The organism is Stenotrophomonas sp. AR029 (assembly GCF_047520695.2).
Taxonomy (GTDB): domain Bacteria; phylum Pseudomonadota; class Gammaproteobacteria; order Xanthomonadales; family Xanthomonadaceae; genus Stenotrophomonas; species Stenotrophomonas sepilia.
In genome coordinates, this window is sequence record NZ_JAXBQQ020000001.1 from 350,004 (window position 1) to 404,882 (window position 54,879).

Below are 54,879 nucleotides of genomic sequence, written 5' to 3' on the forward strand. Positions count from 1 at the left end.
GCGGGCCGCTGGCCGGCTCCGCAATGATCCAGCCGTGCCACGAGCCGGCCAGCGGCCGGCACTACCCTCCATTGACGCTGCGAAGCGCCGGCCAGCGGCCGGCGCCCCCGTCACAGGTCAACCGCTCAGCGGTTGACTTGCGCGTAAAGCGTCGAACTCATGCCGAACAGCTTGATGAAGCCCTCAGCCTCCTCCACGCCCCAGTCGGCCGATTGCGCGTAGGTGGCGCCCTTGGCGTTGAGCAGGTGCGGCGACTTCACCGCCACTGCATCGACGCGGCCGCCGCGGGTTTCCAGCACCACTTCGCCGTTGACCTTGGCCTGCGAGGACTTCAGGAAGGCCTCGATGTCGGTCTTCAGCGGGTCGTGGTAGAAGCCTTCGTACACCAACTCCACCCACTTGCGTGCGACGTCCGGCTTGAAGCGGTTCTGCTGCTTGGTCAGCACGGCATCTTCCAGCGCGCGGTGCGCGGCCAGCAGCGAAACCAGGCCCGGGGCCTCGAACACGATGCGACCCTTCAGGCCGATCACGGTGTCGCCGGTGTAGACGCCGCGGCCAACGCCGTACGGGGCGAACAGCTTGTTGAGCTGGGCCAGGATCTGGTCGCCCGGCAGCGCCTTGCCGTCCAGTTCCACGGCTTCGCCTTCAACGAACTTCAGGGTCACGGTCAGCGCCTGTTCCGGCCATTCGCTGCGCGGCGAGCACCAGCCACGCGCGCCTTCACCCGGGGCTTCCCAACGGTCGATCTCACCGCCGGACATGGTCACGCCCAGCAGGTTCTCGTTGATGGTGTAGGCCTGCTGCTTGGCGCGCACGCCGAAGCCGCGCTCTTCCAGGTACTTCTGCTCGTAGGCGCGGGTCTGGGTGTGTTCCTTCTGGATCTCGCGGATCGGCGCGATGATCTGGTAGTCGCCCAGTGCCTTCACAGCCAGGTCGAAGCGGACCTGGTCGTTGCCCATGCCGGTGCAGCCGTGGGCGATGATGTGGGTACCCAGCTCAGCAGCACGCTTCAGCGCGGCATCGACGATCAGGTAGCGGTCCGAAACCAGCAGCGGGTACTGGCCCTGGTAGCCTTCGCCGGCCCACACGAACGGCTTGACGAAGCCTTCCCAGATGGCCGGGCCACCATTGACGGTGACGTGGCTGGTCACGCCCAGTTCGGCGGCGCGCTTCTCGATGAAATCGCGCTCTTCATCATCCACGCCACCGGTGTCGGCGAACACGGTGTGCACGTTGTAGCCACGCTCCTGCAGGTACGGCACGCAGAAGCTGGTATCCAGGCCGCCGGAGAAGGCGAGAACGACGTCTTTGTTGCTCATGGGGGTCAGGTCCACTTGGGGGATGGGAATTCGGTAGAGCCGACCGCTGGTCGGCTGAAGTGTTGGATCAGCGCCCGGCAACCGCGGCCATGATCGCCTTCTGCACGTGCAGGCGGTTCTCGGCTTCGTTGATGGCGATGCACTGCGGCGAATCCATCACCGCATCGGTGGCCTTCACGTTGCGGCGCAACGGCAGGCAGTGGCTGAACACCCCGTTGTTGGTCAGCGCCATCTTCCGTTCGTCCACGATGAAGTGCTTGAACTGGTCACGGATCGGCTTTTCCGGTTCCCAGTTGCCGAAGAACGGCAGCGCGCCCCAGCTCTTGGCGTAGACCACGTCGGCGCCTGCGTAGGCGCTGTCGATGTCATGGCTGATCTTCAGCGAACCGCCGCTCTCGGCCACGTTCTGCTCGGCCCAGCCCATGTAGCGGTCGTCGAGGATGTAGTCGGCGGTCGGGCACAGCAGGGTCACGTCCATGCCCATGCGGGTGGCGATGGTCAGCGCCGAATTGGCAACGGCAGTGTTCAGCGGCTTGGGGTGGTAGGTCCAGGTCAGCACGTACTTCTTGCCGCGCAGGTCCTGGGTGCCGAAGTGCTCCTGCAGCGCCATGATGTGGGCCAGCTCCTGGCACGGATGGGTGATGGTCTCCATGTTGATGACCGGCACCGGCGAGTACTTGGCGAAGCTGTTGAGGACGATGTCCTGGCGGTCGTAGGCCCAGTCGACGAACTTGGGGAACGCGCGCACGGCGATGATGTCGCAGTAACGGCCCAGCACCTTGGCCACTTCAGCGATGTGCTCTTCGGTATCGCCGTCCATCACCGTGCCGAGGTTGAACTCGATCGGCCACGCATCCTTGCCCGGCTGCAGCACCACCGCGTGGGCGCCGAGCTGGAACGCGCCCAGTTCGAAGCTGGTGCGGGTGCGCATGGACGGGTTGAAGAACACCAGCGCGATCGACTTGCCCTTGAGCTGGTCGCCGAGCTTGTTGCGCTTGAACAGCGCGGCCTGGGTCAGCAGCGCGTCGAGATCGCTGCGGCTCCAGTCCTGGGTGTTCAGGAAGTGCTTGGGGGACATCATCTTTCCTTGCGTGGCGGCGCCGGGTTCGACGCAGTGGAAGGGAAAAGCAGGAACCAAAGGTGGAGCGAAAAGGTTGCAGTTGCAGCTTTCAGAACGCAGAAACGAAAAAACCCAGCCGGCGGGCTGGGTTTTTTTCGGACGAACAGCAAAAAGCTCCGGTTACCCAGCGAGAATGTGGGGTTCCGGTCGACGCGCACGCGAGGTCATGCCAGACGCCTGTCGGGCTGCGCTGCTGTCGTGCTGGAAGTCGGTGAGCTTCATGGCCGAATATCTTTGCATGCGGCCGTGACCGGCGCAAGGGGCCGGGGTCGCAGAATCAGGGATTGCCGGCGGCGCCCTGCTCCGGACCGACCCAGGGGGTGATCGACACCCGGATCTTGAGCCGGTTGCCGGGGTCTTCCGGCAGCCGCGAGCGGTACTTGGTGCCCTTGTAGACGTAATCCACGTCGTAGGCGATGGGCCGGCGGAATTCACGCCCCACCGGCACGATGCGGCAGTCGCGGGTCAGCATGGGGCCGTTGTTGGCCGGCGCCGGGGCCGGCGACTCGGTTCCGACCTCCTCAACGGCCTCCTCGTCACTGCGCTTGAACATCGAGCGCACCGAGTCCCAGAAGCGGCTGATCCGGCCCTTGTCCTCGACCGGCTCCTCGCCGGTCACGTTCACCGGGGCCAGGGTCCGGGTCGACACCGGCTCGCAGTGCTCTTCGGTGCGGGTCGCACGCAGGGTCTGGAACACGGGTTCGACGTTCAGCACCTGCGCGTAGTCGAACTTCACGTTCTCCACGATCACCACCCGGTTGCGGGGCTCGGCCTCCTGGGCCAGCACCACGGCGGGCAGCGCCGACAGGTAGGCCAGGGTCAGCAACGCGGTGGATTTCATTGGCGACGGGAGCAAGGACACGGCAATAGTGTAGGCAGTGGCGAGCGCAAGGGGCTGAACATTACCCGTCCACGCTGCTCCTGCCCACCCCACCCGGAGGAACCGGCGTCCACCGGTGGCAGCCAGTGCCCCCAAAGGGGGCCGACACGTTCTAAAATCACAGGCTTGTCCCCCAGCCACAGCCCCATGACCCTGCGCCTGCACAACAACCTGACTCGCCAGCTCGAACCGTTCACTCCGCTCGACCCGGCCTGTCCGACCCTGTATGTGTGCGGCCCCACGGTCTACAACTACGTGCACATCGGCAACGCCCGTGGCCCGGTGGTGTTCGGGGTGCTGGCCGATCTGCTGCGGCGCCGTTTCGGCGCGCTGCGCTACGCCCGCAACATCACCGACGTGGACGACAAGATCAACACCGCCGCCCGCGAGCAGGGCGTGCCGATCAGCACCATCACCGGCAAGTTCGCCGCCGCCTACCGTGAAGACATGGCCGCGCTGGGCGTGGTACCGCCGGACATCGAACCGGAGGTGACCGCGCACATTCCGCAGATCATCACCATGATCGAGCAGCTGATCGCCAACGGGCATGCCTATGCCGCCGAGGGCCACGTACTGTTCGCAGTGGCCAGCTTCGACGGCTACGGCAAGCTCTCGCGCCGCGACCCCGACGAAATGCTGGCCGGCGCCCGCGTCGACGTGGCCCCGTACAAGCGCGACCCGGGTGATTTCGTGCTGTGGAAGCCGTCCAGCGACGACCTGCCCGGCTGGGCGTCGCCCTGGGGCCGTGGCCGCCCGGGCTGGCACATCGAGTGCTCGGCGATGGCCGCGGCTCACCTGGGTGAGACCATCGACATCCATGCCGGCGGCGTCGACCTGCAGTTCCCGCACCACGAGAACGAGCTTGCGCAGAGCGAATGCGCCCACGGCGGCAAGATCTTCGCCCGCTTCTGGCTGCACAACGGCATGCTCAACTTCGGCGGCGCCAAGATGAGCAAGTCGCTGGGCAACATCGAGCGCGTGCATGATCTGGTGCGCCAGCATCCGCCAGAAGCGCTGCGCCTGGCCCTGCTGTCGGCCCACTACCGGCAGCCGCTGGACTGGTCCGATGCGCTGATCGAACAATCGGTGCGCACCCTGGACCGCCTGTACGGCACCCTGCGCGAACTGGCGTCGATCGAGGCCACGGCAGTGATTCCGGCCACGGTCGAGGCGACCCTGGACGACGATCTCAACACCCCACAGGCGCTGGCCGAAGTGGCCCGCATCGCCGCCGATGCGCGTCGTGCCACCGACCCGGCCGAGCAGGCGCGCCTGAAGGGTGAACTGCTCGGCGCCGGCCTGGCACTGGGCCTGCTGCAGGCCGATCCGGCGCAGTGGTTCGGCACCGCGGCCAGCGATGACGGCGACGATGCCCGCATCCAGGGCCTGATCGACGAGCGCGCCGCGGCCAAGAAGGCACGCGACTTCGCCCGTGCCGACTCCATCCGCGACCAGCTGGCCGCCGAAGGCATCGTGCTGGATGACACCCCGCAGGGCGTTCGCTGGTCGCGCAAGCGCAGCTGACCTGCCCTGCCCCGTGGCCGGTCCGCCGGCCAGGCCCCCACCGTAGAGACTGTTGTGACCGACTCCCCGTTCCCGCTTGAATCCACCGCCGCCGAGGCCCAGACCGCCATCGCCGAGGAATTCGGCTTCTTCGGCGACTGGTCCGAGCGCTACCAGTACCTGATCGACCTCGGCCGCAAGCTGCCGGCCTTCCCGGAAGAATGGAAGACCGAAGAGCATCGCCTGCTCGGCTGCCAGTCGATGGTCTGGATCGTGCCGGAAGGCAACGCGCAGTCGCTGCGCTTCCATGCCATCAGCGATTCGGCGATTGTCTCCGGCCTGATCTTCCTGGCCCTGCGCGTGTACTCCGGGCGCTCGGCGCAGGAGATCCTGGCCACCGAACCGAGCTACATCCAGGACATCGGCCTGGCCCGCCACCTCTCGCCCACCCGCAGCAACGGCGTGGCGGCGATGCTGGCGTTCATCCGTGAGACGGCGCAGGCGCAGCTGCAGCGCGACCCGTCGTGAGCGAGCCCGCCACGGCCGAAGACAGTGCACTGGGCCTGCTGTCCCGGCCCGGTTTCGCCAGGCTGCTGGCCTACCGCATCTTTGCGATGCTGTCCTACCAGGTGGTCGCGGTCACTGTCGGCTGGCACATCTACGAAGTCACCCGCAATCCGTTCTCGCTGGGCCTGATCGGCCTGGCCGAGGTCGTGCCGTTCTTCTGCGTGGCTCCGTTCGCCGGTTACCTGGTGGATCACCTGCCGCGCCGTCGGCTGGGCATGGTCGCCTGTTGCGGGCTGATCGCCACTGCACTGGTATTGACCAGCGTGGCCATGGGCTGGTTGCCGATTGACGGCGTGTGGCCGATCTACGCGGCCATCGCGCTGACCGGCATGGTCCGCGCCTTCCTGTCGCCGATCTACAACGCCTTGTTCGCCCGCGTGCTGGCCCGTGACCAGTTCGCGCGTGGCGCCGGCCTGGGCGCGGTGGTGTTCCAGGCCGGCATGATCGCCGGCCCGGCACTGGGTGGCGTGCTGGTCGGCTTCGGTGGCAAGGGCCTGTCCTACGCAGTGGCCACCGCTTTTGCGCTGGTGGCGATGGCCTGTCTGGCCACGCTGAAGGTGGAAGAACCGGTGCATACCGGTCCGGCCGCCCCGATCTTCAAGAGCATCGCTGAAGGCGCGCGCTTCGTGGTCGGCAACCGGATCATGGTCGGCGCGATGGCGCTGGACATGTTCTCGGTGCTGCTGGGCGGCGTGGTGGCGATGCTGCCGGCGTTCCTGCACGAGATCCTGCACCACGGCCCGGAAGGCCTGGGCATCCTGCGCGCGATGCCTGCGCTGGGCTCGGTGTGCGTAGGCCTGTGGCTGGCGCGCCACCCGCTGCACCGCAATGCTGGCCGCGTGCTGTTGTTCGCGGTGGCGGGCTTCGGCCTGTGCGTGATCAGCTTCGGGTTGTCGCAGCACTTCTGGCTGTCGGCGCTGATCCTGCTGTTCTACGGCGCGTTCGATGGTGTCTCGGTGGTGATCCGCTCGACCATCCTGCAGTTGGCTACGCCGGAAGAGATGCGCGGTCGCGTATCGTCGATCAACGGCATCTTCATCAGTTCGTCCAACGAGCTGGGCGCGTTCTATGCCGGCACGATGGCGAAGCTGCTCGGCCTGGTGCCGGCGGTGGTGCTGGGCGGATTCGCGGTGCTGAGCGTGGCCGGGATCACCGCGTGGAAGAACCCAACGCTGCGGAAACTGAATCTTCGCGACCTGCAGTGACGCTGCTAACAGCGGATTCGGCGGCGCCGGGTGTTTGGCTGGGGCCGTTGCTCTCCCTCGATGATTGGGCTTGTCACTTTCTTTTCGCGAAAAGAAAGTAACCAAAGAAACGCTCCGCCATCCGCGAGCCGGCGCTGCGCGCCGGTGCCCTGTGCTCCTCGGTGAATCAGGGGACGGCGCCGAACTCGCTGCGCTCAAACAGCGGCGCCTCTTCGCCCCGGATTCCCCTGCGGTGCTCGGCTCGCTACAAGGCGGACTCAACAGCCGCGAGCACGCATGACCGCTCCTGTCGGCCTGAGCAGAGCGTGGACTCGGCTCTACATCGGCCGCGCACGCAGGAAACCGTCGAGAGCCTGGGGGTGGGTCCGGGCGGGACCGTCCGCGGCATGGATGCCGCGGCCGAGCTTACAGGGATGTACTTGCAGCGTGTCCTGCCCGGACCCACCCGCAGGCTCCACCCGATACCCGGAAGGCGCTGCTCTACACAGCCAACTCGAACCCAACAAAAAACCCGGCCAAGGCCGGGTTTTTCGCATGACCAGACAACGAACTGGAATCAGTCGCCCTGCTGCTTCTGAAGGTGCTCCCAACGCTCCTGGGCGTCGATGGTACGCTCGGCGGTCAGGCGCGCTTCCAGGCGCTCCAGGCCGATTTCTTCGCCGGTGTCGACGCAGTACCCGTAGTCGCCGGCTTCCAGGCGCTTCAGGGTGCTGTCGATCTTGCCGATCAGCTTGCGGTAGCGGTCGCGGGTACGCAGTTCCAGCGAGTTCTCGGTCTCGCGGGTCGCACGCTCGGCTTCGTCGCCGATGTCACGCACTTCCTCGCGCAGGTTCTCGATGGTCTGCTTGGACTCTTCCACCAGGTCCGCGCGCCAGTTCTGCAGGCGCTGGCGGAAATACTCCTGCTGCAGCGAGCTCATGTATTCCTCTTCCGAGGACGGCTTGTAGCCAGCCGGCAGGATCGGGCGGCCAGTGGCCTCGTCGGTCTTGTACTCGACGACCTTGTACTTGCTGCGCGGGGCCGGTGCTGCCGAGCGGGCGGCGACGGCCACGGCAACCTTGCCGACAGGGCGCGACACGGTCTTCGGGGCGGAATCGGATTTCACGGCGGTTTTGGCAGGCGATTTCGAAACGGGCACGGGATTCTTGGATTGCGGGGCCTTCGAAGCGACAGGAGCGGCGGCCGGGGCCGGCGTTGAGGCCGGCTGGGCTGCCGCCACTGCCACGGTCTTGGCCGGGACAGGCTTGGCCGGAGCCGGCTTGGCAGCAGGCTTCGGTGCGGACTTCACTACTGGGGCCGGGGTCGGCTTTGTGGCCGGCGCGGCAACGTTCTTGGCAACCTTCTTTACAGCGGCGGGCGTGGCGGCCGGTTTGGCCGCAGCGACCTTCTTTGCTACGGGCTTGGCGACCGGCTTGGCTGCAGCCTTCTTCACCACCGCCTTCGGCGCTGGCTTGGCGGCTGCCTTCCTGGCCACCGGCTTGGCGGCGGCCTTCTTCACCGGCGCAGCCTTGCTGACGGTCTTCTTCACCGGCGCCTTCTTGCTGGCAGCGGCTGGCTTGGCCTTGGCGGGCGCAGCGGCCTTCTTCGCCACCGGCTTGGTTGCCTTGACCGGCGTTTTCTTTGCGGTGGCCTTCCTGGCCGCCGGTTGCGAGGACGCTGCCTTGGTCGCCGGCTTGCTGGCCGGCTTCTTGGCAACGGGCTTTGCCGCCAACTTCTTCACAACAGGCTTGGCGGTTTTCTTGGCGGCCGTTGCGGCCTTCTTTGCAGTTTTTTTAGCAGCCACGAAACGCTCTTCCTTGGATTCCCCGGGGCCCGGGAAAGCGGGCCTTTATAGCCTACCCGACCCGCAGCAGCAACCTTGGCACCCTGCTCCATTCAGTCCTGGAGTCAAGGTGCCCAAGTGGCAGTCCGACGAACACGGACCGCCTTGCGCGGTACGGAACCTGGCCAACACCCGCGGGTGCTGGTACCGGTCGCAGGCCATCGGCGACATGCGACCAACGGCCCATCCTGCACAAATGCGGCCTTCATGCCAACTGGCATAAGATGACTGGGTGATCTCGCGCCTGCTCATTGCCCTGCTGCGCTTCTACAAGCGCTTCATCAGCCCCCTGCTGGGGCCGCGCTGCCGTTTCGTGCCGAGCTGTTCTGAATACGCGATGGATGCCATCTCCCGGCACGGGCCGCTGCGCGGCAGCTGGCTGGCTGCGCGCAGGCTGGGCCGCTGCCATCCGTTCCACCCCGGCGGCTTCGATCCGGTGCCCGAATCCACCCATGCCCCCTCTTGCCGTTGCACAGGAAAACACTGACATGTCCTCCACCCTCATCACCAACGCCCGGATGGTCAACGAAGGCCGCACCTTCGACGGCGACCTGCGCATCGAGAACGGCCGCATTGCGCAGATCGGCAACGGGCTGGCGCCGCGCGACGGCGAGCAGGTGGTGGACGCCGCCGGGCGCTGGCTGCTGCCCGGCATGATCGACGACCAGGTGCATTTCCGCGAACCGGGCCTGACCCACAAGGGCGACATCGCCAGCGAATCGGCCGCGGCCGTGGCCGGTGGCCTGACCAGCTTCATGGACATGCCCAACACCAACCCGCCGACGCTGGATTCGACCATCCTGGAAGCCAAGTACGAGCTCGCGCGCGGCCGCGCCTGGGCCAACTACGGCTTCTACCACGGTGCCAGCAATGACAACCTGGACGCGATCCGTGCGCTGGACCCGAAGAAAGCGCCGGGCGTGAAGGTGTTCATGGGTGCTTCGACCGGCAACATGCTGGTCGACAACCCGGAAACGCTGGACGCGATCTTCCGCGAATGCCCGACCCCGATCATCACGCACTGCGAAGACACGCCGATGATCGATGCCAACCTCAAGGCCTTCCAGGAAAAGTACGGCGATGCGCTGACCCCGGACATGCACCCGGACATCCGTTCGCGCGAAGCCTGCATCAAGTCGACGCGCCTGGCGATGTCGCTGGCACGCAAGCACGGCACCCGCCTGCATGTGCTGCACATCTCCACCGCCGATGAGCTGGCGCTGTTCGAGAAGGGCCCGCTGATCCGCGCCGATGGCAGCCGCAAGCAGATCACCGCCGAAACCTGCGTGCACTTCCTGCACTTCGCGCGTCCGGACTACGCGACCAAGGGCAACCTGATCAAGTGCAACCCGGCGATCAAGGAAGTGTCCGACCGCGAGGCAATCACCGCTGCGTTGGCCGATGACGTGCTGGACGTGCTGGCCACCGACCACGCGCCGCACACCTGGGAAGAGAAGCAGAAGCCCTACGCGCAGGCACCGTCGGGCCTGCCGCTGGTGCAGTACGCGCTGGTGGCCGCGCTGGAGCGGGTGCACGAAGGCAAGCTGACCCGCGAGCAGGTGGTGCAGAAATTCGCACATGCGCCGGCGCAGCTGTTCGACGTGGAAGAACGCGGCTTCCTGCGCGAAGGCTACTTTGCCGACCTGGTGCTGGTGGAGGACGTGCCGTTCACCGTCAAGCGCGAGGACGTGCTGTCCAAGTGCGGCTGGTCGCCGTTCGAGGGCACCACTTTCCGCTCGCGCATCGCCTCCACCTGGGTCAACGGCCAGCAGGTGTGGGACGGCAGCAAGCTGGTGGGTGAACCCGCCGGCCAGCGCATGACCTACGACCGCTGATGCGTTCGGCACTGATGCTCGGGGCGCTGCTGCTGGCCGCGCCCCTGTTTTCCACTTCCCGGGCGCAGGCGCAGGATGGCATCGGCAGCCTGATCGACAGCCGCGTGGTGTTCCCGGCCAGTGCGTCGCAGGGCGCGCTGGTGATCGGCAAGGTACCCGCCGGCAGTCGCGTGCAGTATGCCGGCCGCCAGCTGCGGGTAAGCGGCTACGGCAGCGTGGTGTTCGGCATCGGCCGCGACGAGAAGGGTCCGCTGCGCGTACAGGTGCAACGCCCCGATGGTGGCAGCGAGACCGCGACCATTGCGGTGACGCCGCGCGACTGGCCCACCGAGCGGGTCAACGGGGTGCCACCGAAGACGGTCAATCCGCCGGCGGCGATCGCCGAGCGGATCAAGCGCGAACAGGCGCAGGTGACCGCCGCACGTGCCCGCGATGACGACCGCACCGATTTCACCCAGACCTTCATCTGGCCGGTACAGGGCCGCATCAGCGGCCGCTTCGGCAATGCACGCGTCTACAACGGGCAGCCGGGGGCCGGTCACTCCGGCATGGACATCGCGGTGCCGACCGGCACCCCGGTGAAGGCGCCGGCGGCCGGCATCGTGACCTTCGCCGGTCCGGACCTGTACCTGACCGGTGGCACGCTGCTGCTCGACCACGGCTTCGGGATCAGCTCCAACTTCCTGCACCTTTCGCGCATCGACGTAAAAGTTGGCGACCGTGTGGAGCAGGGCCAGGTGATCGCTGCCGTCGGCGCCACCGGCCGTGCCACCGGCCCGCACCTGCACTGGGGCATGAACTGGTTCGACACCCGCATCGACCCGTTGCTGGTGCTGGAACGCAAATAACGGTAGTGCCGGCCGCTGGCCGGCAACCGCATGAATTCTGCAGTGCCCGAGCTGCCGGCCAGCGGCCGGCACTACCAGACAGTTGGATCAACCGCGCGCGGCCCACCACACGCGCAGCAACGTGCGCACCGGGGTGGCTTCGATTGGCTTGCCTGCGGCCTGCGCGGCAACGCGGGCGCGCGCCAGGCTCGACCACACGCGCCGCGGGCGCGGACCCGGCACGCGGCTGCCCCATCCTTTCAACAGGTACTGGGCCCAGCGCTGCGCGGCCGTGCTGGAATCCTCATCCAACAGGCTGCGCGGCACACCGGCCACGCCGGCGTCCTGCAGGCGCTGGGCCAGGGTCTGCAGCTGCACCGCACGACCGGCGCCGGTGCGCGGCTTGTCGGCAAACAAGGCCGCTTCCACTGCGGCCACGGCGTCGGCGTAATTGGCCAGCGCACGCTCGGCACCGGCTGCATCCAGCGCAACGGTACGCGCTTCAACGAGGTCCGGCAGTGCTTCGGCCAGTTGCACCCACGGCGCACGCACCGGCTCCAGCAGACGGCCCAGCGGATGGCGCGAACGATGCCCTGCCCAGCTGCGCAGCTCCTCGCCCCACCACGCCAGCTTGGCATCGGCGGGCAGCGGATCGCCGCTGGTGTTGAGCATGTCGTCGAACTCCTGCAGCAGCGCAAACCACGCCACTGCGAGCTCGCGTTGCGGTTCGGCCACGAACGGGGCGGCCACCGACCATTCCGGCCAACGGCTGCGCCACTTGTCGAGGAAACTGTCCAGCGCGGTACTGCTCACTACGGGATTCCTTACGGCTGGGCCGGGGCTGCCGGCCGGGTCGGCCAGAGACTGGCCAGTTGCAGAAGTTCAGCGTTCTCGACCAGCACGTCGGCCTGCCAGGCCAGCGGATCGTCGCTGTGCAGGCGGTAGCCCCACAGCGCCGCCACCGACGGCATCGCGGCAGCACGTGCAGCGATGATGTCGCGCTCGTCATCACCCACGTACACGCAGTCTTCGGCGGCCATGCCGATGGCCTGCGCAGCGTGCAGCAGTGGAAGCGGGTGCGGCTTGCGCTCGGCCAGGCTGTCACCGCCGACCAGCACCGCGCAGCGCTGCTGCCAACCATGTTGCGGCAGGATCAGGCGCGCCAGGTACTCCGGCTTGTTGGTGACGATGCCCCATACCGTACCGGCCTCATCCAGCGCGGCGAGCATGCCGGCCACGCCGTCGAACAGCACCGCGTACTGGCCGATCAGCGCTTCGTAGCGCTGCAGGAATTCCGGGATCAATGCATCGCGCGCAGCGGCATCCAGGTCCGGGAAAGCGGCCCCGACCATCGCGCGCGAGCCCTTGGAGACCACCGGCCGCAGCTGCGCCGGATCGACCGCTGCCCGGCCCCGCTCGGCCAGCATCGCATTGCAGGTGGCGACGAAGTCCGGCGCGCTGTCCAGCAACGTGCCATCCAGGTCGAACAGCACCGCACGCGGGAAGCGGGCGGAGGTCATGCCGGCTTGACCGCGTAGGCCAGGTAGTTGATGTCGGTGCGGCTGCTCAGGCGGGCATGGTTGCGCCACGGCTCGTAGGCCATGCCGCTGACATCCACCAGCTGCAGGTCGGCCTCGCGCAGCCAGCGCGCCAGCTCGGCCGGCTTGATGAATTCCTGGTAGTGGTGGGTGCCCCTGGGCAGCAGCCGCGCCACGTACTCGGCGCCGACAATCGCCACCGCGAAGGCGGCCGCGGTGCGGTTGATGGTCGACAGGAACAGGTGGCCGCCCGGCTTCAGCAGGCGCTTGCAGGCGTCGATGATCGCGCCCGGGTCTGGCACGTGCTCGAGCATTTCCATGCAGGTGACCACATCGAAACTGCCCGGTTGCTCGGCGGCCAGATCCTCGGCGGCCTGCACGCGGTAGTCGACCTTGGCGCCGCTTTCCAGCGCATGCAGGCGCGCGACCTTCACCAGTTCCGTGGCCAGGTCGATGGCGGTGACGTCGGCGCCGGCCTGCGCCAGTGCTTCGCTCAGCAGCCCGCCACCGCAGCCGATGTCGAGCACGCGCGCGCCACGCAACGGCACGCGGTCGGCCACGTACTTCAGGCGTACCGGGTTCAGCGCATGCAGCGGCTTCTGCGGGCCGTCAGCATCCCACCAGCGGTTGGCCAGCGCGGCGAACTTGTCCAGCTCGGCCTGATCGAAATTGGAGGAAGCGTGGGGGGCAGTCATGAGGGGTCCTTGCGGCGCCAGGGGTCAGGCGCGGATATGACGGATACGCTCGCGCCACTGGCGCGCGTTGGCGATGATGCCCGGCAGGTCCATGCCGACCAGCTCGCGCTGCACCAGCTTCGGCTTGCCGGCGATCCAGACGTCGCTGACCTGCTGGCGGCCGGTGGCATACACCAGCTGCGACAGCACGTTGTGCAGCGGCTGGGTTTCCAGCGCCGACAGGTCGACACAGACGAGGTCGGCCTGCTTGCCGACTTCGATCGAACCGATGCGGTCAGCAAAGCCCAGCGCACGGGCACCGCCCAGCGTCGCTGCGCGCAGCGTGGTGGCCGCGTCCAGCGCGGTGGCATCATCGGCCACGGCCTTGGCCAGGATCGCTGCAGTACGGTTCTCGCTGAACATGTCCAGATCGTTGTTGCTGGCGCAGCCATCGGTGCCGATCGCCAGGTTCACACCGGCGCGCTGCAGGGCGCAGGCCGGGCAGAAGCCGGAGGCCAGCTTCAGGTTCGATTCGGGGCAATGCACGACGCTGACGCCGCGTTCGGCGCACAGGTGGATTTCCGCATCGGTCAGCTGGGTCATGTGCACCGCGATCAGGCGGTCGTTGACCAGGCCGAGGCGATCCAGCCGCGCCAGCGGGCGCTGGCCGTGCAGCTTGATCGAATCGTTGATCTCCTGCGCGGTTTCGTGGGTGTGCAGGTGCACCTGCATGTCGAGCTGGTCGGACAGCATACGCACCCGCTCGAAGTTGGCATCGTTGACCGTGTACGGCGCATGCGGCGCGAACGCGGTCCCGATCAGCGGATCGGTGCGCCACTGGTCGTGCAGTTCACCAGCCTTGGCGAAGTATTCGTCATCGGTCCTGGCCCAGGCGGTGGGGAAATCGATGATGACCGCGCCGACCAGCGCGCGGAAACCGTGCTTCTTGTAGACCGCGGCCTGCACGTCGCCGAAGAAGTAGTTCTCGTTGGCGCAGGTGGTGCCGCCGCGCAGCATCTCGGCGATGGCCAGGGTGGTGCCGTCGGCCACGAATTCCGGCCCGATCACGGCCGCTTCCACCGGCCAGATGTGCTGCTGCAGCCAGGTCATCAGCGGCAGGTCGTCGGCGACGCCGCGCAGCAGGGTCATCGGGTTGTGCGTGTGCGCGTTGACCAGGCCCGGCATCAGCGCCGACTCGGGGCGGCTGACCACCTGCGCGGCACGGAAGCGTGCGCGCGCCTCGGCACGCGGCAGGATGGCCACGATCTCGCTGCCACGCACGGCAACGGCATGGTCTTCCAGCACCACCGCATGCGGCTCGATCGGAACGACATGACCAGCTTCGATGAGCAGGTCGCAGGCTTCGGGGAGGTGCGGGCTATCGCTCATGCGGGCTCACTGGCTGGGGGGCGGCGAGATACTTCTGGGGACACGCCCCTGGGTCAGGGGCTGCCGCGAAGCGGCGGGGTCTGGAGACCCGTGAAGCGGGGCCCAGGATCTGCCGAAGCAGATCATGGGAGCGCCAGCGCGAATGCGCTGGCGCGTGTCCGAGCACGGCTCGGCTCTACAGCAAGGTCGGCCTGCGGCCGGAACCTTATTTGACGCGTGCGGAGTATTCGCCCGAACGGGTGTCGACACGGATCACTTCGTCCTGGTTGACGAACAGCGGCACGCGGACCACGGCACCGGTTTCCAGGGTGGCCGGCTTGCCGCCGCCGCCCGAGGTGTCGCCACGGACGCCCGGATCGGTTTCGGTGATCTTCAGTTCGACGAAGTTCGGCGGCTGAACGAAGATCGGCTCGCCGTTCCACAGGGTGACCACGCAGGACTCTTCGCCCTTCAGCCACTTCTCGGCGCCGCCCATGCCGGCCTTGGTGGCCTGGACCTGTTCGAAGGACTCCGGGTCCATGAAGTGCCAGTACTCGCCGTCGCTGTACATGAAGTTCATGTCGGTATCGACGACGTCGGCTGCATCCAGCGAGTCGGTCGACTTCATGGTCACTTCCTGGGTACGGCCGTCCTTGATCAGGCGGTACTTCACGCGGGTGAAGGCCTGGCCCTTGCCCGGCTTGACGTATTCGGTGTCGATGATGACGGCCGGTTGGTTGTTGACCAGGATCTTCATCCCGTTCTTGACGTCGTTCATGCCGTAGCTGGCCATGCGTAAACTCCTGAGTGGCAGAAACGCCGCGGGTGCGGCGAGCCGTTAGAATGGAAAGCCCACCGGATGCCGGTGGGCGACTGTTTTTCTGCCCCCATGATAACCGCAGGCCCCCTCTCCATGCAGCTTTCCGCCTTCCCCCGGCCCCAGTCGCCAGGCGCGCCCGCGCGCTGGCAGCAGCTCTGGCGCCAGGCGCTGCGCGACCCGCACGCCCTGCTGGCCCGGCTGCAGCTGGACCCGGCGGCGCTGGGTGTCTCGGAGGCGGCCATGGACCAGTTCGCATTGCGCGTGCCCGAGGGCTTCGTGGCCCGCATGCGCGTGGGCGATGCGGCCGACCCGCTGCTGCGCCAGGTGCTGCCGATCGACGAGGAAATGCGCCCGGCGCCCGGGTTCAGCTTCGACGCGGTGGGTGATGGTGCCGCCAGGAAGGCTACCGGGGTGATCCAGAAGTACCGTGGCCGTGCCCTGCTGGTCGCCACCGGCAGCTGCGCGATCAACTGCCGCTACTGCTTCCGCCGCCACTTCGACTATGCCGCGGAAAACGCTGCCAAGGGCGGCTGGCAGGAGGCCGTAGCCGCCATCGCGGCCGACCCGGACATCGATGAGGTGATCCTGTCCGGCGGTGACCCGTTGTCACTGGCCACGCAAAAGCTGGTCGAGCTGACCGACGCCCTGCGCGCGATTCCGCATATCCGCCGCCTGCGCATCCATACCCGGCTGCCGATCGTGCTGCCGGAACGCGTGGACGATGAACTGGTGTGCTGGCTGGGCAGCCTGCCATGGCCGCTGGCGATCGTGGTCCACGCCAATCACGCCAATGAATTCGACGCCAGCGTGGACGCGGCGATGGCCCGCCTGCGCGGCGTCGGCGCCCAGCTGCTGAACCAGGCGGTACTGCTGCGCGGGGTCAACGACAGCGTGCAGGCCCTGCAGGACCTGAGCGAGCGCAGCTTCGCCGCTGGCGTGCTGCCCTACTACCTGCACCAGCTGGACCGGGTCGAAGGCGTGGCCCACTTCGAAGTGGATGATGCCCAGGCCAAGGCGCTGATTGCCGGCCTGACCGCACGCCTGTCCGGCTATCTGATTCCGAAACTGGTGCGCGAACTGCCCGGCGACCCGAGCAAGCGCCCGGTGTAGGAGCACTGCCGGGGTCAGATCCCTTTTCCGACGGAAAAGGGATCTGACCCCAGCACAACGTCAGTCGGTCAGAGGCCCGATTCGATCATCCGCACCACTTCGGTGGCGGTCACCGGGTGGCTCAGCCAGTAGCCCTGGCCAAGATCGCAGCCGCGCTGCACCAGCAGTTCGAACTGCGCCTGCTGCTCGATGCCCTCGGCCACCACGGTGATGCCCAGTGCGTGGGCCATGGCGATGATCGCCGTGGTCAGCGCCAGATCGTCGGGATCGCGCTGCATGTCGGCCACGAAGCTCTTGTCGATCTTCACGCCGTCCACCGGTACCTGGCGAAGATGGCTGAGACCGGAGAAGCCGGTGCCGAAATCGTCCAGCCAGACCTTCACGCCGGTGCGGTGCAGCTTGTCCAGCAGCTGCGCGGCAACCATTTCGTCGCCGATCACCGCGGTTTCGGTCAACTCCAGGTGCAGGCGCGACGCCGGCAGCCCGGACTCGTGCAGGCACTGCGCGACCAATGCCGGCAGTTCACCGCCGCGCAGCTGCCGCGGCGACACATTCACCGACACGAACAGATCATCGCCGCCCGCCCCACGTGGCCACTGCGAGGCTTCCATGCAGGCCGCACGCAGCACCTTCGGGCCGATGAGCTCGATCAGCCCGCTCTGCTCGGCCACTTCGATGAACACCGACGGCGGAATCGTACCCAAGGTCGGATGCTGCCAGCGCAGCAGCACTTCCACGCCGACCATGCGGCGATCGCGCATGCGGAAGATCGGCTGGTAGGCCAGGCGCAGCTCGCCGCGCTCCCAGGCCCCGCGCAGCTCCTGCTCCATGTGCACGCGGCGCTCGACCGCGTGGTCCATCGCACGGCTGTAATAGCGGTAGCAGTTCTTGCCGGCCATCTTGGCCTGGTACATGGCGATGTCGCCGTTCTTCAGCAGCGTGGTCGCATCGGCGGCATCATCCGGGAACAGGGTCACGCCGATCGAAGTGCCCAGGAACAGTTCCCGGCCCTGCACCACCAGCGGCTTGCCCAGCTCGCGCACCAGCACTTCGGCCAGCAGCCGTGCGTTGGCCGCCACGTCGCCATCACCGACCAGGATCACGAACTCGTCGCCGCCAAAGCGGGCCAGCAGGGCTTCATCGCCACCGGCCTCGGTAACCGCACTGCCGATGCGCTGCGCGAACTGCAACAGCGCTTCGTCACCGGCCTCATGGCCCAGGGTGTCGTTGACGCGCTTGAAATCGTCGATATCGGCAAACAGCAGGCCCAGCCGATGATTGGATGCGCGCGCGGCCATCAGGCGATGGTCCAGCGCCTCCCTGAATGCCAACCGGTTGGTCAGCCCGGTCAGTGCATCGGTATAGGCCATGCGCCGCACCTCGCGGTCATGGCGGGCGATGGCATCGCGCATGCGGGCGAAGCCGCGCACCAGCTCGCCGACTTCGTCGTCGCGGGTGTTCTCGGCCAGCGGCGCCTGGTAGTCGCCAGCCTCGATGCGGCGCGCCGCAGCGGCCAGGTCCCGGATCGGCGCCACCAGGGTGCGCTGCACGTACAGGATCACCACCACGCCGATCACCACCAGCAGGCCCAGCATCAGCAGCAGCCAGCCCAGGTGGCGGCTGCCGACCTGCTGCAGGCGCTCGCCGAGCGTGGCATTGGCGGCCTGTTCGCGCTGCTGCACCTCGTCCAGCGCCATGCCAACGCGGACGCCGCCGATGCGCTGGTTGCCGACCATGATCGGCATGGTGTTGTCGAGTACCTTGGGCGATTCCTGCACCACCAGCGCCTGCGCCACCGCGGCCTTGGGGGCCAGCGGGTCGGTCATCGGCTGGCCGAAGCCGGACACCTCGATCGAGCCGTCATGCACCAGCCGGCCACGTTCGTCGAACACCAGCACATAGCGCACGACCGGCTGCCGTGCGGTGCTGCGCACCAGCGCACCGACCTGGTCCAGGTCGCGGTAGTACAGCGGGTTGGCCAGCGCGTCGGACAGCTCGCGCGCCATCGCTTCGCCGCGGCTGCGCACGCTGCGGTCGAACAGTTCATGGATGACGCCACCACTGAGGTTGCGCACCTCGCCCTGCATCGCCGCCTGCCGCCCCAGCAACACCGCCAGGATCGCCACCACCACGACCATCGCCCCGCCCATCGCGAGCAGGAACCGGGCCTGCATTCCCGAGCCGAGCCACTTCATTCCACTTCCATCCGCACGCGCGTCAATCCTTGTTTCAATTCATCCAGCCGCTGCTGCGCATGCGCATCGACGCGGTGGAAACCGGAAGTGCCGAAAAACCGATGCAGCGCCCCCTGTGCCTGCGGGTCGCTGGCCGCCTGCAGCAGGACGTCCTGCAGCCGGTCACGTACCCGCGGGTCAAGGTCGGCGCGAACCATTTCCACCGCCCGTGGGTAGGGTTCGGTGCGCAGCAGTTCGCGGAAGTCGCGCCGGAATGCCGTCGGCATCCGTCGCTCGTCATTCCAGTCCACGCTGCTCACCGCCCCCACTTCGACCATGCCCTTGTGCACGAACGTGGCGATGTTCAACTCGCTACGTGCGAACACGTACCCCACGCTGTCCCGGCCCGGCACGTCCCACACACCGGCCAGGATCTGCGGCGCCAGCCCCTCCTGCAGCAGCGTCATCACCGGCACCAGGTAGGCACTGGTGGACGCCGTGTTCTGCAGCGCCAGGCGATGCCCGCGCAGGTCCTGGATCCGCTGGATCGGACTGTCGCGACGCACGAAGAACACGGTCTGGTACTCACGCACGCCATTGCGCTCGGTCAGCAGCAGCGGCCGCGCGCCACTGCGCTGGCCCAGTGCCACCGCCGTACCCGACGTTTCCGTGACCCAGTCGACCTGCCCCCGCCGCAGATAGCTGGCCATCTGCTGCGGGTCGCGTGCCATCAGGATCCGCCCTTCGGTGATGCCGACGTCGTGCATGCGTGCCACCACATAGTCCAGCAACGGTTGCAGCTGCTCGTAATGGGCCTTGGGATCATCGCTGATCCGGCCCAGCACCAGCACCCGGTCCGCTGCTGCATGTACCGTCCCGGCCAGCAGGATCATGACCAGGCTCAGCAGTCCCCTCTGCACTGCCCTTCGCAGACCCGACACAGGCTTCATCCCCCCTGGGTATCCGGACAGACTACCCGAAAAAATGAGAACGTCGTCAGCCGTCCTTGTTGCCCGCCTGTGCCAGCCGCGCCATCCGCTGGGTGTCGGCAAGGATGCCGCGCAACAGGCGCACTTCCTGCTCGCTCGGCTCGCTGCGCAGGAACAGCCGGCGCAGCTTGCGCATCGCCGATTCCGGCGCGCGGCCCTTGTGGAAATCGATCTCGTCCAGGGTGTCGCCAAGCTGGGCGAAGAAGCTCTCCATCTGCTCATGGCTTGCTGCCTGTTCGCGGAAACCGGGCTCGGCGTCCGCGGCCGGCTGCGCGCCCAGCAGCTGCATGCGTGTCTCATAGGCCAGCACCTGCACGGCGGCAGCCAGGTTGAGCGAGCTGAACGCCGGATCGGACGGGATGTGCACCGCCGCGTGGCAGAGCTGCAGTTCTTCGTTGGTCAGGCCAGTGCGCTCACGGCCGAACACCAGCGCCACCTCGGCGCCCTCGCCCGCCTTGGCCACCGCACGAGCGGCGGCATCGGCCGGCAGGTACTCCTCCAGCTGCACGCGGCGGGCACGCGCGGTGCAGCCCAGCACCAGGCGGCAATCGGCCACGGCCTCGGCCAGGGTGGCGACCACCGGGGCGTCCCCCAGCACATCTTCGGCACCGGCAGAGCGGCGGAAGGCCTCCTCGTCCAGCGGTTTCTCGGGGGCGACCAGTACCAGGCGGGCCAGGCCCATGGTCTTCAGGGCACGGGCGGCGGCGCCCATGTTGCCGGGGTGCTGGGTACCGACCAGGACGAATCGGAGGCGGGTGGCGGCGGGAAACTGGGACATGAACAGGGAAAAGGTCGAGCTGGACGATGACCAATGGTAAACTGTGCGGCCGGCCACTGCGCCGGACCCGCTCTTTTCCGCCGCCAGTCCATCTCTTCTGCCTTTCCGGGAGCCCACGCCATGCAGAAACCCGCCGTCACCGTCATGGTCAAGGCCGCCCGCCTCGCCGGCAACGTCCTGTTGCGCAACATCAACAAGCTCGAGGCACTGAACGTGGTGCAGAAGGGCCGGATGGACTACGCCAGCGAAGTGGATGCGGACGCGGAAAAGGTCATCGTCAAGGAACTCAAGCGCGCTTATCCGGACTACGGCATCTTCGGTGAAGAAGGTGGCGTGCAGGGCGAGCGCCGCCAGATGTGGGTCATCGACCCGCTGGACGGCACCAGCAACTACCTGCGTGGCGTGCCGCACTACTGCGTGTCGATCGCGCTGGTCGAGAACGGCGAGCCGACCGACGCGGTCATCTTCGACCCCCTGCGCAATGAACTGTTCACTGCCAGCCGGGGTGCCGGTGCCGTGCTGAACGACCGCCGCATCCGCGTGGCCGACCGCAAGGATCTGGAAGGCACGCTGATCCACACCGGCTTCGCCCCGCGCGAGCGCAGCCGCGCCAGTGCCCAGCTGAAGGCGGTCGACGCCCTGCTGGTGCACGGTGAGGACATCCGCCGCACCGGTTCGGCGGCACTGGACCTGGCCTACGTGGCCTGCGGCCGTGCCGACGCCTACTTCGAAGCCGGCGTGAAGGCGTGGGACATCGCTGCCGGCCTGCTGCTGGTGCGCGAGGCGGGCGGCAAGGTCTGTGACTTCAAGGGCGCGACCCTGGGCCGCATGGACAACCGTGGCCCGGAGACCCACCAGATCGTGGCCGGCAACCTGAAGGTGGCCGAGTCACTGCAGAAGGTACTGGTCAACACCGGTTACGCGGCGGAGTTTGACGCGAAGTTCTGAGATTCCGTGTAAAGCGGTTCATGGAGACGGCGCCTGCGAGGGTGCCGTTTTCGTTTGCGCGCACGGAGATTCGTTTCCGCGACCGCGGAGGGGTGTCACTTTCTTTGCTCGTGCAAAGAAAGTGACCAAAGAAACACGCCGCCAGGGCGCGAGCCGATGCTGCGCATCGGTGCCCTGCGCTCCTCGGCCCGTCGAGGGACGGTGCGGGAACTCGCTGCGCTCAGACACCCGCACCTCTTCGCCCTCGCCGGACCTGCGGTGCTCAGCTCGCTCAAGGCGGACCCAAGGTCAAATGCCACAGCGGCACCCGGTTGATCCATGCTACGCGTGGATGCTGTTGCTCTTGATCTTGACCTTCCAGTCCGCCTTGAGCGAGCCGAGCATCGCAGGGGAATCAGGGGCGAAGAGGCGCCGGTGTTTGAGCGCAGCGAGTTCGGCGCCGTCCCCTGATTCGCCGAGAAGCGCAGGGCACCGGCGTGCGCAGCACGTCGGCTCGCGGCCGGCGGAGCGTTTCTTTGGTTACTTTCTTTGCGCGCAAAGAAAGTGACACCCCTCCGCGGTCGCGGAAATGATCCCGGCACCACCAATGCGTGCGCGCACATACAAAAACGCCCGGCGCGGGGCCAGGCGTTCCTGCACTAACAAGGAGCAGAGAATTACGCCACCGTCGACGCCCGCAGCGCGGCGATGCGCTCTTCCAGCGGCGGGTGGCTCATGAACAGCTTCTTCGCCGTCGAACCGGAAATGCCGAAGGCGGCAATCTGGGTCGGCAACGTGCTCTGGCCGTGGTTGAGCTGCAGGCGCTCGAGCGCAGCGATCATCTTCTGGCGACCGGCCAGCGAGGCACCGCCGGCGTCGGCGCGGAACTCGCGGTGGCGTGAGAACCACATCGAGATCATCGTGGCGAACAGGCCGAACACCATCTCCAGCACGAACACGATGATGTAGTAAGCGAAGCCACGGCCGCCGCCTTCGCGGTTGCCCGACAGCGCGCTGTCGATGATGCCGCCGACCACGCGGGCCAGCACGATCACGAAGGTGTTCAGCACGCCCTGCAGCAGCGCCATGGTGATCATGTCACCATTGGCGACGTGGGCGATCTCGTGGCCCAGCACCGCTTCAGCCTCGTCCTCGCTCATGTTGTGCAGCAGGCCGGTGGACACCGCCACCAGCGCGTTGTTGCGGTTGGCGCCGGTGGCGAAGGCATTGATCTCCGGGCCGTCATAGACCGCCACTTCCGGCATGCCGATGCCGGCGGCCTTGGCCTGGCGCTCGACCGTGGCCAGCAGCCAGCGCTCGGTCTGGTTGCGCGGCTCAGTGATCACCACCGCACCGGTGGAGCGCTTGGCCATCCACTTGGACAGCAGCAGCGAGATGAAGGAGCCACCGAAACCGAAGATGCCGGCCATCACCAGCAGGCCGCTCATCGAACGCGCGTCCACGCCCAGGATCGACATGACGATGCCGGCCAGGATCAGGACCGCGAGGTTGGTCGCCAGGAACAGGGCAATACGGGTGAACATGGGAAAATCCGGCTCGGAAGGGGTCGATATCTGTCAATTTGCGGTGCGCTCAGCTTGAATTCAAGCGCCAACCTGACCGACGATTCAGCCTGCATGACCGCCATTGTTCCCTGCGGCCGCTTCGCGCCCTCGCCGACCGGCCTGCTCCACCCCGGATCCCTGCTTGCCGCCTTCGGCAGCTGGCTGCTGGCCCGCCACCACGGCGGCCTGTGGCGGCTGCGCATCGAAGACGTTGACCCGCCGCGTACCGTACCCGGCGCCGCGCAGTCACAGCTGCAGGCACTGGCTGCGTTCGGCCTGGTCCACGACGGCCCGGTCCTGTGGCAGAGCGCTCGAGGCGAGGCCTACCAGGCCGCGCTGGACGTGTTGCTGGCCAGCGACCAGGCTTTCATCTGCCACTGCAGCCGCAGCGAACTGGCTGCCAGCGGCGGCATCCACCACCGCTGCGTTGCGCGGCAGCCGCGACCGGATCCTGCCGTCCGCTTCCGCGTACCGCCCGGCAACCTGGTCCGCTTCGACGATGGCCTGCGTGGCCCGCAGCAGCAGGACGTGCATGCCGAAGTCGGCGACTTCGTGCTGCGCCGTGCCGACGGCTGCTGGGCCTACCAGCTCGCGGTGGTGGTCGACGACGCCGCGCAGGGGGTGACCGAAGTGGTGCGCGGCGCCGATCTGCTCGATTCCACCGCGCGGCAGATCCTGCTGCAGCAGGCGCTGGGCCTGGCCGTGCCGCGCTACTGGCACCTGCCGCTGCTGCTAGACGCCCCCGGCCACAAACTGTCCAAGTCGCTGGCGTCGCTGCCGGTGGACAGTACACGGCCGGTGCCGGTACTGCGCGCACTCTGGCAGCTGCTGGGCCAGGCCCCTGCCGCACTGGACGGCGCCGATGACCGGGATGCGCTGCTGCACACTGCGCAACGGGCATTCGACCCGGCTCGACTGCCGCGGACCGACATCCTGTTGCCGGCCGGCGCACTTTCCGCGCCGATGTTGCAGAATCCCCCTTCCCCCACCTGATTCCCGGACAGCATTCCATGACATCTCGCGTCGCACTGGTCACCGGCGGAACCGGCGGCATCGGTACCGCCATCTGCCAACGCCTGGCCGACCAGGGCCACCGGGTCGCCACCAATTACCGCGACGAGGACAAGGCCCGCGCATGGCAGCAGGCGATGACCGAGCGCGGCTACAGCGTGTCGATCTTCCCGGGCGATGTCTCCGATCCAGGCAGCGCCGAGGCGCTGGTGCGTGCGGTCGAGGCCGAGCTGGGCCCGGTCGAGATCCTGGTCAACAATGCCGGCATCACCCGCGACACGACGTTCCACCGCATGCGCGCGGACCAGTGGCACGATGTGATCAACACCAACCTCAATTCGGTGTTCAACGTCACCCGTCCGGTGATCGAAGGCATGCGGCGCCGCGGCTGGGGCCGGGTCATCCAGATCAGCTCGATCAACGGCCTGAAGGGCCAGTACGGCCAGGCCAACTACGCCGCGGCCAAGGCCGGCATGCATGGCTTCACCATTTCGCTGGCCCGCGAGAACGCCGGCTTCGGCATCACCGTGAACACCATTTCGCCCGGCTACGTCGCCACTGACATGGTGATGGCGGTTCCGGAGGACGTGCGCGCCAAGATCATCGCCGACATCCCCACCGGGCGCCTCGGCAAGCCGGAGGAAATCGCCTATGGCGTGTCCTTCCTGGTGGCCGAGGAAGCCTCGTGGATCACCGGCAGCAACCTGGACATCAACGGCGGCCACCACATGGGCTGGTAAGCCGCGCAGGGGCCGCTGCGGCATGCGCTGACGGCCCCTGCCGATGGTCATGCTGCGCAGCACGCAAACCCTTGCTGCGCAACATAATCGCCCCTGAAAGCCAAGCCTGGCGGGGGCTGGGGCGGTTGCAACCGCTGCTGCACTGCGCCATGCTGCGTGTCTACTGTGACGAGTACCGCTTCATGGCTGCGACCCGCATCATCAAGAAGTATCCGAACCGCCGTCTCTACGACACCGAGATCTCCAGCTACATCACCATCGAGGACGTGCGCCAGCTGATCCTGGACGGTGAAGACTTCGAAGTCCGCGACGCCAAGAGCGGCGACGACCTCACCCGTTCGGTCCTGCTGCAGATCATCGCCGACCAGGAACAGGACGGCGAACCGATGCTGTCGACCCAGCTGCTGAGCCAGCTGATCCGCTTCTACGGCGATTCCCTGCAGGGCTTCATGGGCAACTACCTGGAGCGCAGCATGCAGGTCTTCCTCGACCAGCAGCAGCAGTTCCGCCAGCAGATGGGCAACCTGCTGGGCCAGACCCCGTGGGCGATGATGAACCAGCTGACCGAGCGCAACCTGGAGCTGTGGCAGGAATTCCAGCGCAGCATGGGCAGCGGCTTCGGTGGCCCGCGCCCGGGCGGCACCGGAACGGGAACCGGCAACAAGCCCGGCGAACCCGGCACCGGTACCGGCACCGGTGGCAAGACCCGCCGCTGAGCTGCAGCAACGGCTGATACGAAAACGGCGCGCCCCTGGCGCGCCGTCTTGTTTGGCATCGCTCCAGCGGTGCGTCAGCGTTTGGCCTTGCACCCCGTGCACACGCGCTCGACCTTGTAGCCCTTCGCCCTCAGCTTCTCGACCACGCCATCACTGCCCAGCAGATGCAGCGTGCCGACCACCACCAGCGTACCGCCCTGCCCGGCCTGCAGGTACGGCTGCAGCTTCGGCACCCAGGCATCGTTGCGACCGGTGTTGATGCGCTGGTACAGCTGCGGATACTGCTGGCGCATCTCTGCCGCCATCTTGGTCCACAGCAGGCGCTCGTCGCCGCGACGCCATGCATCATGCAGCAGCCGCGCCTGCTCATCGGCCTTGCCGGCCTGGTCCAGTGCTTCGGCCAGCATCTGCCGCTGCTCCTGCACCGTCATCCCGTCCAGCATGCCGATCTGGGTATCGATATCTTCCAGTCCCGCGGTCTTCCGGCCGGTCTTCTGCGCGCGTTCCATGAAGTGGCGGTCCAGGCCCAGCGCCGGGTCCAGGCCCAGCTTCTGCATCTGCCCGATCGAAATGCTCAGGCCGACGAACCAGGGCTTCATGCCCTGCATCTGCGCCAGCGGCAACTGGTTCTGGGCAGCAAAAGCCTGCAGCTTCTGCCAGGTGGCCGCATCCAGATCACGCTTCAGCTCGCTGCCATCGGTGCGGGTCGCAGCCTGCACCATGCGGCTGGCCAGCTGGGGCGATTGCATGTCTTCCGGCGACAGTTCGAACACCACCCGCTGCGAGGCTTCGAACGCCTGCTCGACATCGGGCGACAGTGGGTAGTCCTGTGGCTTCAGCAGATGGAACGATCCCAGCAGGTACACGCGTGCATCGCCCGGGCCGGTGACTTTCCACAACAGGGGTACCGGCGGCTTGGCCGCGGTTGCGGCCGCGGCCGCGGCAGGGCTGGCCTGGCCATCGCGGGCCGTGGCCAGTGGCGCCACTGCGCAGGCCGCCAGCAACAGCGCGGTACGGAACAGGTGTTTGATCGGCATGGTCAGCCTTCTCCTTCAGGCAGGTGGTAGGCCTTCTCGCCCGCTTCCACGCGCAGGTCCAACCGGTTTTCCGGCGGCGCCAGCGGACAGGTCGCGTAGGCGGTGAACGCGCACGGTGGGTTGTAGGCATGGTTGAAATCGATGCGCACCGTGCCGTCTGCAGCGGGGGCATCGGTATCCAGATAGCGCCCGGCGGGATAGCTGCCGCGGCCGCTGGTGCGGTCGGCAAAGATCAGGAACAGTGGCTGACCGGGCGCACCGATGGCCTCCAGGCGCCAGCTGCGGCCATCACGTTCGAACTCCACCGCACCGGCATTGGGCATCTCGGTGGTCAAGCCAGTGATGTCGACGATCGGCAAGGTCTTGCCCGGCGGATGCGCGATGAAGCGCGCCTGCACCTGCCAGTCCGCGCCGCCCGGCCAGTACTGCAGGCCGGCGAAATCACGCCGCGCAGGTGCCTCGGCATGCTTGACCCGCAGCGCGTCCCGTGGCCCCCGGCGGATGATGCTGAGCTGGCCCTTGCCGCCGTCGAAGGCCAGCAGCGTCGGCTGCGCGTCCTTGTCGGTGTCGACGCGGATGCGGCCACGCACCGGCTGGCCGTCGTGGCTGACATCGGCACCGGCTTCAGGCGTGAACCACCACTGCGTCCCTTCGCGACGCAGCAGGCCCAGCCTGTCCGGGCCAACCGTCAGGCGGATGCCGTTGGTGGCGCCGCTGCCAACGAAATGGGATTTGTTCTGCAGCCAGTGCAGGCCGACCAGGGCCGTCCAGCCATCGGGCCGGGTCAGGTCCTGGTAGCGCGCTACACGCCATTGCTGCTGCGCGGCCGCGTAGGCCGGATCTTCAGCGGCCGTCGGCGCCGGCGGTGTTGCCGGGCTGCAGGCGGCCAACACCACGGCGGCCAGCAGGCCCGCCATTCCCCGATAACGCATCGATGCTCCCCTCAACGTCCGCGCAGGAACCAGCGGTCGATCTCCGCCAGCGAAAAACGGGCCCAGGTCGGTCGGCCGTGGTTGCACTGGCCGGACCGTTCGGTGATTTCCATGTCGCGCAGCAGCGCGTTCATTTCCGGCACGGTCAGGCGCCGGTTGGCACGCACCGCGCCGTGGCAGGCCATGGTCGACAGCAGTTCGTCGCGTGCACTGGCCACGCGGCGGCTCTGGCCATGCTCGCGCAGGTCGGTCAGCACGTCGCGCAGCAGTCCTTCCGGTTCTGCATGCGCCAGCAGTGCCGGAATGCTGCGCACGTGCAGCGAACCGGGGCCGGCCCGGGTCACCTCGAAGCCGAGCGCCGCCAGTGTCTCGGCTTCGCTTTCGGCGGTGTCGGCCTCGCGCTCGCCCACCGCCAGCGTGATCGGCACCAGCAACGGCTGCGACTGCAGGCCGATGCCATCGTGCGCATTCTTCAGGCGCTCGTAGCCGATGCGTTCGTGGGCCGCATGCATGTCGACCACGATCAGGCCTTCAGCGTTCTCGGCCAGGATGTAGATGCCATGCAGCTGCGCGATCGCGTAGCCCAGTGGCGGTACACCCGCGTCGGCACTGGTCACCGGCAACCCGTTCTCGCTCGGCATCGGCGGCAACGCCGCTGCGCGTTCGACGCCGGCGGGCGCGGCGTACAGCGCGGCGTAGGCGGCCGGTGCATCGGCCACCTGCAGGCCCAGCGGCTGCTGCGGACGCCAGCCTGAAAACCCGCCACCACCTCCCGAGCCGGGCGCAGCCCCGCGCACCAGCCCGAACCCCGACGCGCCGGCGCTCGATGCGGTCGGGACGGCGGCGGCGTCCACCGGATGTGCGGGGCCGGCACCGATCTCCTGCGCCGACATGCCGGCACGGGTATCGGACAGCGCATCCTTCAACGTGCGATAGACGAAATCGTGGACCAGCCGCGAATCGCGGAAGCGCACCTCGTGCTTGGCCGGATGCACGTTGACGTCGACGCGGGTCGGATCCAGTTCGAGGAACAGCACATAGGCCGGCTGGCGGCCGTGATACAGCACGTCGCCGTAGGCCATCTTCACTGCGTGGGCGACGCTGCGGTCACGCACTGAGCGACCGTTGACGTACAGGTACTGCTGGTCGGCGCTCGCGCGCGAATAATGCGGCTGCGCAATCCAGCCATGCAGGCGCAGGCCGGCGCCGCTGTGGTCCACGCGCACGGCCTGGTTGGCGAAATCCTCGCCCAGCGTTTCGGCAAGGCGCGCATCGGAGTACAGATCGCCCGGCTTGTAGCGCCGCGAGGCCTTGCCGTTGTGCGACACGCGCAGCTCGACATCCGGCCGTGCCAGTGCCAGCGAACGCAGCCACTCTTCGATATGGCCCAGTTCGGTACGCTCGGCGCGCAGGAACTTGCGCCGCGCCGGCACGTTGTAGAACAACTCGCGCACTTCCACCGTGGTGCCCGGCGCATGCGCGCGCGGGGTCACCTCGCCGATCTTGCCGCCTTCGATCTGCAGTGCCGAACCGTGCTCGTCGTGCGCGCGCCGCGAGCACAGGGTGAAGCGGCTGACCGATGCGATCGACGGCAGCGCTTCTCCACGGAAACCGAGCGTGGCCACCGATTCGAGATCGTCAAGATCGGCGATCTTGCTGGTGGCATGGCGCGACACCGCCAGGGGCAACTGCTCGGGCGCGATGCCACTGCCGTTGTCGCGGATGCGGATCAGGCGCACGCCGCCCTCTTCAAGATCGATATCAACGCGGCTGGCGCCGGCGTCGATCGCGTTCTCGACCAGCTCCTTGACCACCGACGCGGGTCGTTCGACCACTTCGCCCGCGGCAATCTGGTTGATGAGGATCTCCGGCAACGGCCGGATCGGGCGCGGATGGGTAGCAGACGTCATGCGGGGATGATAACGGAGGCTGCGCATGTAGAGTCGACTGTCAGTCGACTGCTCTTCGCCGGCCACCGAAACCCCCATACTGCGCGCGCAGTCGACTGACAGTCGACTCTACGGAAAGCAGTAATCCGCCTTCGGCGGCTTACTTGCTGCCGCCTGCCATCGTGGCTGCGGCGTCGATCTCAGCCTGCGCGCGGGCGGCATACAACGTGCCCGGCGGCGGTTGGCGGCTGAAGAAGGTGTGCACGCCATCCAGCACGGCGCCCGCCACCTTGCGCTGGTATGCCGGGTCCGTCAGGCGGCGCTCTTCATCCGGATTGGAAATGAATGCCGTTTCCACCAGCATCGCCGGCATGTCCGACGTGCGCAGCACCGCGAAGTTGGCGCGCTCGATGTTCGGCTTGTGGTTGTTGCCGATCCGCTTCAGACCGCCCAGCACGTGGCCGGCCGCATCTTCGGACGCCTTCATGTAGCCGCTCTGGGCCAGGTCCAGCAGCACGTTGGCCAGGGTGCCTTCGGTCTGCTGCAGGCGCACCCCACCGACCAGGTCGGCCGCGTTTTCCTTGTCCGCCAGCCAGCGGGCGCGCTGCGAAGAGGCACCCTTGGTCGACAGAACGTACACCGACGAACCCGTGGCCGAACGGTTTTCAGCCGCATCGGCGTGGATCGAGATGAAAATGTCCGCCTTGTTCGCACGCGCCTTCTGCGCGCGCATCGGCAGCGGAATGAACACGTCGCTGTCGCGCGTCAGGTAGGCCTTCAGGCCCGGCGTGGCATTGACCTGGCGGGCCAGCTCACGCGCCACCGCCAGGGTGACATCCTTCTCGCGCTTGCCGGTCGGGCCGATCGCGCCCGGGTCCTGGCCACCATGACCGGGATCGATCGCCACCACCAGGTGGCGCATGCCGGGCTGCATGCGGATGCGCGATGCATCGCTGGGCATCGCCGGACGCGGCGGCTCGGCCGGCGTCGGCGCGGGTGTGGGGGCCGTTGCCGGCGGCGTGGTCACCACCGCAGCAGTGCGCTGGCCGGCAAGGATTGCAGCCGGCGAGGATGAAGGCGTGCTGCTGGCCGCGACGCCTGCCGCAGCAACCTGGGCTGGCGCGCTGGTCGGTGCGGGGGTCGGCGTGGCGGGTGCGGCGGCGCTGGCGCTGGCCTGCTGCTGCACCTGTGCGGTCAGCAGGGCGGTGGCCCGCGCAGCATCGGTGCGCGACTGCGCGTTCTCGGCCGGCGCGGGCGCGACTGAGCCCCCCACAGCGGCCGCCTGCGACTGCACCGCCGGCGGCGTCGCCGGGCGGCTGGTGGCCACGGCAGGGCCATCACCCGGCCATTCGATCACCAGCTTGGATTCATTGCCCTCGCGCTGCATCTGCGGACGGAACGGCGCCACCGATTCGGCAAGGTCGAAGACGACACGGAAAGTGCCCGGGACCGGCTGTCCGGTACGCACCGCCGTGACCACGCCCTGCGCGGCCGGCATCTTCAGGTTGCGTACGGCGCTGGAGTCGGGGAAATCGACCACCAGGCGGTTCGGGCCGGCCAGCGACAGGGTCTTGTAGCCGCCACTGCCGACCAGCGAGATCTCGGCACGGGTGCCGGTCGCGCCGGTGTTCAGCAGGACCTGGCGGACTTCACCCGCCCACGCACTGACGCTCGCCAGACCCAGTCCGACGGCGGCACAGATGGCGATGAGACGGTTCCCCGGGCGCATGGCTCAGGATTCAATCACCGCGCTGAACGGAATGCAACACCTTTTTCCTTAATAATCCGTAACCTGCCGGTGTTTGTTCTCGTCAGCCGACAGAAATGGCCTGCAAGTCGCCCCCTTGAGGCAGCCGTTTCAGCCATTCATGCCCAACGTCGCTGCTCGCGGTGAGACTGGCGCGTCGCCCCTGTCCTTCGATCTCCAGTGCTACCACCAGGTCGGTCGGCGGCAGCGCGCCGGCGCCCCGTTCCGGCCATTCGACCAGCCACAAGACCGCGCTGCCCTCGTCCAGGCCGAGGAAATCCAGCTCACCGGCCTGGCCGATGCGATACAGGTCCAGGTGCCACGCCTCACCGCCACTGGCCAGCGGATAGCGCTCGACCAGGGTGTAGGTGGGACTGCGGATCGCGCCCTGCACGCCCAGCGCCCGCAGCAGCGCGCGGGCCGTGGTGGACTTGCCGGCGCCCAGGTCGCCGCGCAGTTCGATCAGCGCCTGCGGCGGCCGGGTGGTCGCCAGCCACTGCCCGAGCAGTTCGGTGGCGTCGCTGTCGGCAAGGAAGAAATCGGTCATGGGAAGCGTTCCGGGTTGGCCAGTCGCCGCAACGGCGCCAGCAGATCAGTAGGAAGCAGGCCGCGTGCGCCGTCAGCGGCAGCCGCGTCGCCGGCCAGCGCATGCAGCAACGCGCCCGCCGCGCCGGCATCGAAGGCGGACAGGCCCTGCGCGCGCAGGCCGGCGATGATGCCGGTGAGCAGGTCGCCCATGCCCCCCACGGCCATGCCGGGATTGCCGGCGGCGATCAACCGGGGCGTTTGCCCGGGCGCCGCCACGATGCTGCCGGCGCCCTTCAACACCACCACCGCGTGGAAACGCTCGGCGAGCGTCTGCGCACAGGCGTAGCGATCGGCCTGGATGTCGCTGGTGCTGCAGCCGAGCAGGCGTGCGGCCTCGCCCGGGTGCGGTGTGAGGACGGCGCCAGGCAAGGCACGCGGATCCTGCGCCAGCAGGTTCAGCGCGTCAGCATCGACCACCAGTGGTTTGGCGCTGGCCAGCACCCGCGCAAACAGTGCGCGCGCCCATTCGTCCTGGCCCAGACCGGGCCCGATCGCCACCACCTTTGCCCTGTCAAGCAATGCCGGCAGCGCCTCGCCGTCTTCCAGCGCGTGGGTCATCGCCTCGGGCAGGCGAGCCAGCAGTGGAGCGACGTGGTCGCGGCGGGTACCCAGGCTCAACAGCCCCGCCCCTGCGCGCAAGGCGGCCTCGGCTGCCATGGCGATGGCACCGCCGCTGCCATGGTTGCCGCCGACGCACAGCACGTGGCCGGATTCACCCTTGTGGGTATTTGCGCGGCGCGGCGGCAACAGGGCCGGCAACCGTGCCTGCGCCCAGTACTCCACGGCAGGCGACACGCTTTGCCATGCGGCAGCGGGCAACTGCAGGGGTGCCAGGGCCTTGTGCCCGCAATGATCCAGCGCGTCGCCGGTGTACAGCCCGCGATGGGCCACGATGAACTGCAGGGTCAGCGCCGCGCGCACTGCCGCGCCAGGTATCGCACCGCGGTCGGCATCGACGCCACTGGGCACATCCACGGCCAGCACAGGTGCCGCCTGCGCATTGATCGCAACGATCAGCGCCTGCGCCGCACCCTCCGGCGCGCGATCGAAGCCCAGCCCGAACAGGGCATCGACCCAGAGGTCGGCCTCGGGCAGCGAGCCGTCGAACTCGGTGATGGCGCCGCCGTCGGACCTGAACTCCGATGTTGCACGCTGCGCCAGCGCGGTCGATGGCGCCCTGCCCGGCAGGGCGATCACCCTCACCTCGCGTCCGGCCTGCAACGCGTGGCGAGCCAGCACAAGGCCGTCGCCGCCATTGTTGCCCGCACCGACCACCACGCCGATGCGCTGCACCTGCGGCCAATGCTGCAGCAGGCACTGCCAGGCGGCCTGGCCGGCCTGCGCCATCAGTCCCCAGCCAGCATCCCCCGCCAGGGTGGACGCCTGGGCATCAAGCGCACGCGCGGCAGCGGAATCGAACAGATCGGCGAGGTTGGCCATGCAGGGATTTTATACTGGTGCGCATGTCCCTCGCCCCCACCCCCGTCGATCCGGCCCAGGCCGTGCAGCGCATCCGCGAACTGGCCCGCGCGCATGGCTTCCAGCGCTGCGGCATCGCCGGTATCGAGCTGGGCGAGGATGAGGCGCACCTGGCGGACTGGCTGGGTCAGGGCCTGTACGGCACGATGGACTGGATGGCGCGCCACGGCACCCTGCGCGCACGACCGGCCGAGCTGTTGCCCGGCACTGTGCGCGTGATCTCGGTGGGCATGGACTACAGCCACAAGGATGACACCGAAGCCTGGGCGACGCTGGCCGACCCGGGCCGCGCCTATGTGGCGCGCTATGCGCTGGGCCGCGACTACCACAAGCTGATGCGCAACCGCCTGCAGAAGCTGGCCACGCAGATCAACGACGAAGTCGCGCCACTGGGCTACCGCGTGTTCGTCGATTCCGCCCCCGTCCTAGAGCGCGCACTGGCCCGCAACGCCGGGCTCGGCTGGATCGGCAAGCACACCTGCCTGATCGACCGCCATGGCGGTTCCTGGTTCTTCATCGGCGAGATCTACATCGACATCCCGCTGCCGATCGATACGCCGGCCACGGCGCACTGCGGCACCTGCACGCGCTGCATCGATGTCTGCCCGACCCAGGCCATCACCGGGCCGCAGCGGCTGGACGCGCGGCGCTGCATTTCCTACCTGACCATCGAACACGACGGCGCCATTCCCGAACAGATGCGCCCGCTGATCGGCAACCGCATCTATGGCTGCGACGACTGCCAGCTGGTCTGCCCCTGGAACAAGTTCGCCAAGCGCACCGACGAAGCCGATTTCCGCGCGCGCAACAACCTCGATACCGCGCGCCTGGACCAGCTGTTCACCTGGGACGAAGCCGAGTTCCTGCGCCGCACCGAAGGCAGCCCGATCAGGCGCAGCGGCCATGAGCGCTGGCTACGCAACATCGCCGTGGCGCTGGGCAATGCGCCGTCCTCGGCCGAAGCGCTGGCTGCCCTGCAGACCCGCATCGACGATCCTTCGCCGCTGGTGCGTGAACACGTGCAGTGGGCACTGGGCCAGCATACGGCGCGCTGACGTGCGATCCTGAGCCCCCGTTCCGCCCGCAGCACGCCGTTTCCATGCAGCCACGCAACAACGACATCCTCACCCCCAGCCAGCTCAACACCCTGGCCCGCGACCTGCTGGAAGGCAGCTTCCCGGCGATCTGGGTCGAGGCCGAACTGGGCAGCGTGGCGCGTCCTGCCTCCGGACACCTCTACTTCACCCTGAAGGACGCGCGCGCGCAGCTGCGTGCGGCGATGTTCCGGATGAAGGCGCAGTACCTGAAGTTCGTGCCGCGCGAAGGCATGCGCGTGCTGGTGCGCGGCAAGGTGACCCTGTACGACGCCCGTGGCGAGTACCAGATGGTGCTGGACCACATGGAGGAAGCCGGCGAAGGCGCGCTGCGCCGCGCCTTCGAGGAGCTGAAGGCACGGCTGGAGGCCGAAGGCCTGTTCAACCCGGCACGCAAGCGGCCGCTGCCGGCGCACGTGCGACGCCTGGCCGTGATCACCTCGCCCACCGGCGCTGCCGTGCGCGATGTGCTGAGCGTGCTCGGCCGGCGCTTCCCGCTGCTGGAAGTTGACCTGCTGCCGACCCTGGTACAGGGCAGCAGTGCCGCCGCGCAGATCACCCGGCTGCTGCAGGCCGCCGATGCCAGCGGCCGCTACGACGTGATCCTGCTGACCCGCGGTGGTGGTTCGCTGGAAGACCTGTGGGCCTTCAATGATGAAGCCCTGGCCCGTGCGATCGCCGCCAGCCGCACCCCGGTGGTGTCTGCGGTTGGCCACGAAACCGACTTCAGCCTGAGCGACTTCGCCGCCGACCTGCGTGCACCGACGCCATCGGTGGCGGCTGAGCTGCTGGTACCGGACCAGCGCGAACTGGCCCTGCGCGTGCGCCGCACGGCCGTTCGCATGCTGCAGCTGCACCGGCATGCGATGCAACAGGCGATGCAGCGCGCCGACCGCGCCCTGTTGCGCCTGAACGCGCAGAGCCCGCAGGCACGACTGGATCTGCTGCGTCGACGCCAGCTCGATCTGGGACGACGCCTGCATGCCGCGTTCAACCAGCAGCAGGAGCGCCGTGCTGCGCGGCTTCGCCATGCAGCGGCGGTCCTGCGCGGGCACCATCCACAGCGCCAGCTTGACACGATGCAGCGCCGCTTGGCCGCCCTGCGCGGACGACCGCAGGCAGCGATGCAGCGTCTGCTGGAGCGCGATGCGCTGCGGCTGCGCGGGCTGGCGCGTTCACTGGAAGCAGTCAGCCCGCTGGCCACCGTAGCCCGCGGCTACAGCATCCTGACCCGCAGCGACGATGGTGCGCTGGTGCGGCGCATCGACCAGGTGCAACCTGGTGACGCCCTGCAGGCCCGCGTTGGTGACGGCGTGATCGACGTACAGGTCAAGTAGAGGGGGGTTCGGCAGGGCTGCGCCCTGCACCCGCAGAGGCTTCAAGCAACGGCCGAAGCAACAGCAAAAGCTGGCATTCCGCGGGTTGGCGGGGCGGTGCCAGAGTGCGGGGACGCCGTAAACCCGTCCATGGGGGCTTGGCAGCCGCATCCATGCGGCTGACACCCCGCACTCCGACACCGCCCCACCTCTGACAGTTTTCCGCGATGGGGTAGATCCACGCCATGCGTGAATGAATCTCTTTCAGATATCGAATCAATTCGGGGTCAGATCCGTTTTCCTGCGGAAAACGGATCTGACCCCAAGCGCCATTCCGGCAGGTCGCAGAAATCTGTCGAAGGCGGGGTGGGTCCGGTTGCGGGAGTGTCCGCGGCATGGATGCCGCGGCCAAGCCCCCATGGACGGGTTTACGGCGTCTCCCGCAACCGGACCCACCCCGCCATCCCACGGATAGCCAGCTTTTGCTTCGGCTGTTGCTGTTGCTGTTGCTCTGGCTTCGGCAGGTGCAGGGCTGCAAGCCCTGCCGAACACCCTCTACTTTGCCTGCTCGCAGAACTTCTGCCGGTACTCGAGCGCCTTCGGCATCAGTGCCTGCAGGTTCTGGATGCGGGTGCCCGGATTCGGGTGGGTGGAAGCGAACTCCGGCTGCGCCTGGCCGCCACTGGCCTGGCCCATGCGCTGCCACAGCGGCACCGCCTCGCGGGGATCGAAGCACGCCGCCGCAGCCAGCATCAGCCCCACTTCATCGGCCTGCGTCTCGTGGCTGCGCGCATAGGGCAGCAGATAGCCGTAGCCCATCGCCGACATCATCATCTGTTGCTGCTGCGCATCCATGCCGCTGGCGGCACCGGCCATCTGCCCGATCTGGGTCAGCTTCTGCTGCGCCATCCGCTGCGCACCATGGCGCAACAGCGCGTGGGCGATCTCATGGCCCATCACCACCGCCATCGCATCACGCGTACGCGCCACCGGCACCAGGCCGGTGTAGACCGCCATCTTGCCGCCCGGCAGGCAGAACGCATTGGCCTGCCCGGACGGGATCACATTCACTTCCCACTGGAAATCCCGCGCGAAATGCGCCGGCTGCACGCCGTGCTCCTGTGCCAGCGCGGTCTCCACCACATCCACCTTGGCGATCAGGCGCTGCGCGATGTCGCGCACATCGCGCGCGATCGGCGCATTCGGATCCATCGGCCGTTCCTGCGCGAGGATCTGCTGGTAGGCCTGCAGACCGAGCGCGGTCTCCTGGCGCGCATCCAGGCTGCTGTCGATCATCACCTTCTCGCCGGTGTAGGGATCGACGGTGCGATTGGAGAACCAGTAGAACACCGCATAGCCCGCTGCCAGCAGCAGCACCCACCAGCGGATGTTGCCGAACAGGCCGCGTCGCTGCGGACCTTGGGGCGAGCGGGAAAAGGGATCGTTGCGCATCGGTGGTCTTCCAGCAGACCCCGCCGGCTGGCGGGCACGGCGCAATCTTAGTGCGCGGACGCCAGCAGCGGGTGAAGCCCGATGCCGCTCAGATGCCGCGCACCAGGCGGAAGCCGATGCGCGCATTGGTGGTGTCCGAATCCTGCGATTGCCGCCAGGCCGCACGGGTCTGCTCGGGCGCATTGGCCCAGTTGCCGCCCCGGATCACCCGTGACCGGCAGCCCGGGTTGAACCAGGCGACACCGTCGGACGGCGCACGCCGGTAGCTGGCGTGCCAGCAGTCGGCCACCCATTCGCTCAGATTCCCGGCCATGTCGTGCAGGCCGAAAGCATTGGCCTGGAAACTGGCCACCGGCGCTGGTCCCCACCAGCCATCGCCATAGCCGATGAAAGCGTTGTGCCAGTGCCGACCCGAAGGCGAGACGTCCTTGCTGCCGGTGAAGTTGCCGCTGCCCGGCGGCGGCGTACCGGCGTCTCCCCAGGGGTAGCGGCCACTGCTCCCGGCGCGCAGCGCATATTCGAATTCGGCCTCGCTCGGCAGCCGGTAGCTGCGTCCGGTCTGCTCGGACAGCCATGCCGCGTAGTTCTCGGCATCCCGCACGCTGACATGCATCACCGGCGAGTTGCCCAGTGCGCGCGCGCCATCGTAATCCGAACGCCAGTCGACGCCGCTGCGGCGGATGAAATTGCCGCTGCGCTCGTCATAGACCACCGAGTGGCCGCGCCGGGTCGCACGTGGTCGGGCATTGGTCGACTTCACATAGCGCTCGAAATCGCCGACGGTAACCTCAGTGATCGCCATCGCGAAGCCGCGGTCAAAGCGAACGTAATGGGAGGGGCGCTCGGCGTCGGTGGAGCCGGGCTCGGCATCACCCGCGCCCATCTGGAAGCCGCCATGCGGCACAACCACCATCTGCGGACCGCGCCCACCATCACGCATCGCGTCGCTGAACACCTGCCCCGGGCGGAAGCTGCCGTAATGGGTGGCCAGATCGATGCGTTCGCGCAGCTGGGCCACCACCGCATCCCCCGGCAAGGCGATGCGCAGGGCCTCGGCCAGCTTTTCGCGCGCCGGCTTCAGCCCCTGCGGCGTCGCCAGCTCGCGCAGGCCCTCATCACGCAGCTGCAGCAGCGCGGCGGCGCGGATCTGCTCGATGCGCTCGAAGGCATCGGCAATGGTCGGTGACGAGTCACGGACCTTGCTGGCTTCGGCCAGCCAGGTGCCCGCACTGGCAAAGTCGCGTACGCGCGCGGCGTCCTCGGCCCGGCGGATCAGGCCACTTTCGGCCGCCGCCAGGCCCTGCCGCGCCCGGCTGTTGTCTTCGTCCAGAGCCAGCGCTTCACGGAAGTTGCCAATCGCACCGTCACCGTCCTCGCCGATCCGCCCCGATCGCAGGTCTTCCTCGCCGGCACGGTTATAGGCCACCACGCGCTGGGCGAGCTCCACCCGGCCCTGCAGCGCGCGCACCTTCTCATCCTTCGGCGCCAGGGTCAGCAGCACCAGTGCCTGGCGACTCGCCTCGGCCAGCGCCTCGCGCTGCCGTAGTGGCCGAACCAGCAGAGCATCGGCCTGCTGCTGCAGGCGCTGGCGAGCACGCTGCAGGCCGCTGCGGGCCAGGCGATCATCCGGATCTTCCTCCTGCACTGCCAGCCACAGCGGAACCGCCGCGTCGGCGTCCTCGTACAGGTGCCCTTCGCTGAACGCCTTTTCGGCTGCGCGGCGCAGCTGGGCGACGCTGCGGCCCTGCCGGTCGACGCGTGGCGGTGTCCACCGCTGCACGTCCTCGGTGGCATCCTCACCGGCAATGGTGACGCTACCCTGCCCCACCCCCGGCGTCGGCTCCGCCAGTGAACCTTCCTGCGGCCGCGCGTCTTCGCCAGCAGCCGGCCCCGGCTCCGGTGTTGCCGAGGGCGACGGCGTGCAACCGGCCAAGGCCACGGCCAGAGCGGTGCACAGCACGGACGACAGCGGAAAACGCAAGCAGGATCTCCTTCGGCACGGACGCGGACCGACGTTAGGCTATTCTCCCCTGCCTGAGCAAACCCGAGTAGTAGGCCCTGACCCGTGGCAACCTGGATCACCACCCCCGCCGAGCTGGATGCGTACTTCCAGCAGCGTCCGGCCCGCATCGGCCTGGACACCGAATTCATCCGTGAACGCACGTTCTGGCCGCAGTTGGCTCTGGTGCAGATGGCGGTCGGGCAGGACATCCTGCTGATCGATCCGCTGATTCCCGGCATGGCCGAGGCACTGGCGCCGTGGCTGGCCGATGAGTCGATCACCAAGGTGATGCACAGCGCCAGCGAAGACCTGGTTGCCTTCAAGTGGACCTGCGGCGTGTTGCCGCGACCGCTGTTCGACACACAGATCGGCGCCTCGCTGGCCGGCATTGGTGGCGGCATGGGCTACCAGAAGCTGGTCGCGGAAATCACCGGCGTGGCGCTGGCCAAGGGCGAAACCCGCTCGGACTGGATGCGCCGTCCGCTCTCGGAGTCGCAACTGCAATACGCCGCCGACGACGTCGAGCACCTGTTCGCGCTGCATGACGCCATTGATGCCAAGTTGCAGGCGCTGGGCCGCCAGCAGTGGCTGCACGACGACGGCGAGCGCCTGCTGACCAGCGTCGCCAATGACGAGGACCGCTGGCCGCATCTGGCGATGCGCTCAGCGCAGTTTCTCGATGCTCCCGCGCAGCGCCGCCTGCTGCGCCTGCTGCGCTGGCGTGATGTGCAGGCACGCAGCAGCGACCGCCCGCGCAGCTGGATCCTGGACAACGAACTGGCCGCCACGCTGGCACGCACGCCACCGGCCGATGCCGCCGCGCTGGCCACGCTGTTTGAACAGTTCCCGAAGGCACCGCGCAAGCTCGCCGGCGCGGTGTGGCAGGCGCTGGACACACCGCTGGCCGATGAGGCCGAGGCACCGCTGGCATTGCCCGCCAACGACACCAACAAGCAGGCACTGAAGAGGCTGCAGGACGCCGTTGCCGAGCGCAGCCGCGAGCTGGGTCTGCCGGATGGCGTGCTGGCCTCGCGCAAACATCTGGAAAGCTACCTGGAGCGCCGCCAATGGCCGGCCGCACTGGCCGGCTGGCGCCAGCAAGAACTGGAGTCGCGGCTGCAGGCGCTGCTGCCTGCACGCTGAAGTGCCGAGCGCGGCGCGGGATTGCGTTCCGGCCACCGTCGAAGGCCATGAAAAAGGGCGACCCGGATCACCGGGCCGCCCTTTGCATTCCAGCAGTACGATGGCGGGAAGACCCGCCACCGTGGCAACGCATTACCAGTTCATGTTCAGCGAGACACCGACGGTACGCGGTTCGTTGTAGACCGCCGCCATGTAGTTCTCGATCACACCCTTGAGGTTCTTCTCGTTGGTGATGTTGCGCGCGAACAGCGCCACTTCGTAGGCACCATAGTTGCCCGAGTAGCCGATCTTCAGGCCGCCTTCGAAATCACCTTTGGAGTTGAACTCCTTGCTGTCGTACAGCACGAAGCTGGTGTAGCCCTGCTTGTTCCAGTCGGTGGACACGAACATGGTGCCCGCGTCGCTGACCGGGAAGTCGTAACGGGCGGCCAGGTTGACGTTGTACTTCGGCGCGTTCGGCAGCGGGTTGCCGTCGATCTGCGCGAAGGTGTTGGCACCGACCTTGATGGTCGGGTCATTCACCGTGCACACCACCTGGCCATTGAGGCCGCAGACCTGCGCGTAGACGCGCTTGTCCTTGATCTCGCTGTGCAGCAGGCTCAAGCCGGCGCTCAGGGTCAGGTTCGGGATCGGGCGCAGCTCCATGTCCGCTTCGAAACCATAGGCCTTGGCCTTGTCGGCGTTGAACAGCACGCCGTTGCCGTCCGAATCGTTGCCGTTGAGCTGGATGTCGTTGACGGTGTAGGTGAACGCGGTGGCGTTCAAGCGCAGGCGGTTGTCCCACAGGCTGCTCTTCACGCCTGCTTCCCAGGACAGGATGGTCTCGGAATCGGCGGTGGTGAAGTCAGCATTGAACACGGCCGAGCGGCCCTGGATGGTCGGGCCGCGGAAGCCGCGGGCGACCTTGGCATAGACGCTCACGTCCGGCGTGATCTGATACATCGCGCTCAGATCCCAGCTCGGGGTGGTGTCGGACATCTTGACGTCGGTGCGGCCCTTGTAGGTGACCACGCCAGCGGCAGTGTCAGCCGTCTTCAGCAGGCGGGTGTGCTTCTCGTCCCGGGTCTGGCGCAGGCCGGCCGTGACGGTGAACTTGTCGGTGAAGGCATAGCTCAGCTGGCCGAAACCGGCCCACGAGGTGTTCTTGTTGCGCAGGCGCACCCAGTTGTTCGGGTTGCGGGCCGCGCCCTGCAGGAACCAGGCGCGCTGGTAGAAGTCGGTGGTGTCGCTGCCGTTGAAGTAGAACGCACCGGCCTGCCACTGCAGCGCGCTGTCGTCATGGCTGGCCAGGCGGAATTCCTGGGTCCACTGGTCCAGGTCGCGGATGCGGCCCATCGACTGGCCGTAGCCGTTCGGCACGCCGTTCACCGGGAAGTTCACCGCAGCGCCGCCGTCGGTGTCGCCACGGCTGTAGCCCGAGGTGGTTTCGTAGGCGGTGATTGAGGTGAAGTCGATCGCGCCGAAGTCGTAACGTGCCTTCACCGAGCCGCCGTAGGTCTTGTAGGCCTGCGGATTGTTGTCGGCTTCGTCGTAGGCAACCTTGTCGCGCGGCACGTCGGTCTTGTTCGAGCCCTTGGTCAGCGCACCGCGCAGGAACAGGGTCGAGGTACCTTCGTAATCACGGGCGTGGGCCGAGGCCAGGATCGAGAACTGGTCGCTCGGGGTCAGCAGCAGCTGCGCGCGCACGTTGCGGTCATCGAAGCCGCCCATCGCGTTCTTCTTCGGGCTGACCGTGCCGTCGGCACTCGGGCCCTTGTAGGTGTTGTCGACGTAGTCATCGCGGTGCTGGTACAGCGCCGACACGCGGAACGAGGCGATGTCATTGATCGGACCGCCGAAGCCGCCGTCGATCGACACGCTGTTGTAGGTCGCGTAGCTGGCGCTGACCCGGCCGGTGTAGTCCTGGGTCGGCTTCAGGGTGTCGAACTTGACGATGCCGGCGGTGGTGTTGCGGCCGAACAGCGAGCCCTGCGGGCCACGCAGCACTTCCACCTGGTCCACGTCATAGACCGGGTTGGACTTCAGCACCACGTGCTCCAGCACCACATCGTCCTGGATGATCGACACCGGCTGCGAGGCCCCCAGGTAGAAGTCGATATTGCCCAGGCCACGGATATAGAAGCGCGGGAAGATGCGGCCGGTGGTGGTTTCCGCATACAGGCTCGGCACGCGGCCGGACAGTGCCAGCAGGGTGTCGTCGCCGCCGGCGGTGAAGTCGCGCATGCGCTCGCCCTGTACCACACCCACCGAGACCGGCACTTCCTGCAGGTTCTGCTCACGGTGTTCGGCGGTCACGGTGATCGTGTCCAGGCCGGTCGGGGTCGGCGCGCTGTCCTGCGCGACGGCACCGAAGCTGCCGACCAGAGCCAGGCCGGCGCAGGCCAGGGCCAGCGGATGGCGGCGGAAGGAAACGAAGGAAGACGACAGACCCGACAGGCGGCGGGAATCGGAATGGGAGGGCATGGAATGCTCTGAGGAGGCGTCCGTGCGGCCTGCGCGAGCCGGGCGGCAAAAAGGGGGGGAAACTGCGCAAGCGGCCATTATCCCCCAAATTGTTACGATTTCGTTGCGCGGCACCCGAACCCGGCGAAACAAGCGGTTTCGGCACAGTCCGCCGGCACCACCTTGGGGTCAGCTCCGTTCTCCCAAGGAAAACGGATCTGACCCCGAAGCTCCTGGCAGCCGGGTCAGCGCGACATCGACCCTCGCAAGTCGCCCGCATGCGCGCTGCGAAACCAACTCTCGCCTTTACTTGTACGGCGCCACGGCTTCGCGGGACGACTGCTCATTGCTGCCGCCCCCGGCATTGCCTTGCGCAACGCCTGGTCTCTGTCGAATTCGCCCTGCTGCGCCAAGCACTGGCCCGAATCCGGCCGGCACGGCGGTGGATCCAGGCCTTGCGTCGTCCCTGCCCGGCGCTTGGCAAGCCCGGCAGGCAGCGCTACACTGCAGCCCTGCCGTGGGGCCATAGCTCAGCTGGGAGAGCGCGTCGTTCGCAATGACGAGGTCAGGAGTTCGATCCTCCTTGGCTCCACCACTATTCAGAAGAACCTGTAGATCCTGGCGATCTACGGGTTTTTTCTTGTCTGGAATCCGCCTAGGCGGGTTCCTGGCCGCCATCCTTGCGGCGCGGGCTGCGCGAATGCGCATCACGCACCTGTTGGTCGCACTGGCCCGGCCGCTGCTTCGCCACGTTGTCCTGCTTCCGGTCCTGGCGGCTTTCCTGGATGCCCTGCTTCGGGTCCTGATCCTTGTCTGGCTCGTTCATCTGATTACTCCCTCATCGGCATCAGGCCGACGTTCTGCCCCACGCTAGAGGCCGGCGGGTAATCCACAGGTCAGTCCCGCGCCAACAGCGTGTGCACGAACCCACTTGCTGTGACGGTGACCACACGCCCAGAATCCGATGCAGCACGAATTCCGCGTACACCCATGCCCCCGCCCGCCCAGCACGCGGCACACACCGTGCCGATGAACTTCAATCCAACCGACGGCAGCATCCAGCTCGGCAACCTGCCAGCATTGATCGGCCCCACCTTGTCACTGGACGAAGCGCGCGTCGCCTTTGCCGCGCTGGTGCGAGGGGAGCGCGATGTCGGCACCGGCTATCACTGGCTCAGCCTGCACCGGCTCAGCCTGGGCGGTGCGCCCGCTGGCATCAGCCTGGGCTTCCACGGGCAACAGCTCGACAGGGTGACGATGGGCGTCGATCTGCCTGATGCGACACTGGAAGACGGCTGGCCGACCCAGGCCGCGATCGATGCCGAAGTCGCTTTCATGCGACGCACCCTGACCACGGCACTGGGGCGCAAACTGGCAGGTGGCCACGCCCGCTTCGGCTGGGGCGAGGCCTGGGCCCGGTTCGACCCGAAGGGATTCATGGCCAGCAGCGGCATCCGCTACGCGCCTCGCACGTGACGGCGCTCAGGTTCGGGTGATCGACACGCCGCCTTCAACGCGCATTGCGGTACCGGTAACGAAGCTGCTTTCATCGCTGGCCAGGAACAACGCCGCATTGGCGATCTCCTCCGGCTCGGCGATGCGCTTGAGCGCGTGCAGCGAGCGCACGAAATCACGCGCATCACCGGTCGGTGCCGCCTGCCGGCCCATCTCGGTATCGGTGCCCCCGGGCAGCAGCACGTTGCTGCGCACGCCACGCGCGCCGTATTCGGCGGCGATCACCTGGCTCAGGCCGATCAAGCCGGCCTTGCTCGACGCATAGGCCGCCATTCCCGGGAAGCCGACGGTGTGGCCGACGAAGGTGCCGACAAACACCAGTGAGCCACCGCCGCGTGCCAGCAACGCCGGCAACTGGGCGCGTGCGGCATGGAAGGCGGCATCGAGATTGGTGGCCATCACCTCGCGCCACGCATCCACCGGGAACTCTGCTGCCGGTGCACCGGGGCCGAGCATGCCGGCATTGTTGAGCGCGATGTCCAACCCACCGAATGACTGCTGGGCCAGTTCCACCAGCGCCGGTGCCGTGGCCGGATCAGCCACGTCCGCGGCATGCACCACCACCTCGCCACCGGCGGCGCGGATCTGCTCGGCCAGCGCCTGCAGCGGCTCTGGCCGCCGTGCGTTGAGCACCAGCTTTGCCCCTTCTGCAGCGAAGCGCAGCGCGCTGGCGCGGCCGATGCCGGCGCTGGCACCGGTGATGAGAGCAATCTTGTTGTTCAGCCGCATGGTCGTGGTACCGGTTGTGAAGTGGCCGCCACGATGCCGCGCCTATCGCCTGCCAACACTCCGTTTCCGGGCCCGGCCCATCGGTGCAGGAAACGGAGTTTCCGCAGAACCAGCACGTGCCAGAATCCGGCCATGGACAGCACCGCCACCACCGCCCTCGATGCCCGCGTCGAACGGGTTTGCCGCCACCTTCAAGCCAGCCACGACGAACCCTCGCTGCAGGAACTGGCCGGGATCGCGGGTTGCAGCCCAACCCGTCTGCATCGCCTTTTCAAGGAAGCAACCGGGTTGACCCCGAAGCAGTACGCTGCCGCGCTGCGCGCCGACCGCCTGCGCACCGGGCTGGAACAACAGGAACGCATCACCGACGCCTTCCACGATGCCGGCTTCGGCTCCAGCGGACGCTTCTACGAGAACGCGCCGAAGCTGCTGGGCATGACGCCGAAGCAATGGCGTGCCGGTGGTCGCGGCGAAGTCATCCACTTCGCGCTTGCCGAAAGTTCGTTGGGCAGCGTGCTGGTGGCCAGCAGTGCCACCGGCGTGGTCGCGATCCTGCTCGGCGACGATCCGGAAGCGCTGCTGCAGTCACTGCAGCAGCGCTTCCGCCAGGCCGAACTGGTCGGGGCCGACAGCGGCTATGAACAACTGGTGGCACAGGTGGTGGGCCTGGTCGAGGATCCCTCGCGAGGCGCCACGCTGCCGCTGGACATCCGCGGCACGGCCTTCCAGCAACGTGTATGGCAGGCGCTGCAGCAGATTCCGCGCGGACAGACGGCCTCATATGCCGAAATCGCCGCGCGTATCGGCGCGCCGCGATCGAGCCGCGCGGTGGCACGCGCCTGCGCAAGCAATCCGCTGGCCGTGGCGGTGCCCTGCCACCGGGTGGTGCGCCGCGACGGCGACCTGTCCGGCTATGCCTGGGGCGTGGCACGCAAGCGCGAACTGCTGCGCCGGGAAAAGGTCGCCAACGGCTGACGCGACCCGCAAGCCGCCGACCTTGTCGGCGCCCCCAACCTCCGGTAGCCGCCAACCTTGGCCGGCATCGGCCAAGCCCTCAGTCCAGCTTCACCACCAGCTTGCCGAAGTTGCGCCCCTGCAGCAGCCCGAAGAACGCCTCCGGTGCATTTTCCAGCCCTTCCACCACGTCCTCGCGGTACTGGATGCGGCCCTCACGCAGCCACTGCGCCATCTCGCGCTCGAAGTCCGGCCACAGGTGCTTGAAGTCGTGCACGATGAAACCGCGCACGGTCAGGCGCTGGCGCAGGATCTGGCTGAACAGCGCCGGCAGGCGGTCCGGGCCAGGCTGCGCGACACCACGATTGTTGTAGGTGGCGATGGTGCCGCACACCGGAATGCGTGCGAAGTCGTTGAGCAACGGCAGCACCGCATCCAGTACATGGCCCCCGACGTTCTCGAAGTACACGTCGATACCCGCAGGTACCGCCGCGCGCAGCTGCTCGGCAAAATCAGCCGCGCGATGATCCAGCGCCACGTCCACGCCCAGCGTCTGCAGATAGGCACGCTTGGCCTCGCCACCGGCGATGGCCACCACGCGCGCGCCCTGCAGCTTGGCCAACTGCGCCACGGTCGCGCCGACCGGCCCCGTTGCGGCGGCCACCACCAGCGTCTCTCCCGGCTGCAGGCGGGCGATTTCATGAAGGCTGGAATAGGCGGTGAAGCCCGGCATGCCATACACCCCCAGCGCCGTACTCAACGGCAGCCCCGCCGGGTCCAGGCGGCGGCCCAGCGCCTTGGCCGGCAGCACCGCGTGGGTCTGCCACCCGCCCGGCGCCAGCACCCGTTCGCCCACTGCGACACCCGCAGCCCTGGACTGCAATACCTCGGCCACGGTCTGGCCTTCCATCACAGCTTCCACTGCCACCGGCGCGGCATACGACGGTCCCTCATCCATGCGTCCACGCATGTACGGGTCCAGTGAGAGGTAGCGATTGCGCAGCAGCACCTCACCGTCGCCCAAGGGCGGCAGCGCGGCCTGCTCCAGGCGGAAATTGGCTGCAGTGGGCGCCCCCTGCGGACGCGACGCCAGCACGATGCGGGTGGTGGTCGATGAGTCGGACATGACGACGGTCTCTGCTGTTGCCAGCATCAGGAAAGGAACGCCGACACTACGCCGCAGCGTTCCCCCATGGGGGTCACGAAAACAGCGTTCCATGTCCGGTATCGGTGCCGTCCACGCGCAGGCCGCGCCACGCCGCGTTTGTCGATCACCGTGGCCCGCTGCATTCCGCCGCACGCGATGATCACCGCGCCACCGCGCACGGATGAATCGGCATCCAGCGCCCCCCCTACCCCGCGACGGCGGATCAAGTACTTGCGTCTGCGCAGACGGCAATGTGAAGGTTTTTTGCCAAAATGCTTGCCGTAGCCGGCTGACCTCCGTAATATGCGCGTCCTTGGCAGCGACCTCGCTGCAATGAACTACGTGGCCGAGTAGCTCAGTTGGTAGAGCAGGGGATTGAAAATCCCCGTGTCGGCGGTTCGATTCCGTCCTCGGCCACCACGTTCGACAGCCTGCAGAAATGCGGGTCTTTTTTTCGGGAATCGCAGTTGATCGTGATTGCCACACAGTTTGGCCGAGTAGCTCAGTTGGTAGAGCAGGGGATTGAAAATCCCCGTGTCGGCGGTTCGATTCCGTCTTCGGCCACCATCTTTCGAGACCTGCAGAGATGCAGGTCTTTTTTTGTCCGTGCTTCGCGCACTGCACGAGTGGCGGATGCGGCGCCCGCGCACACGCCCGGTTGACGAAACATTTACACCGGCATGCGCGGCGGCACCTACGCTCCAGACTCCTGCCTGGAGCCTGACGATGCCTCTGCGCCCCGCCCTGTTCGCCTGCCTGCTGCTGACCGCTTTCCCGGTGATCGCCACTGAACCTGTGCGCGCGGTCGAGCGCCTGGACATCGATCGCTACGCCGGCCAGTGGCACGAGATTGCGCATCTTCCGGTCTCGTTCCAGAAGCAGTGCGTGGGCGAGATCACCGCCAACTACGGACTGCGCAGCGATGGCCGCATCAGTGTCACCAACGCCTGCCGCAACGGCGACGGTGAGCGCGTGGTCGCCGAAGGCGTGGCACGCGCGGTGGCCGGCCATCCCGGCCAGTTGCAGGTGCGCTTCGCGCCGGACTGGCTGAGCTGGGTCCCGCTGGTCTGGGCCGACTACTGGGTGCTGGCGCTGGACCCGGACTATCAGTGGGCACTGGTCGGTGAACCGGACCGGAAGTACCTGTGGATCCTCTCGCGCCTGCCGGAAATGGATCGCGCACGCTTCGAAGCGCTGAAAGAAAAAGCCGAGGCCATGGGCTACGACCTGCGCCCGCTGCGCCTGATGGCCCCGCTTCGCGATACGCCCACCGATTGAACCGCGTCGCAACCGCGGCGCCGCGCGCGCGCGGTCCGGCACCGCGCACGCCCGGCCGCCATCTTCACGCGCTACCCTCTGCGACGGGTCGCCACAGGCGATCCAAACTACCATACGCCGTAGTATGCTTATCCAAACGCACCCCTCCAGAGGACTTGCGCCCATGCTCCACCGTTTCCGTATCGCCTTGATTGTCCTGTGCACCCTCGCCCTTGTTGCCTGCAACAACGGCATCGTCAAGCGTGTTTCGGAACCGGCGGCCAGCCTGCAGCAGCTGACCGTGCGTGCCGACGGCAACTGGACCGTGGCCCTGCGCCTGCAGAACTTCAGCTCGATGCCGATGACCTTCGATGACGTCTCGCTGGCGCTGACCGTCGGCGACAACGAAGCCGGCACCCTGCACGCCAAGCCCGGCATCTCCATCGGCGGCACCTCCGCCGACGTGATCAATGTCGACCTGGTGCCCAGCTCGGCCGCGCGCCTGGTGGTGGCCGATGCGCTGGCCAGCAACCGCACCCTGGCCTATGGCCTGAAGGGAACGGTGGCGGCCACGCCGCAGGAAAAGAAGCAGCGCAGCTTCGACATCAGCAGCCGCAGCACCCTCAACCAGGCCCCCGGCCTGCCCGGCGTGCTGCGCTGAACGCGCCTTTCGTGGCGGCGCCCGGCGCCGCTCTCCCCTGCCCTGATCAAATCGAGACGTACCGATGAGCAGCTACACCGCCCCGCTTTCCGACCTCCGTTTCGCCCTGCACGACGTGCTCAAGGTCGAACCCCTGTTCGCCCGCCTGGGCTTCACCGACGCCACCGCCGACGTGATCGATGCCGTGCTGGAGGAAGCCGGCCGCTTCAGCGCCACCATACTGGCCCCGCTCAACAGCGTCGGCGACGAGATCGGCTGCGTGCTCGACCAGGCCACCGGTGAAGTGACCACCCCGCCCGGCTTCAAGCAGGCCTACGACCAGTTCGTCGATGGCGGCTGGACCGGCCTGACCGCCTCGCCGGAGCTGGGCGGCCAGGGCCTGCCGCACACTCTGGGCGTGCCGCTGAACGAAATGATCAATGCCGCCAACCTGGCGTGGGGCAACTTCCCGCTGCTCTCCCACGGCGCCATCGAAGCACTGAAGCAGCACGGCGAGGCCTGGCAGCACGAGGCTTTCCTCAAGCCGCTGATCGAGGGCCGCTGGACCGGCACCATGTGCCTGACCGAACCGCACTGCGGTACCGACCTCGGCCTGCTCAAGACCAAGGCCGAGCCGAACGCCGATGGGAGCTATTCGATCACCGGCACCAAGATCTTCATCACCGCCGGCGAGCATGACCTGACCGGGAACATCGTGCACCTGGTGCTGGCCAAGCTGCCCGACGCTCCCCCAGGTGCCAAGGGCATCTCGCTGTTCGTCACCCCGAAGTTCAAGGTCGACCGCGACGGCAACGTCGGCGAGCGCAACGCACTGCGCTGCGGCTCGATCGAGCACAAGATGGGCATCAAGGGGTCGGTCACCTGCGTGATGAACTTCGATGGCGCGCAGGGCTACCTGGTCGGCCAGCCGCACAAGGGCCTGCAGGCGATGTTCACCATGATGAACACCGCGCGCCTGGGGGTCGGCCTGCAGGGCATCGGCCTGTCCGAGCGCGCCTACCAAAACGCGCTGAAGTACAGCCGTGAGCGCCTGCAGTCGCGCGCCCTGAGTGGTGCCAGGTTCCCGGACAAGCCGGCCGACCCGATCCTGGTCCACCCGGATGTGCGCCGCATGCTGCTGACGGTGAAGTCGCTGGTCGAAGGCAGCCGCCTGCTGGCGCTGCACGCCGCCACCCTCATCGACGTTGCCCACCATGCCGAGGATGCCGCTGAGCGCGAGCGCGCCGACACCCTGGTGAGCTTCCTGACGCCGATCTCGAAGGCCTGCCAGACCGAATGGGGCATCGAGAACACCTACAACGCCCTGCAGTGCTTCGGTGGCCACGGCTACATCCGCGAGCACGGCATGGAGCAGCTGGCCCGCGACGCCCGCATCACCACGCTGTATGAAGGCACTACCGGCATCCAGGCGCTGGACCTGATCGGCCGCAAGACCGCGTCCAGCCAGGGCGCCGGCCTGAAGCTGATGCTGGCCGAGATCGAAGCCTTCGCCAAGGAACACGAGGGCAACGAAGCGCTGGCCGAGTTCATTGGCCCGCTGCGCGCCAAGGCCGCCGAATGGGGCAAGCTGACGATGGATGTGCTCCAGCGCGCGGCCGGCAATCCGGACGAACTGGGCGCGGCCAGCTACGACTACCTGTTCTATTCGGGTTACGTGGTGCTGGCCTACTGGTGGGCCCGCAGCGTCGCCGCCGCCGATGCCAGCGCGCACGGCGCCGCCTTCGCCCAGGGCAAGCGCGAGACCGCGCGGTTCTACTTCGCCCGTGTGCTGCCGCGCACGCTCAGCCACGCCGCTGCGATCCAGTCCGGCGCCGCCCCGCTGATGGCGATGGACGACGAGCGATTCGGCGCCTGAGCCGGGCGTCGCCCGGCACCGGTAGTGCCGGCCGCTGGCCGGCAACCGCAACAGCCGGCTTCCTGCGGGATGGCGAGGTGGGTCCAATTGCGGGGGACGGCGCACGCCACCGGACCCACCCCGCCTTCGACAGATTTCCGCTGCTGTTGGTAGGTGTCGACCTTGGTCAACACAGTAGATCCACGCCACGCGTGGATGAGGGGTCAGAGCCCTTTCCTGTGGAAAGGGATCCGACCCCGGCCCGGCAGCCCACCCCCGACCATCCCTCTGGAGAAGAGCCCCCTTTTGTTAAAGGGGGCGCGCCGAAGGCGCGGGGAATAGGTGGAATGCGCGGACCTGAATGTTGACGATTTGTGTATCGCCTGCCGGCGATACACAAATCGTCAACATTCAGGTATAAGCTGTTCTCCCGATGGAGACAGACACTACACGCTTGGGTCTGATCGAAGCCGGAGCTCCGTTTTCTGCTCCGGGCGCCGAAGCATCGCCCAACGCCACGACGCTGCATCGCCCCGGTTCGGTCCGGCTGCTCTCGCTTGATGCCCACGGACGCGTACTGGACTGGATCACCTGGCAGGATGCGGCCTGCCTCTACGCCCGCGAGGCAGTGGCCTGGACGCTCGGCGATCCCTGCCTGCACATCCACGGTGGCACCAACCGCTTCAGCGGCCTGCAGAGCGGCATGGACCTGCACCCGATCATCGCCGCCCGCGGCCACGCCCGCTCCCGCGCGATCGACCCCACGCCGAACCTGACCAATCAGGCCCTGTTCGCCCGCGACGCCCATCTGTGCATGTACTGCGGCCAGCAGTTCACCCGCCCGACGCTTACCCGCGACCATGTCATGCCGCTGTCCAAAGGTGGCCTGGACTGCTGGGAAAACGTGGTCACCGCGTGCTTCCACTGCAATTCGCGCAAGAGCGACCGCACCCCGCAGCAGGCCGGCATGCCCCTGCTGGCAGTGCCCTACCGGCCCAGCTGGATCGAGCACCTGATCCTGTCCAACCGCAACATCCTGGCCGACCAGATGGCCTTCCTGAAGGCGCAGTTGCCCAAGCGCTCGAAACTCAGCACCTGAACGCCCGAAAATGCAACCCTCACCGTCCTGTCACGGACGGCGGCGTTTGCTTGCCCCACCCCCGTTTGAGGGCGAAAATGGGCGTTCAGAAAAAGTGCGAACATGATGATCGACTCTGCCCGCTATCCCCGCCTCGCGCGCATCCAGACACCGGATGACCTGCGCACGTTCGACGAATCCGAATTGAGGGCGGTCGCCGACGAACTGCGCGCCTACCTCATCGAATCGGTGGGCAAGAGCGGAGGTCACTTCGCCGCCGGCCTGGGCGTCATCGAGCTCACCGTGGTCCTGCACTATCTGTACCAGACCCCGGTCGACCAGCTGGTGTGGGACGTCGGCCATCAGACCTACCCGCACAAGATCCTGACCGGCCGCCGCGACGAGATCCATACCGTCAAGCAGAAGGACGGTGTCGCGCCGTTCCCGAAGCGCGAGGAAAGCGAGTACGACACCTTCGGCGTCGGCCACTCCTCCACCTCGATCTCGGCCGCGCTCGGCATGGCCATCGCCCGCCAGTCCGAAGGCGACGACCGCAAGGTCGTGGCAGTGATCGGTGACGGCGCGATGACTGCCGGCATGGCGTTCGAGGCGCTGATGCACGCTGGTGGCATGGAGCCGGAGCCGAACCTGCTGGTGATCCTCAACGACAACAACATGTCGATCTCCGAGGCAGTGGGCGGCCTGACCAAGATGCTGGGCCGAGCGACCGGCAGCCGTACGCTCAACGCGCTGCGCGAAGGTGGCAAGAAGATCCTCGGTGACAAGAAGAACAACCCGGCGCGTTTCGTGAAGCGCTGGGAAGAACACTGGAAGGGCATGTTCGTGCCCTCCACGATGTTCGAGGAAATGGGCTTCCACTACACCGGCCCGATCGACGGCCACGACATGCCGGCCCTGTTGTCCACCCTGAAGACGCTGCGCGCCTCCAAGGGCCCGAAGCTGCTGCATGTGATGACCACCAAGGGCAAGGGCTACGAGCCGGCAGAAGGCGATCAGATCGGTTACCACGCCGTGGGCCCGTTCGATCCGGACAAGGGCCTGGTGGCCAAGGCCGGGGCCAAGAAGCCGACCTATACCGATGTATTCAGCGACTGGCTGTGCGATGCCGCCGCCGCCGAGCCGCGCCTCTACGGCATCACTCCGGCGATGCGCGAAGGCTCTGGCCTGGTGCGCTTCAGCAAGGAATACCCGCAGCGCTATTTCGACGTGGCGATCGCCGAGCAGCACGCGGTCACCCTCGCCGCCGGCATGGCCACCCAGGGTGGCAAGCCGGTGGTGGCGATCTACTCCACCTTCCTGCAGCGTGCGTACGACCAGCTGGTGCACGACGTGGCGATCCAGGATCTGGACGTGCTGTTTGCGATCGACCGCGCTGGCGTGGTCGGTCCGGACGGCGCGACCCACGCCGGCAACCTCGACCTCAGCTTCCTGCGCTGCGTGCCGAACATGGTGGTGATGGCACCCTCCAATGAAGCCGAGTGCCGGCAGATGCTCAGCACCGGCCTGCAGCACCCGGGTCCGGCGGCCGTGCGCTACCCGCGCGGTACGGGTACCGGCGTTGCGGCCGGCACCGACCTGTCGACCCTGCCGATCGGCAAGGGCGAGTTGCGCCTGCAGGGCAACCGCATCGCCCTGCTTGCCTTCGGCAGCACCGTGCCCGCCGCCGAGCAGGTCGGCCGCGAACTGGGCCTGAGCGTGGTCAACATGCGCTTCATCAAGCCACTGGATCGCGAGCTGGTGCTGACCATGGCCGCGCAGCACGAGGGCCTGGTCACGATCGAAGACAACGTCGTGGCCGGCGGTGCCGGTTCCGGTGTCGGTGAACTGCTCAATGCCGAAGGCGTGCTGCGTCCGATCCTGCACCTGGGCCTGCCCGACAGCTACCAGCACCACGCCAGCCGCGAGGACCTGCTGGCCGAAGCCGGTATCGATGCGGCCGGCATCCGCGCCGCCGTGCTCAAGCGTTGGCCACAGCTGGCCGCAGGCAGCCCACCGCTGAGCGCAGCGGGCTGAGGCCGATCAGGAATCCACGCATCACGGGAAGGTGCAGCCGAAGGCTCGCACCTTCCACGGTGGAAGCAGGTGGTTCCACGCCATGCGTGGATGGCCGGACCCCGCAGGCCCGCCCCGGCAGGCGCCCCACGCTCAACCGTAACTGACCGCTTCCACGAACGCCCCGCTGGCCTCCACGCGCACGGCGGCGCGCTGCCCGGTGTCGACGAAGTGCAGGCGGGCCAGGGTCTCGGCAAAGTCATAGGCTCGTGCGCCATCACGGAACTCGATTGGCTCCGGCCTATCCGGGTGCAGCACGCGCCACTGGCGCTGTTCGCATTGCAGGCGGATCAACATGCAGCTCACTCCTTGAGGCAGCGTATCGACGGCGGCGCGATGCTGATGCCGGCTACGGCAATCGACATCGGGAATCAGGGCACGCAAGGCGCCCTGATCACAGACGATACGGCGTTCAAAATGTGAGCTGTATCAGATTATTCTGATTTTCATGGGTTGAATCCGTAAAGCTCAGTTCACCTGAAACTGCGCCCTGCAGCCATCGCTCACCCAGATGCCGCGGCGATCCCAGCCCCAGCTCTGGCCTTCGATGCAGGCACTGCGCGAGTCCTGGCGGATCAGGCGCACGCCCCGGCGGATGCGGGCATCGCAGTACTCCTGCCGGTGGCCATTGGAATGGCAGGTAACCACATCGCCGCCACCCCATCCATTGCCGTTGCCCCAGCCGCCGCCATTGCCGCCCCAGCCGCCGCCGCGGCGGTACTCACCGACGAATTCGGCACGGCACCCCTGTGTGACCCAGACGCCGTTGCGCGACTGGCCCCAGGTCTCACCTTCCACACAGGGCGAACCGGACAACTGGCGGATCAGCCGCGCGCGGCCATCCAGGCGGCACTCGTTGCTGCGGTTCTTGACCGACTCGCAGCGCACGATGCCACTGCCATCGCGGCCGCCATAGCGGTCGTCGTCGTAGCCGTAGCCATAGCTCTGCGCCTGGGCTCCGCCGGCGGCCGCCAGCATCGGCAACAGGGTGCAGGCCAGGGTGCGCCAGGTGAGTGCCTTGC

Annotated in this window: 48 protein-coding genes and 3 tRNA genes (1 of these 51 cut by a window edge); 24 read left to right on the forward strand and 27 right to left on the reverse strand. The window is 67.5% G+C overall.

Features of this window, described 5'->3' with window-relative positions; translation table 11 throughout:
* Positions 1-125 precede the first annotated feature (125 nt).
* The 3 genes from ACM0PB_RS01665 to ACM0PB_RS01675 form a co-directional block, all read right to left on the reverse strand.
* Positions 126-1,319 (reverse strand): argininosuccinate synthase, encoded by a 1,194-nt coding sequence (locus tag ACM0PB_RS01665; RefSeq protein WP_065186039.1) that lies wholly within the window; start codon positions 1,317-1,319, stop codon positions 126-128.
* A gap of 67 nt (positions 1,320-1,386) precedes the next feature.
* A complete protein-coding gene (locus ACM0PB_RS01670) occupies positions 1,387-2,397 on the reverse strand; it encodes an N-acetylornithine carbamoyltransferase (RefSeq protein ID WP_005417714.1) in 1,011 nt (336 codons plus the stop codon).
* A gap of 319 nt (positions 2,398-2,716) precedes the next feature.
* Positions 2,717-3,280 carry a glycine zipper 2TM domain-containing protein gene (locus tag ACM0PB_RS01675; RefSeq protein WP_065178248.1) on the reverse strand — a complete coding sequence of 188 codons (564 nt, stop codon included), beginning with the start codon at positions 3,278-3,280 and terminating at the stop codon, positions 2,717-2,719.
* Between the two features lie 186 nt (positions 3,281-3,466).
* Here ACM0PB_RS01675 and cysS point away from each other — a divergent pair, with 186 nt between their 5' ends.
* Genes cysS through ACM0PB_RS01690 form a run of 3 tightly spaced genes read left to right on the forward strand, consistent with a single transcriptional unit; the run spans position 3,467 to position 6,594 of the window.
* Positions 3,467-4,843: a cysteine--tRNA ligase gene (cysS, locus tag ACM0PB_RS01680; RefSeq protein ID WP_065186038.1), complete on the forward strand. Its 1,377-nt coding sequence runs from the start codon at positions 3,467-3,469 to the stop codon at positions 4,841-4,843.
* A gap of 54 nt (positions 4,844-4,897) precedes the next feature.
* Positions 4,898-5,350, forward strand: a complete 453-nt coding sequence (locus tag ACM0PB_RS01685) for a SufE family protein (RefSeq protein WP_005417717.1) — start codon at positions 4,898-4,900, stop codon at positions 5,348-5,350.
* Positions 5,347-6,594, forward strand: coding sequence for an MFS transporter (locus ACM0PB_RS01690; protein WP_005417718.1), 1,248 nt, complete (start codon positions 5,347-5,349; stop codon positions 6,592-6,594). The genes ACM0PB_RS01685 and ACM0PB_RS01690 overlap by 4 nt, the downstream gene beginning before the upstream one ends.
* 556 nt (positions 6,595-7,150) lie before the next feature.
* Here the strand turns inward: ACM0PB_RS01690 and dksA are convergent.
* Positions 7,151-8,377, reverse strand: a complete 1,227-nt coding sequence (dksA, locus tag ACM0PB_RS01695) for an RNA polymerase-binding protein DksA (protein ID WP_065186037.1) — start codon at positions 8,375-8,377, stop codon at positions 7,151-7,153.
* 271 nt (positions 8,378-8,648) lie between these two features.
* Between dksA and yidD the strand changes: the two genes are divergently transcribed.
* From yidD to ACM0PB_RS01710, 3 genes are read left to right on the forward strand one after another with little or no spacing between them, the layout of a single operon-like run.
* Positions 8,649-8,903, forward strand: coding sequence for a membrane protein insertion efficiency factor YidD (gene yidD, locus ACM0PB_RS01700; protein WP_005417723.1), 255 nt, complete (start codon positions 8,649-8,651; stop codon positions 8,901-8,903).
* A gap of 1 nt (position 8,904) precedes the next feature.
* On the forward strand, positions 8,905-10,251 hold the full coding sequence (locus ACM0PB_RS01705) for a dihydroorotase (RefSeq protein ID WP_065178246.1): 1,347 nt from the start codon (positions 8,905-8,907) through the stop codon (positions 10,249-10,251).
* Entirely contained in the window at positions 10,251-11,099 is an 849-nt protein-coding gene (locus ACM0PB_RS01710) for a M23 family metallopeptidase (RefSeq protein WP_065186035.1), read from the forward strand. The genes ACM0PB_RS01705 and ACM0PB_RS01710 overlap by 1 nt, the downstream gene beginning before the upstream one ends.
* A gap of 87 nt (positions 11,100-11,186) precedes the next feature.
* On the opposite strand, the gene ACM0PB_RS01715 is transcribed toward ACM0PB_RS01710, so the two are convergent.
* The 5 genes from ACM0PB_RS01715 to efp all read right to left on the reverse strand — a co-directional run bounded on the left by ACM0PB_RS01715 (position 11,187) and on the right by efp (position 15,451).
* Complete coding sequence (locus tag ACM0PB_RS01715) at positions 11,187-11,891, reverse strand: squalene/phytoene synthase family protein (protein ID WP_065196619.1); 705 nt, start codon at positions 11,889-11,891, stop codon at positions 11,187-11,189.
* Positions 11,892-11,902: 11 nt separating this feature from the next.
* Positions 11,903-12,598 carry a phosphoglycolate phosphatase gene (locus ACM0PB_RS01720; RefSeq protein WP_005417733.1) on the reverse strand — a complete coding sequence of 232 codons (696 nt, stop codon included), beginning with the start codon at positions 12,596-12,598 and terminating at the stop codon, positions 11,903-11,905.
* Complete coding sequence (gene ubiG / locus ACM0PB_RS01725; RefSeq protein ID WP_005417734.1) at positions 12,595-13,311, reverse strand: bifunctional 2-polyprenyl-6-hydroxyphenol methylase/3-demethylubiquinol 3-O-methyltransferase UbiG; 717 nt, start codon at positions 13,309-13,311, stop codon at positions 12,595-12,597. Before ubiG ends, ACM0PB_RS01720 begins: the two co-directional genes overlap by 4 nt.
* A gap of 24 nt (positions 13,312-13,335) precedes the next feature.
* Positions 13,336-14,679: a TRZ/ATZ family hydrolase gene (locus ACM0PB_RS01730; protein ID WP_053500540.1), complete on the reverse strand. Its 1,344-nt coding sequence runs from the start codon at positions 14,677-14,679 to the stop codon at positions 13,336-13,338.
* A gap of 205 nt (positions 14,680-14,884) precedes the next feature.
* Positions 14,885-15,451, reverse strand: a complete 567-nt coding sequence (gene efp, locus ACM0PB_RS01735; protein WP_005410381.1) for an elongation factor P — start codon at positions 15,449-15,451, stop codon at positions 14,885-14,887.
* A gap of 96 nt (positions 15,452-15,547) precedes the next feature.
* Here efp and epmB point away from each other — a divergent pair, with 96 nt between their 5' ends.
* Positions 15,548-16,588: an EF-P beta-lysylation protein EpmB gene (gene epmB, locus ACM0PB_RS01740; protein ID WP_414604858.1), complete on the forward strand. Its 1,041-nt coding sequence runs from the start codon at positions 15,548-15,550 to the stop codon at positions 16,586-16,588.
* Positions 16,589-16,656: 68 nt separating this feature from the next.
* Here epmB and ACM0PB_RS01745 read toward each other — a convergent pair whose 3' ends face one another.
* The 3 genes from ACM0PB_RS01745 to ACM0PB_RS01755 all read right to left on the reverse strand — a co-directional run bounded on the left by ACM0PB_RS01745 (position 16,657) and on the right by ACM0PB_RS01755 (position 20,529).
* Entirely contained in the window at positions 16,657-18,783 is a 2,127-nt protein-coding gene (locus tag ACM0PB_RS01745) for a putative bifunctional diguanylate cyclase/phosphodiesterase (RefSeq protein ID WP_005417742.1), read from the reverse strand.
* Positions 18,780-19,655, reverse strand: coding sequence for a phosphate/phosphite/phosphonate ABC transporter substrate-binding protein (locus tag ACM0PB_RS01750; protein ID WP_065178242.1), 876 nt, complete (start codon positions 19,653-19,655; stop codon positions 18,780-18,782). The genes ACM0PB_RS01745 and ACM0PB_RS01750 overlap by 4 nt, the downstream gene beginning before the upstream one ends.
* 103 nt (positions 19,656-19,758) lie before the next feature.
* Entirely contained in the window at positions 19,759-20,529 is a 771-nt protein-coding gene (locus ACM0PB_RS01755; RefSeq protein ID WP_065178241.1) for an RNA methyltransferase, read from the reverse strand.
* A gap of 120 nt (positions 20,530-20,649) precedes the next feature.
* Between ACM0PB_RS01755 and ACM0PB_RS01760 the strand changes: the two genes are divergently transcribed.
* The gene (locus ACM0PB_RS01760; protein WP_065178240.1) at positions 20,650-21,477 is read left to right on the forward strand and encodes an inositol monophosphatase family protein; all 828 of its coding nucleotides are present in this window, start codon (positions 20,650-20,652) and stop codon (positions 21,475-21,477) included.
* Positions 21,478-22,133: 656 nt separating this feature from the next.
* On the opposite strand, the gene htpX is transcribed toward ACM0PB_RS01760, so the two are convergent.
* The gene (gene htpX, locus ACM0PB_RS01765) at positions 22,134-23,000 is read right to left on the reverse strand and encodes a protease HtpX (protein ID WP_049415827.1); all 867 of its coding nucleotides are present in this window, start codon (positions 22,998-23,000) and stop codon (positions 22,134-22,136) included.
* 93 nt (positions 23,001-23,093) lie between these two features.
* Here htpX and gluQRS point away from each other — a divergent pair, with 93 nt between their 5' ends.
* From gluQRS to phaR, 3 genes are all read left to right on the forward strand, one after another.
* Positions 23,094-24,014, forward strand: a complete 921-nt coding sequence (gluQRS, locus tag ACM0PB_RS01770) for a tRNA glutamyl-Q(34) synthetase GluQRS (RefSeq protein WP_065178239.1) — start codon at positions 23,094-23,096, stop codon at positions 24,012-24,014.
* A 17-nt stretch (positions 24,015-24,031) separates the two neighbouring features.
* Positions 24,032-24,772 (forward strand): acetoacetyl-CoA reductase, encoded by a 741-nt coding sequence (phbB, locus tag ACM0PB_RS01775; RefSeq protein WP_005417754.1) that lies wholly within the window; start codon positions 24,032-24,034, stop codon positions 24,770-24,772.
* 182 nt (positions 24,773-24,954) lie between these two features.
* Positions 24,955-25,488, forward strand: coding sequence for a polyhydroxyalkanoate synthesis repressor PhaR (phaR, locus tag ACM0PB_RS01780; protein ID WP_005417756.1), 534 nt, complete (start codon positions 24,955-24,957; stop codon positions 25,486-25,488).
* Between the two features lie 74 nt (positions 25,489-25,562).
* Here the strand turns inward: phaR and ACM0PB_RS01785 are convergent, their stop codons facing one another.
* From ACM0PB_RS01785 to ACM0PB_RS01810, 6 genes are all read right to left on the reverse strand, one after another.
* Positions 25,563-26,525: a TraB/GumN family protein gene (locus tag ACM0PB_RS01785; protein ID WP_005417757.1), complete on the reverse strand. Its 963-nt coding sequence runs from the start codon at positions 26,523-26,525 to the stop codon at positions 25,563-25,565.
* A 2-nt stretch (positions 26,526-26,527) separates the two neighbouring features.
* On the reverse strand, positions 26,528-27,457 hold the full coding sequence (locus ACM0PB_RS01790; RefSeq protein ID WP_065178237.1) for a DUF1684 domain-containing protein: 930 nt from the start codon (positions 27,455-27,457) through the stop codon (positions 26,528-26,530).
* A gap of 11 nt (positions 27,458-27,468) precedes the next feature.
* Complete coding sequence (gene mutL, locus ACM0PB_RS01795) at positions 27,469-29,367, reverse strand: DNA mismatch repair endonuclease MutL (RefSeq protein ID WP_414604859.1); 1,899 nt, start codon at positions 29,365-29,367, stop codon at positions 27,469-27,471.
* A gap of 139 nt (positions 29,368-29,506) precedes the next feature.
* Positions 29,507-31,075 carry an N-acetylmuramoyl-L-alanine amidase gene (locus ACM0PB_RS01800; RefSeq protein ID WP_053500617.1) on the reverse strand — a complete coding sequence of 523 codons (1,569 nt, stop codon included), beginning with the start codon at positions 31,073-31,075 and terminating at the stop codon, positions 29,507-29,509.
* An 82-nt stretch (positions 31,076-31,157) separates the two neighbouring features.
* Complete coding sequence (tsaE, locus tag ACM0PB_RS01805; protein WP_053500618.1) at positions 31,158-31,640, reverse strand: tRNA (adenosine(37)-N6)-threonylcarbamoyltransferase complex ATPase subunit type 1 TsaE; 483 nt, start codon at positions 31,638-31,640, stop codon at positions 31,158-31,160.
* Positions 31,637-33,121 carry a bifunctional ADP-dependent NAD(P)H-hydrate dehydratase/NAD(P)H-hydrate epimerase gene (locus tag ACM0PB_RS01810; RefSeq protein ID WP_065186030.1) on the reverse strand — a complete coding sequence of 495 codons (1,485 nt, stop codon included), beginning with the start codon at positions 33,119-33,121 and terminating at the stop codon, positions 31,637-31,639. Before ACM0PB_RS01810 ends, tsaE begins: the two co-directional genes overlap by 4 nt.
* Positions 33,122-33,144: 23 nt before the next feature.
* Here ACM0PB_RS01810 and queG point away from each other — a divergent pair, with 23 nt between their 5' ends.
* A complete protein-coding gene (gene queG, locus ACM0PB_RS01815) occupies positions 33,145-34,215 on the forward strand; it encodes a tRNA epoxyqueuosine(34) reductase QueG (protein WP_005417785.1) in 1,071 nt (356 codons plus the stop codon).
* Positions 34,216-34,259: 44 nt separating this feature from the next.
* Complete coding sequence (gene xseA, locus ACM0PB_RS01820) at positions 34,260-35,591, forward strand: exodeoxyribonuclease VII large subunit (protein WP_065186029.1); 1,332 nt, start codon at positions 34,260-34,262, stop codon at positions 35,589-35,591.
* A gap of 534 nt (positions 35,592-36,125) precedes the next feature.
* On the opposite strand, the gene ACM0PB_RS01825 is transcribed toward xseA, so the two are convergent.
* Both ACM0PB_RS01825 and ACM0PB_RS01830 read right to left on the reverse strand, forming a co-directional pair.
* The gene (locus ACM0PB_RS01825) at positions 36,126-37,022 is read right to left on the reverse strand and encodes a M48 family metallopeptidase (RefSeq protein ID WP_414604904.1); all 897 of its coding nucleotides are present in this window, start codon (positions 37,020-37,022) and stop codon (positions 36,126-36,128) included.
* A gap of 88 nt (positions 37,023-37,110) precedes the next feature.
* Positions 37,111-39,003 carry a formylglycine-generating enzyme family protein gene (locus ACM0PB_RS01830; protein WP_065179569.1) on the reverse strand — a complete coding sequence of 631 codons (1,893 nt, stop codon included), beginning with the start codon at positions 39,001-39,003 and terminating at the stop codon, positions 37,111-37,113.
* Positions 39,004-39,087: 84 nt separating this feature from the next.
* Here ACM0PB_RS01830 and rnd point away from each other — a divergent pair, with 84 nt between their 5' ends.
* A complete protein-coding gene (gene rnd / locus ACM0PB_RS01835) occupies positions 39,088-40,167 on the forward strand; it encodes a ribonuclease D (RefSeq protein WP_414604905.1) in 1,080 nt (359 codons plus the stop codon).
* A 132-nt stretch (positions 40,168-40,299) separates the two neighbouring features.
* On the opposite strand, the gene ACM0PB_RS01840 is transcribed toward rnd, so the two are convergent.
* Complete coding sequence (locus ACM0PB_RS01840) at positions 40,300-42,630, reverse strand: TonB-dependent receptor (protein WP_235649394.1); 2,331 nt, start codon at positions 42,628-42,630, stop codon at positions 40,300-40,302.
* A 498-nt stretch (positions 42,631-43,128) separates the two neighbouring features.
* On the opposite strand from ACM0PB_RS01840, the gene ACM0PB_RS01845 reads away from it, so the two are divergent.
* Positions 43,129-43,204 (forward strand) — tRNA-Ala (locus ACM0PB_RS01845).
* A 60-nt stretch (positions 43,205-43,264) separates the two neighbouring features.
* On the opposite strand, the gene ACM0PB_RS01850 is transcribed toward ACM0PB_RS01845, so the two are convergent.
* Positions 43,265-43,435 carry a hypothetical protein gene (locus ACM0PB_RS01850; protein WP_196769417.1) on the reverse strand — a complete coding sequence of 57 codons (171 nt, stop codon included), beginning with the start codon at positions 43,433-43,435 and terminating at the stop codon, positions 43,265-43,267.
* A 164-nt stretch (positions 43,436-43,599) separates the two neighbouring features.
* Here ACM0PB_RS01850 and ACM0PB_RS01855 point away from each other — a divergent pair, with 164 nt between their 5' ends.
* Positions 43,600-44,085 carry a hypothetical protein gene (locus ACM0PB_RS01855; protein ID WP_065179572.1) on the forward strand — a complete coding sequence of 162 codons (486 nt, stop codon included), beginning with the start codon at positions 43,600-43,602 and terminating at the stop codon, positions 44,083-44,085.
* Between the two features lie 6 nt (positions 44,086-44,091).
* On the opposite strand, the gene ACM0PB_RS01860 is transcribed toward ACM0PB_RS01855, so the two are convergent.
* Entirely contained in the window at positions 44,092-44,853 is a 762-nt protein-coding gene (locus ACM0PB_RS01860; protein WP_065186026.1) for an SDR family oxidoreductase, read from the reverse strand.
* A gap of 132 nt (positions 44,854-44,985) precedes the next feature.
* Between ACM0PB_RS01860 and ACM0PB_RS01865 the strand changes: the two genes are divergently transcribed.
* A complete protein-coding gene (locus ACM0PB_RS01865; protein WP_005417800.1) occupies positions 44,986-45,828 on the forward strand; it encodes a bifunctional transcriptional activator/DNA repair enzyme AdaA in 843 nt (280 codons plus the stop codon).
* Positions 45,829-45,907: 79 nt separating this feature from the next.
* Here the strand turns inward: ACM0PB_RS01865 and curA are convergent, their stop codons facing one another.
* Positions 45,908-46,933: an NADPH-dependent curcumin/dihydrocurcumin reductase gene (curA, locus tag ACM0PB_RS01870; protein WP_065186025.1), complete on the reverse strand. Its 1,026-nt coding sequence runs from the start codon at positions 46,931-46,933 to the stop codon at positions 45,908-45,910.
* A 365-nt stretch (positions 46,934-47,298) separates the two neighbouring features.
* Here curA and ACM0PB_RS01875 point away from each other — a divergent pair.
* The 7 genes from ACM0PB_RS01875 (at position 47,299) to dxs (ending at position 53,818) form a co-directional block, all read left to right on the forward strand.
* Positions 47,299-47,374: transfer RNA gene (locus tag ACM0PB_RS01875), tRNA-Phe, on the forward strand.
* 71 nt (positions 47,375-47,445) lie between these two features.
* A tRNA-Phe gene (locus tag ACM0PB_RS01880) sits at positions 47,446-47,521 on the forward strand.
* Between the two features lie 159 nt (positions 47,522-47,680).
* Positions 47,681-48,232, forward strand: a complete 552-nt coding sequence (locus tag ACM0PB_RS01885; RefSeq protein ID WP_235649395.1) for a lipocalin family protein — start codon at positions 47,681-47,683, stop codon at positions 48,230-48,232.
* A gap of 163 nt (positions 48,233-48,395) precedes the next feature.
* A complete protein-coding gene (locus ACM0PB_RS01890; RefSeq protein ID WP_053501243.1) occupies positions 48,396-48,872 on the forward strand; it encodes an LEA/WHy family protein in 477 nt (158 codons plus the stop codon).
* A gap of 64 nt (positions 48,873-48,936) precedes the next feature.
* Complete coding sequence (locus ACM0PB_RS01895; RefSeq protein WP_414604303.1) at positions 48,937-50,727, forward strand: acyl-CoA dehydrogenase C-terminal domain-containing protein; 1,791 nt, start codon at positions 48,937-48,939, stop codon at positions 50,725-50,727.
* 412 nt (positions 50,728-51,139) lie between these two features.
* The gene (locus ACM0PB_RS01900; protein WP_032954353.1) at positions 51,140-51,805 is read left to right on the forward strand and encodes an HNH endonuclease; all 666 of its coding nucleotides are present in this window, start codon (positions 51,140-51,142) and stop codon (positions 51,803-51,805) included.
* A gap of 105 nt (positions 51,806-51,910) precedes the next feature.
* Positions 51,911-53,818, forward strand: coding sequence for a 1-deoxy-D-xylulose-5-phosphate synthase (gene dxs, locus ACM0PB_RS01905; RefSeq protein ID WP_111127807.1), 1,908 nt, complete (start codon positions 51,911-51,913; stop codon positions 53,816-53,818).
* A 132-nt stretch (positions 53,819-53,950) separates the two neighbouring features.
* On the opposite strand, the gene ACM0PB_RS01910 is transcribed toward dxs, so the two are convergent.
* The gene (locus ACM0PB_RS01910; protein ID WP_005417823.1) at positions 53,951-54,154 is read right to left on the reverse strand and encodes a hypothetical protein; all 204 of its coding nucleotides are present in this window, start codon (positions 54,152-54,154) and stop codon (positions 53,951-53,953) included.
* 171 nt (positions 54,155-54,325) lie between these two features.
* Positions 54,326-54,879, reverse strand: partial view of a DUF3011 domain-containing protein gene (locus ACM0PB_RS01915; protein WP_005417825.1) — the 3' portion only. The gene runs 4 nt beyond the window's last position; 554 of the gene's 558 nt are visible here — the last part of the coding sequence; its start codon lies beyond the right edge, outside the window — the gene reads right to left on this strand; the stop codon is at positions 54,326-54,328.

What these genes read in the sequence shown, in the direction of transcription:
- ACM0PB_RS01665 (WP_065186039.1), bottom strand. Translation starts at nt 1,319, where the DNA reads ATGAGCAACAAAGACGTCGTTCTCGCCTTCTCCGGCGGCCTGGATACC.
- ACM0PB_RS01670 (WP_005417714.1), bottom strand. Translation starts at nt 2,397, where the DNA reads ATGTCCCCCAAGCACTTCCTGAACACCCAGGACTGGAGCCGCAGCGAT.
- ACM0PB_RS01675 (WP_065178248.1), bottom strand. Translation starts at nt 3,280, where the DNA reads ATGAAATCCACCGCGTTGCTGACCCTGGCCTACCTGTCGGCGCTGCCC.
- cysS (WP_065186038.1), top strand. Translation starts at nt 3,467, where the DNA reads ATGACCCTGCGCCTGCACAACAACCTGACTCGCCAGCTCGAACCGTTC.
- ACM0PB_RS01705 (WP_065178246.1), top strand. Translation starts at nt 8,905, where the DNA reads ATGTCCTCCACCCTCATCACCAACGCCCGGATGGTCAACGAAGGCCGC.
- ACM0PB_RS01710 (WP_065186035.1), top strand. Translation starts at nt 10,251, where the DNA reads ATGCGTTCGGCACTGATGCTCGGGGCGCTGCTGCTGGCCGCGCCCCTG.
- ACM0PB_RS01720 (WP_005417733.1), bottom strand. Translation starts at nt 12,598, where the DNA reads ATGACCTCCGCCCGCTTCCCGCGTGCGGTGCTGTTCGACCTGGATGGC.
- ubiG (WP_005417734.1), bottom strand. Translation starts at nt 13,311, where the DNA reads ATGACTGCCCCCCACGCTTCCTCCAATTTCGATCAGGCCGAGCTGGAC.
- ACM0PB_RS01730 (WP_053500540.1), bottom strand. Translation starts at nt 14,679, where the DNA reads ATGAGCGATAGCCCGCACCTCCCCGAAGCCTGCGACCTGCTCATCGAA.
- efp (WP_005410381.1), bottom strand. Translation starts at nt 15,451, where the DNA reads ATGGCCAGCTACGGCATGAACGACGTCAAGAACGGGATGAAGATCCTG.
- epmB (WP_414604858.1), top strand. Translation starts at nt 15,548, where the DNA reads ATGATAACCGCAGGCCCCCTCTCCATGCAGCTTTCCGCCTTCCCCCGG.
- ACM0PB_RS01745 (WP_005417742.1), bottom strand. Translation starts at nt 18,783, where the DNA reads ATGAAGTGGCTCGGCTCGGGAATGCAGGCCCGGTTCCTGCTCGCGATG.
- ACM0PB_RS01750 (WP_065178242.1), bottom strand. Translation starts at nt 19,655, where the DNA reads ATGATCCTGCTGGCCGGGACGGTACATGCAGCAGCGGACCGGGTGCTG.
- ACM0PB_RS01755 (WP_065178241.1), bottom strand. Translation starts at nt 20,529, where the DNA reads ATGTCCCAGTTTCCCGCCGCCACCCGCCTCCGATTCGTCCTGGTCGGT.
- ACM0PB_RS01760 (WP_065178240.1), top strand. Translation starts at nt 20,650, where the DNA reads ATGCAGAAACCCGCCGTCACCGTCATGGTCAAGGCCGCCCGCCTCGCC.
- htpX (WP_049415827.1), bottom strand. Translation starts at nt 23,000, where the DNA reads ATGTTCACCCGTATTGCCCTGTTCCTGGCGACCAACCTCGCGGTCCTG.
- gluQRS (WP_065178239.1), top strand. Translation starts at nt 23,094, where the DNA reads ATGACCGCCATTGTTCCCTGCGGCCGCTTCGCGCCCTCGCCGACCGGC.
- phbB (WP_005417754.1), top strand. Translation starts at nt 24,032, where the DNA reads ATGACATCTCGCGTCGCACTGGTCACCGGCGGAACCGGCGGCATCGGT.
- phaR (WP_005417756.1), top strand. Translation starts at nt 24,955, where the DNA reads ATGGCTGCGACCCGCATCATCAAGAAGTATCCGAACCGCCGTCTCTAC.
- ACM0PB_RS01785 (WP_005417757.1), bottom strand. Translation starts at nt 26,525, where the DNA reads ATGCCGATCAAACACCTGTTCCGTACCGCGCTGTTGCTGGCGGCCTGC.
- ACM0PB_RS01790 (WP_065178237.1), bottom strand. Translation starts at nt 27,457, where the DNA reads ATGCGTTATCGGGGAATGGCGGGCCTGCTGGCCGCCGTGGTGTTGGCC.
- mutL (WP_414604859.1), bottom strand. Translation starts at nt 29,367, where the DNA reads ATGACGTCTGCTACCCATCCGCGCCCGATCCGGCCGTTGCCGGAGATC.
- ACM0PB_RS01800 (WP_053500617.1), bottom strand. Translation starts at nt 31,075, where the DNA reads ATGCGCCCGGGGAACCGTCTCATCGCCATCTGTGCCGCCGTCGGACTG.
- tsaE (WP_053500618.1), bottom strand. Translation starts at nt 31,640, where the DNA reads ATGACCGATTTCTTCCTTGCCGACAGCGACGCCACCGAACTGCTCGGG.
- ACM0PB_RS01810 (WP_065186030.1), bottom strand. Translation starts at nt 33,121, where the DNA reads ATGGCCAACCTCGCCGATCTGTTCGATTCCGCTGCCGCGCGTGCGCTT.
- queG (WP_005417785.1), top strand. Translation starts at nt 33,145, where the DNA reads ATGTCCCTCGCCCCCACCCCCGTCGATCCGGCCCAGGCCGTGCAGCGC.
- xseA (WP_065186029.1), top strand. Translation starts at nt 34,260, where the DNA reads ATGCAGCCACGCAACAACGACATCCTCACCCCCAGCCAGCTCAACACC.
- ACM0PB_RS01825 (WP_414604904.1), bottom strand. Translation starts at nt 37,022, where the DNA reads ATGCGCAACGATCCCTTTTCCCGCTCGCCCCAAGGTCCGCAGCGACGC.
- ACM0PB_RS01840 (WP_235649394.1), bottom strand. Translation starts at nt 42,630, where the DNA reads ATGCCCTCCCATTCCGATTCCCGCCGCCTGTCGGGTCTGTCGTCTTCC.
- ACM0PB_RS01850 (WP_196769417.1), bottom strand. Translation starts at nt 43,435, where the DNA reads ATGAACGAGCCAGACAAGGATCAGGACCCGAAGCAGGGCATCCAGGAA.
- ACM0PB_RS01855 (WP_065179572.1), top strand. Translation starts at nt 43,600, where the DNA reads ATGCCCCCGCCCGCCCAGCACGCGGCACACACCGTGCCGATGAACTTC.
- ACM0PB_RS01860 (WP_065186026.1), bottom strand. Translation starts at nt 44,853, where the DNA reads ATGCGGCTGAACAACAAGATTGCTCTCATCACCGGTGCCAGCGCCGGC.
- ACM0PB_RS01865 (WP_005417800.1), top strand. Translation starts at nt 44,986, where the DNA reads ATGGACAGCACCGCCACCACCGCCCTCGATGCCCGCGTCGAACGGGTT.
- curA (WP_065186025.1), bottom strand. Translation starts at nt 46,933, where the DNA reads ATGTCCGACTCATCGACCACCACCCGCATCGTGCTGGCGTCGCGTCCG.
- ACM0PB_RS01885 (WP_235649395.1), top strand. Translation starts at nt 47,681, where the DNA reads ATGCCTCTGCGCCCCGCCCTGTTCGCCTGCCTGCTGCTGACCGCTTTC.
- ACM0PB_RS01890 (WP_053501243.1), top strand. Translation starts at nt 48,396, where the DNA reads ATGCTCCACCGTTTCCGTATCGCCTTGATTGTCCTGTGCACCCTCGCC.
- ACM0PB_RS01895 (WP_414604303.1), top strand. Translation starts at nt 48,937, where the DNA reads ATGAGCAGCTACACCGCCCCGCTTTCCGACCTCCGTTTCGCCCTGCAC.
- ACM0PB_RS01900 (WP_032954353.1), top strand. Translation starts at nt 51,140, where the DNA reads ATGGAGACAGACACTACACGCTTGGGTCTGATCGAAGCCGGAGCTCCG.
- dxs (WP_111127807.1), top strand. Translation starts at nt 51,911, where the DNA reads ATGATCGACTCTGCCCGCTATCCCCGCCTCGCGCGCATCCAGACACCG.
- ACM0PB_RS01910 (WP_005417823.1), bottom strand. Translation starts at nt 54,154, where the DNA reads ATGTTGATCCGCCTGCAATGCGAACAGCGCCAGTGGCGCGTGCTGCAC.